The following is a 57,671-nucleotide window of genomic DNA, read 5'->3' on the forward strand; positions in this document are numbered from 1 at the left end:
TTTCACTTGGAAAACTTTGAGGAGATTTATATGTTCATCTGTCAGAACAGTTTTTGAAGTGATTATTGGCCTATTTGTCATGCTGAAAACATCTTCAGTTAAGATGCAGCCAGCAATTAATCGGTCAACATTAATATTCATGCAATACTCCACCCTTACAAGGACTTTTATACTATATTTTACTCCACTTTTTAACAGATTGATAACTTTATTTTAAAAATAATTGTCAATCTACCCTTTTCTATAAATTTAATTAGACCTTTTTACCTATTAAAACATACTCTTTAGTAATAAAATAAAAACCTTTATATAAAAAAGAGCCGCCATTGGCAGCTCTTTACTCTTCTGTTTCCTCAACTTCAGACATTACGTTATCATCTGCTGTTTCTTCAGGGACTTCTGTTTCAGCTTCTTCTTCTTTTTCTACTTTAGCAACAGTTGCAACAAACTCACTTTCACTTTCGTTAAGCTTAATCAGCTTAACTCCTTGTGTGCTTCTGCCCATGGAAGAAATATCGTTAACAGCCATACGAATCAACACACCACCTGTAGTGATAAGCATAAGATCTTCCTCACCATTTACTGCCTTCATGGAAACTAAAGGTCCATTTTTGTCAGTAATATTGCAGGTCTTGATTCCTTTTCCGCCTCTTCCTTGAATTCTATATTCATCTGCAGACGTTCTTTTACCATAACCGTTTTTCGTAACGATAAGTATTTCAGAGCCTTCCTCAAGAACTTCCATACCGACAACTTCATCATTTGAAGAAAGAGTTATTCCTTTAACCCCGGTAGCTGTTCTTCCCATTGAACGTACATCAGTTTCTGGGAAACGAATAAGCAAACCATTTCTTGTTCCTATGATGATTTCTTTATTTCCGTCTGTAAGACGTACAGAAATAAGCTCATCTCCATCTCTTAAGTTAACTGCAATCAGACCATTGTTTCTGATGTTAGCAAAAGAAGATAACGGAGAACGTTTAGAAATTCCTTCCTTCGTCGTGAAGAACAAGAACCAATCATCTACAAATTCTGATACAGGAATGATAGCATTCACCCATTCACCCTTCTCCACTCCGAGGAGGTTAATGATTGGAATACCTTTAGCTGTACGGCTAAATTCAGGAATTTCATAGCCTTTCAGGCGATATACCTTCCCTTTATTCGTAAAGAACAAAATCGTATCATGTGTGGATGTGGTACTAAGCTGTTCCACAAAATCATCTTCATTCGTCCCCATTCCCTGGATACCTCGTCCACCACGCTTCTGAGAACGGTATGTAGATGCAGGCAATCTCTTAATATAACCGTTGTGTGTTAAGGTGATGATGATATTTTCTTCTGGAATTAAATCTTCATCTTCTATATTTTCAATACCGCCTGCTACAATTTCTGTACGGCGTTTATCATTAAAACGCTCTTTTACTTCATTTAACTCTTCACGAATAATGTCGAGCAGCTTTTCTTCATCAGCTAAGATTGACTTCAGCTCTTGAATTAATGCCACTAGTTCTTTATATTCTTCTTCTATTTTTTCTCTTTCAAGTCCAGTCAATCTTTGTAGACGCATATCCAAGATAGCTTGGGCTTGCTTTTCTGACAGTTTGAAATTATTCATCAAACCTTCTCTGGCAATATCCGTTGTTCTAGAACCGCGAATTAAGGCAATTACTTCATCAAGGTGATCAAGCGCAATGCGTAGCCCCTCTAATATATGGGCACGAGCTTCTGCTTTTCTCAATTCAAATTCAGTACGGCGACGAATAATAACCTTTTGGTGATCTAAATAATAAACGAGGCATTGCTTTAAATTAAGGACTTTAGGCTGTCCGTCTACAAGTGCTAGCAAGTTAATTCCAAAGCTCGTCTGCATTGCCGTATGCTTATATAAGTTATTAAGCAATACGTTAGCATTGGCATCCTTACGGACTTCAATAACAACCCGCATTCCGTTTCGGTCAGATTCATCTCTTAAGTCTGTAATACCGTCAATCTTTTTATCCCTCACTAATTCGGCAATTCGCTCTACTAAGCGAGCTTTATTAACCTGATAAGGAATTTCCTTGACGATAATTACTTCTTTACCGTTCGGCTTTACTTCAATATCTACCTTCGCTCTTACGATGATAGACCCTCTGCCTGTTTCATATGCTTTTCTTATACCAGATCTTCCGACGATCATTCCGCTTGTCGGGAAGTCAGGGCCAGGTATGATTTCCATTAATTCAGGAATTGTTATATCAGTATTTCTGCTTACAGCCAAAACACCATCAATAACTTCTCCGAGCTGGTGCGGAGGGATATTTGTAGCCATCCCCACCGCAATTCCGCTTGTTCCATTTACCAGAAGGTTTGGGAAACGAGATGGTAAAACAACTGGTTCCTTTTCTTCTCCATCGAAGTTTTCTGTGTAGTCGATTGTATCCTTGTTTATATCCCTTAAAAGCTCCATTGCTATTTTGGACATTCTTGCTTCCGTATAACGCATAGCAGCAGCAGAATCTCCATCAACGGAACCAAAGTTACCATGACCATCTACTAACATATAACGGTAGTTGAAATCCTGTGCCATACGAACCATTGTTTCATATACAGCACTATCACCATGAGGATGGTACTTACCAATTACTTCCCCAACAATACGAGCAGATTTTTTATATGGCTTGTCTGAATGCATACCTAAGTCATGCATTGCATATAGTATACGGCGATGAACGGGTTTAAGCCCATCCCGAACATCTGGAAGTGCACGGGAAACAATGACACTCATTGCGTAATCCAAGAAGGATGTACGCATTTCCTTGCTTATATTTATTTCTTTAATTTGAGAATTCGGCATATCAGCCATATAGGAACCTCCTTAAGCAAAGCGCAAGGTGCTAAATCTCCTTTAGCACCATAGTCATTCTTTTGCATTTATCTTAAACATCCAGGTTTTTAACGTAAACCGCATTTTCTTCTATGAAGTTTCTGCGCGGTTCTACTTTATCACCCATCAGCATTTCAAATGTTTCATCCGCTTCTATTGCATCATCTAAGCTTACTTGCAGCAAAACTCTAGTTGCAGGGTCCATTGTTGTATCCCACAACTGCTCTGCATTCATCTCTCCTAATCCTTTATAACGTTGAATATTTGGTTTTGGTGATGCAGGCAAGTTTGCGAGTACCTCGGTTAACTGGCGGTCATTATAAGCATACTCGAGCTTTTTCCCTTGTTTAACACTGTACAGCGGTGGTTGAGCAATATAAATATATCCTGCTTCTACAATTTTTCTCATATAGCGGTAGAAGAAAGTGAGCAGCAGTGTTCGTATATGTGCTCCATCGACGTCCGCATCTGTCATAATAACAACCTTATGATATCTAGCCTTAGAAATATCATAATCTTCGCCAATACCAGTACCGATAGCGGTAATCATAGAGCGAACCTCATTATTTGAAAGGATACGATCTAATCTAGCTTTTTCAACATTAAGGATTTTTCCTCTTAACGGTAGAATCGCCTGGAAGTGTCGATCTCTTCCCGATTTCGCCGAACCACCTGCGGAGTCACCCTCAACTATAAATAATTCACTTATCGCAGGATCTTTAGAAGAACAATCTGCTAATTTACCAGGCAAGCTGGAAACTTCCAATGCACTTTTTCTACGTGTCAATTCCCTTGCTTTTTTAGCGGCTATTCTGGCTCTTAACGCCATTTGACCCTTATCTACAATCTTCCTTGCAACCGAAGGATTTTCAAGTAGGAATTTTTCAAAATGCTCCGCAAAAATTGTGTCTGTGATTGCACGGACTTCAGAGTTTCCTAATTTTGTTTTCGTCTGCCCTTCGAATTGAGGATCAGGGTGTTTAATAGATACTATAGCAACTATTCCTTCCCTTACATCCTCTCCAGACAGGTTTGCTTCAGAATCCTTAAGAACTCCATTTTTTCTTGCATAGTCATTAATTGCTCTAGTCAAAGCCGTTTTAAAGCCGGATTCATGTGTACCGCCTTCATGTGTGTTGATATTATTAGCAAACGAGAAGATGTTTCCTGTATAGCCGTCGTTATATTGGAGTGAAACCTCAACAGTAATGCCTTCCTTTTCTCCCTCAATATAGATAGGTTCTTCAAACAGGACCTCTTTATTGCGATTCAAATGCTCTACGTAGGACTTTATCCCACCTTCATAGTGGTATTCCTTACGCTTCTCCATACCTTCTCTTGTATCTTCTATCGTGATTTTAATATTACGATTCAAGAAGGCTAACTCTCTAATTCTATTTGCTAATGTTTCATAATCGTACTCGAGAGTCTCTTTGAAGATTTCCCCATCTGGCTGAAATCTTGTTGTAGTACCTGTTACATCAGACTCACCGACAATCTCAAGATCTGCCTGTGGAACCCCTTTTTTATACTGTTGATAATAAATGTTTCCATCCCGGTGAACATAGACTTCCAATAGGGAAGAAAGGGCGTTAACAACAGAAGCACCAACACCATGAAGACCTCCGGATACTTTGTACCCTCCACCACCAAATTTACCGCCGGCGTGAAGCACTGTCATGATTACTTCAACTGCAGGTCTTCCCATCTTTTCATGAATCCCGACAGGAATACCGCGTCCATTATCCTTAACTGTAATGCTGTTATCTTTTTCTATTATGACATTGATTTCATCGCAGTAACCTGCCAACGCTTCATCAATACTGTTATCTACAATTTCCCATACGAGATGGTGCAAGCCTTTTCCACTTGTTGAGCCAATATACATTCCGGGTCTTTTGCGGACTGCTTCTAATCCTTCAAGTACCTGTATCTGACTTTCATCATAGGATTGTTGCTCCATTGGATCATGTTCCATTGACAAATTGATCACCTTACTTTCTATTGACATCCTAAATTTGCTCTATGCTACCCTATTAGACACATCAACACTAATAATCCTGTGTCGTTAGTCTGTATGACCGCCTCTTTAGTGTATTGGAAGCAATTGGAGAATAATAAATGGCATCCTTCGTAATTACAATAGATTTAAAAGCATTACGATCACCACTTATGGTAGTCTCCTTTTGCGTATTTAAAAATTCAGTTGTTATCTCAGAGGAACCAATTGTTTGTTTGTCTAAAATTGTAATGATATCTACAGTTCTTATAAGCACATTATCACCAATATGAACGTACACTTTTTCACCTCAAAGCTATTGAATCTTTTTCATCGTTCCTGCTTCCACTTGGAATGTGGAAGCTTCTTTTAATGTTTGATGATCGATTCCATCCACATTCGTCGTTGTCACGAATGTCTGTACTTTCCCTTGGATGGTATTCAAAAGATGAGATTGTCGATAATCATCTAATTCAGAGAGCACATCATCTAATAAGAGGATAGGATACTCGCGGATTTCCGCATGTATGAGTTCAATTTCTGCCATTTTTATCGAAAGTGCTGTTGTTCTTTGCTGACCTTGTGAACCAAAAGTTTGAACATCTCTTCCATTAACAAAAAACAATAAATCATCTCGATGTGGGCCGAATAAGGTCATGCCTCGGTCAATCTCTCTTTTTTTCACACTGGCAAACTTTTCTTCGTATACTCTTCTCATTTTCGACAAATCGAGGTCTTCTGATACATCTGCCGAGGGTTTATACTGAATTTCCAACGTTTCTAATCCTCTTGATATTCCTTTGTGAATCGGAATTGCCCAATTTCCCAGAAGTTCTAAGAACTCAAAACGCTTTGATATTATTTTCACTGCCATGTCAATAAACTGTTCTGTCAGTATTTCAAGCATGGTGTGATCTGACTGCTTATTCATCTGCAGCTGCTTTAAGTATGTATTCCGCTGCTGCAATACCTTTTGGTACTGGCTCATATCATGCAAGTAAACAGGTGATATTTGCCCTATCTCCATATCAATAAATCTCCTTCTGATTTGGGGACTTCCCTTAACAAGGTTAAGGTCTTCCGGTGCAAACATCACAACATTCATATTACCAATATATTGGCTTAACTTACGCTGCTCAATATGGTTGTACTTAGCTTTTTTTCCTTTTTTAGACACAACTAACTGCATGGGTAAGGTCCCATGTGCTTTTTTTAATCTACCTTCTATTTTAGCATAATCGGAGTCCCAACGAATAAGATCTTTATCGTTTGAAGTTCTGTGGGATTTAGCCATAGCTAAAACATAGATAGATTCCATCACATTTGTTTTCCCTTGTGCGTTTTCCCCCAGAATGACATTGACCTTGTTTTCAAATTCTACTTCTAGGTCCTCATAATTACGGTAATTCCTCAAATGCAGTTGCTCAATAAACATAAGGGATCATCCTTTTTTTACAGAACTGTGAATGTGCCAATAGAAGGGATTTCGATCTTGTCGCCTGCTCTTAATTTTCTGCCTCTGCGCTGATCCTGTTCTCCATTGATATACACTTCATGTTCACTTAAAAACCATTTTGCCATTCCACCAGATTGAATAATGTCTGCAAGCTTTAGAAATTGGCCTAACGTTATATACTCCGTATCGATCTTAATTTGATTGTTCATTTTTTCACTCTTTCAAGTTTAATCGTATCTCTCTATTTTACTAAAAATTTTAAGGATACACAAAGGAAACTGAAATATTTCTATAAATTAGTAGTATTCAGGACATTTTACAAGTGAATTTGACGATACTTTTTTTAAAATAAAAAATTTATTCATAAAAAGATGATCATCGTAATAAATATCTTTTGAAGGAAAATAGGATGCCCCAAACGGGACACCCTATTCAAAAGTCATTGCTTAGTATGTTCTTACTGGAAGGATAAGCTGCAAGATAGAATCATCGTTTAATGGATTAATGACGAATGGTCGCATTGCACCAGTGAAATTAATTTTCACTTCTGTTCCCTCTAAAGCTTTTAAAGCATCCATCATGTATTTTGCACTAAAAGAAATTTTTAGTTCTTCGCCATTAATTGACTCACTAACAAGCTCTTCAACAACTTTACCGATTTCTGGTGTAAAAGAAGAAATTTCAATAACATCTTGACCAATAGTCGAGAATTTAACGACGTTATTACGCCCCTCTCTTGCCAACAAGGAAGCACGATCAATAGCTTGTAAAAATTCCTTGGCATTAACCACAATCTCTGTTTTGCTTTCTGTCGGAATAAGACGGTTTGTATCAGGATAATTCCCTTCAAGAAGACGAGAGAAGAATAAAATATGCTTCGCCTTGAATAGAATTTGGTTTTCGGTAACAACAATTTCCACTGGCTCATTATGATCATCTAAAATCCGGTTCAATTCATTTAAACTTTTTCCTGGAATAACAATATTAAATGTCTGTTCTGTATTTGCATCTATTTTAGCTTTTCTTAGAGCAAGGCGATGGCTATCTGTTGCAATACAGATTAAATCATCATTTTCAATCTTCCAGTTTACACCTGTCAACACTGGGCGTGTTTCTGAGGTGGACACCGCAAAAACAGTTTGCTTAATAATATTCTTTAACAGGTCAGTTGGGATCTTAAAGATATTTTCTTCGGAAATTTGTGGTAGATGCGGATATTCCTCTGAATCAAGACCGTTTAAGTTAAACTCAGATTTTCCTGAGCGAATGACTGTTTGCAGGTTATCCACTTCAATCTCAACTTGACTCGTAGGAAGTTTTTTCACGATTTCACTAAAGAATTTGGCTTGCAGCACGATTGATCCAGAACGTTGAACTTCTACAATGACTGCATCGTTTTCTTCTTTAGGAATGAAAGATTCAATGGAAATATCAGAATCACTTCCTGTTAGAGTTACGCCTTCTTCTGTCGCTACAATTTTTATACCTGTAAGAATAGGAATCGTCGTTCTGCTAGTTATAGCTTTCATTACATCCTGTACACTTTGTACAAGATTTTCTTTTTGGATGATAAATTTCATAATTGATCCTCCGTCATCATTATTTTTAATTGCGTATTTTATAATAATATTTCTTTAAAAGATCGTAGTAATAGTAGTAGGCCCTGTTAATTTGTGGACAACTCGATTTTTCAAAGGAAACACAGTCTATCCACATGTGGATAGACTGTGTCTAAGTTAGTGAAAGTTATACACAGTATTCAGCTTTATACTTTTAATAATTCATTGATTTCCTTCAGCTGCTTTTGCAGGATGGAATCAGATACTAGTAGTTTTGAGATCTTTTCATGCGCATGGATAACTGTAGTGTGATCTCTTCCACCGAATTCTTCGCCAATCTTCGGAAGGGAAAAGTCAGTAAGCTCTCGTGATAAATACATAGCAATCTGTCTAGGAAAAGCAATGGACTTCGTTCGTTTTTTGGCTTTGAAATCCTCTAGCTTTACACTGAAAAGCTCCCCGACTACTTTTTGTATATCATGTATTGTAATTACGCGCGGCTTTGAGCTAGGGACGATATCTTTTAATGCCTCTGCCGCAAGATCAGCATTAATGTCTTTGTTGATTAAAGAGGAATAAGCAACAACTCTTATGAGCGCTCCTTCTAGTTCACGAATGTTGGAATCAATTTGATTTGCGATATACAGCATAACCTCATTTGGAATATCCAAACCATCTGCTTTAGCCTTTTTTCGGAGAATCGCGATTCTTGTCTCCAAATCAGGAGGGGTAATATCTGTTATAAGTCCCCATTCAAATCGTGAACGAAGCCTGTCTTCCAAAGTCGGAATCTCTTTTGGTGGTCTATCACTGGATATGATAATTTGTTTGCTTTCCTCGTGCAGCGTGTTAAATGTATGGAAAAATTCTTCCTGTGTTGATTCTTTTCCAGCAAGGAACTGAATATCATCTATAAGAAGCACATCCACATTCCGATATTTGTCGCGGAATTCTGCGCCTTTATTGTCTCGAATACTATTGATGAACTCGTTAGTGAACTTTTCTGAAGATAAATAAACAACCTTCGCCGCAGGGTTATGATCTAAAACATAATGTCCAATTGCATGCATTAAATGGGTTTTTCCAAGTCCTACGCCCCCATATATAAATAGTGGATTATAGGCTTTTGCTGGTGCTTCCGCTACTGCCAGTGAAGCAGCATGAGCAAATCGGTTTCCCGATCCAATTACAAATGTATCAAAGGTATATTTTGAATTAAGTATTGTCTGTTCAGTTGTTTCTTCCTCTTTTTTCTTTTGTTTAGAGGAGATTTGAAGATCAAATTCTTCTTCCTTTTGATTACGAGGAATTATGAATTTTACACCAAGTTCTTCACCAGTTATTTCGTAAAGAATGTCAGAAATAAGCTGGGAGTATCGTTCTTCCAACCAGTCTCGAGCAAATTCGTTAGGAGCTGTTACGATTAAGCTATCACCTTGAAGGGCATGTGCCTTCGTTGCTTTTAGCCATGTATCAAAGCTTGGTTTGCTGATTTTTTTTTCGATATTGCCTAAAGCTTTATCCCATAGATCCGCAATATTTTCCAACCAATTTCCCTCCTTTTTCTTTTTATTTGCGTGCTGAAAAGAACAGATCTTTTAAATATGTGCTAATCTGCCAGTATTATTAATTATGATCTGTGGAAAAATATATAATAAGGAAGTAAAGTAGCATTTCGACAGTATCCACTATTTGTGGACAACTATTTCAAGAGATGTCTAATAAGCTGTCCACATCTTATCCACACTCTGTGGATAATTTAGTTATACACAGAAATTATTCAAATGTGAAAACAAAACTATAATATCAAAAAATCATAATAACTGCAATGGTTTTTCATATCTTATCCACAAGCGAAACAAGTTGTTGATAATAAATGTCCACAGGTTATTAGTTTGTTAAAAACCTGTAAATAAGTATTGTGGATATTAAAAAAAATGTCGAAATTTTATCCACAACCAGCAGAGTGATTTTTTTTCGACAAAGATTTAGAAGATTTTATTGCTTGTAGTAAAGAGTTTATAGGCGAAAATCGGGAACCTTTTAAAGTGTAAAATGACAGCCATATTGACAAAAAGCGTTGAATTCCTTATTATTACTATTCAGAAAGACATAAAGTACGTAGCATGTGTTTTACAGTAGTTTTCCGATGTTATAAAACATTAGGCAATTAAAAATTGTTTTTAGAGAGAACGATAAATAAAGCATAAAACAAATGAATGGTTGACAATCAATCGACTATGTTTATATAATTGTAAGGACTGTCTGTAACAGCTATTCCTCAGGGAGGTGTCATATACAATGAAAAGAACTTTTCAACCAAATAAACGTAAAAGAAGTAAAGTTCACGGATTCCGCAGCCGCATGAGCAGCCCAAATGGACGTAATGTCTTAGCTCGTCGTCGACGCAAAGGAAGAAAAGTATTATCAGCTTAGGCCACTGAAACGTCAGTGGTCTTTTTTTGATAAAAAGGACTGTAAAATTACAAGCTCTTAGAATAAATTGCTAGAGCTCATACTATAATGGAAATATAAACTCCTGGTTTTGAAGCAAGGATGTTTCTATGTTGGAATGTACATAAATAATATAGATTCGGAAAGTATGGAATAAATAAGGAGTAAATGATTTGAAGAAAGAATATCGCGTAAAAAAAAGTAAAGAGTTCCAAGAGGTATTTAAAAAGGGACAATCATTTGGCAATAAGCAGTTTGTAGTTTATAAGTATAAAAAAAGTGGACAAGATCACTTTAGAATAGGACTCTCTGTTAGTAAAAAAATAGGGAATGCTGTCATGAGAAATAAAATTAAGCGATATATTAGACAAGCTTTCCTTGAAATCGGGGACCTTATAGAAAATGAAGCTGATTATGTCATCATTGCTAGAAAGCCACTAGCAGAAATGGAATATGAAGAAACGAAAAGAAGCCTCCTTCATGTTCTAAAGATAGCAAAGGTGTTAAAAAGAAAGATTCAGTGAAAATTCAAGTTAAGCGTTTCCTATATGAAGAGATTAGGATACAATGAAGCCATAAGCTAATTAGGGCTCTATTATCTATTAACAGGAGGATATGACGGTTGAAGAAAAAATTAGGATTGCTATTTGGTCTATTATTTTTAATGGCTATTTTAACTGGGTGTACAGAGTTTAATCAGCCAATCACTTCAGACAGTGAAGGCTTTTGGAATGAATATATTGTTTATCCATTGTCTATGCTCATCATCAAAACAGCAGAAATTGCCGGCGGAAACTTTGGTGTTTCCATAATTATCGTAACGATTTTGGTTCGTCTTGTAATTTTGCCGTTAATGATTAAGCAAACAAAAAACAGCAAAGCAATGCAGGCAGTACAGCCTGAAATGGAAGCATTAAGAAAAAAATATAGCTCTAAGGATCAAAAGACACAGCAAAAGCTCCAAGAAGAAACAATGAAGCTTTTCCAAGAAAACAAAGTGAATCCACTGGCTGGATGTTTCCCATTGATCGTTCAAATGCCAATTTTAATCGGATTCTACCATGCAATCTCACGTACAAGGGAAATTGCGCAGCATGAATTCTTATGGTTTAATTTAGGTCAGCCAGATCCGTTCTACCTACTGCCGATTATTGCAGGGATAACGACATTTATTCAAACAAAAATGACTATGGCTGGTACTGCAGGCCAAAACCCGCAAATGGTTATGATGCAATATATTATGCCTATCATGATTTTAGTATTTGCAATTAACTTCCCAGCAGCACTTTCATTATATTGGGTTGTAGGTAATATTTTCACAATTATCCAAACGTATTTCATTAAAGGACCAGAGCTGAAGAAGCCTGGCCAAACAGGAAAATTGGAGGGAGCTAAAAAGTGAGAGAAGTAACTGCTACAGGACATTCAGTCGAAGCAGCAGTGGAATCAGCTTTAGCTCAGCTTAAGACAACAAAGAATCAAGCCGAAATCATTGTTGTTGATAAAGGAAAAAAAGGTTTTTTAGGAATTGGGGCCCGCTCTGCAACTGTAACGGTGAGGAAGCTTGAAACACCTGCTGAGTCAGCAGAACAGTTTTTGCGAGAAGTATGTGACAAAATGGGAGTGGATGTATCCATTTCGGTTAAAAAAACAGGCAGAAATATCTTTTTTGAATTACAAGGGGACAAAATTGCCCTTCTTATCGGAAAAAGAGGCCAGACGCTTAACTCGCTTCAATATTTGACTCAACTGGCTATAAATAAAAATTCCTCCGAATACTTAAAGGTATCGCTCGATGCAGAAAACTATCGGGAAAGAAGGAAACAAGCCCTTATACAGCTTGCTGAAAGGACAGCCTATAAAGCCCTTAAGTTAAATAAAGAAATTACTCTGGAGCCCATGCCGTCGAATGAAAGAAAGGTTATTCATAACACTCTTACAAAAATGAAAGGCATCAGCACCCATTCCTCGGGAGAAGATGCATTCAGGCATATTATTATCTCTCCAGAAAAAAGATCCACTCAAAGAAATAAATAAAAAAAAGACAATCTCTACTTTGGGGATTGTCTTTTTTTGTGCTTCTTATTAGTTTAACCTCCAAAATTTCTGCTAAAAAACAACCTCTTCTACAATAAAAAGAAAAATTTTAGTCCATTCCTTATTAAATCTGTGAATTATTTGTCTTAACAGCGCTATTTTTGGTGTGTTTTATTGTTATTCACATGTGGATAAGATAAAATAGTAATAATGAATTTAATAGTAATGTGGATAAGTGTGCGGATTTTTTTCTTTTTTAAAAGCTGTGGATATGATAATCTAATCTATTGTAACAATAAAATGAGTGTTGATAAGTTTACGTCAATTTTTTATATAAATAGATCATTTTGATTTGAGGTGAAAGAATGGAATTTGATACTATAGCCGCAATCTCCACACCGATGGGAGAGGGAGCGATTGCAATTGTAAGAATGAGTGGACCAGAGTCATTTTTGATTGCAGATAAGGTATTTAAAAGCATCGGTAATAAAAGAATAAAAGAGGTAGCGAGCCATACCATTCATTATGGCCATATCGTCGACCCTGGCACAGAAGAAATAATTGAAGAAGTAATGATTTCAGTGATGAAGGGCCCTAGAACATTTACAAAAGAAGATGTTATTGAAATTAACTGTCATGGTGGAATGGCTTCTGTTAATCGACTTCTGCAATTGCTTGTTACGAACGGGGCAAGACTTGCAGAACCAGGAGAGTTTACAAAAAGAGCTTTCCTTAATGGCAGAATCGACTTGTCTCAAGCGGAAGCTGTTATGGATCTAATCAGAGCAAAAACAGATAAAGCGATGAATGTGGCATTAGGACAAATGGAGGGAAGGCTGTCTAAGCTAATCAGAAGCTTAAGGCAAGAAATTCTCGAAACACTTGCCCAGGTGGAGGTTAATATAGATTATCCTGAATATGATGATGTAGAAGAAATGACACATCAGCTAATGCTTGATAAATCTAAATTTGTCCAGGAAGAGATCAGAAAGCTTCTCCAGACATCCCAGCAAGGAAAAATTTTGCGAGAAGGACTTTCAACTGTTATTGTCGGCCGTCCAAATGTAGGAAAATCATCCTTGCTTAACAGTCTTGTCCAGGATAATAAAGCAATCGTGACAGATATTCCTGGTACAACTCGTGATGTAATAGAAGAATACGTAAATGTGCGCGGTGTACCTCTGCGCCTTTTAGATACAGCAGGTATTCGTGAAACAGAGGATATTGTAGAAAGAATCGGAGTGGAGAAGTCAAGGAAGGTATTGAAAGAAGCGGATCTTATTTTGCTAGTTCTCAATTACGCAGACGACTTAACGGAAGAGGATATCAAGTTATTTAAAGCAGTAGAGGGAATGGACTATATTGTCATTGTAAATAAGACAGACCTTCCACAGAAAATTGACATGGACCGCATAAAGGAAATATCAGCAAATCAAAAGATGGTTACAACATCATTGCTGCAGGATAAGGGTATTAATCAGCTTGAGGAGGCAATCTCAAGTCTGTTCTTTGAGGGTGTCATCGAAGCAAGTGATATGACATATGTGTCTAACACAAGACATATATCACTGTTAAACCAAGCACTTCAATCGATTAATGAAGCTATTTCCGGTGTTGAAATGGGAACACCAATTGATATTGTCCAAATAGATTTAACTAGAACTTGGGAATTACTTGGTGAAATTATTGGTGATAGTGTACACGAAAGCCTAATTGATCAGCTATTCTCCCAATTTTGTTTAGGGAAATAAAAAAGATTTTTAATTTTGCACAAAAAGATGCTATTAGGAGGCACCATGATGCAGTACGAAGCAGGAAATTATGACGTTATTGTGATTGGGGCAGGACATGCTGGCTGTGAAGCAGGTCTTGCTGCCGCAAGATTGGGCGCCAACACATTAATGTTGACGATAAATTTAGATATGGTTGCTTTTATGCCGTGTAATCCCTCTGTAGGGGGTCCAGCTAAAGGGATCGTTGTTAGGGAAATTGACGCACTTGGCGGAGAGATGGGAAAAAATATCGACAAGACCTATATTCAAATGAGAATGTTGAATACAGGGAAAGGGCCAGCAGTAAGGGCTCTTCGTGCACAAGCTGACAAATATATGTATCAGCACGAAATGAAAAAAACGCTGGAAAATCAATCAAACTTAACTTTGGTTCAAGGAATGGTTGAACAGCTTATCGTGGAAGACAATACTGTAAAAGGTGTTATCACGAAAACAGGAGCTACCTATACTGCTAAAACGGTTGTAGTAACGACAGGAACTTATTTACGTGGCGAAATTATTCTGGGCGAGCTAAAATATTCAAGCGGTCCGAATAATCAACAGCCATCTATTCGTCTGTCGGAGCATTTACAGGAGCTTGGTTTTGATCTTGTTCGTTTTAAAACAGGAACTCCCCCGCGTGTCAACAGTCATTCAATTGACTACAGCAAAACGGAAATTCAGCCAGGGGACGATGTTCCAAGAGCATTTTCTTATGAGACAACAAAATATATTACGGAACAATTGCCATGCTGGCTTACGTATACAAATGAAACGACACATCAAATTATTGATGACAACTTGCACCGTTCCCCAATGTATTCTGGAATGATTAAGGGAACAGGTCCACGTTATTGTCCTTCTATTGAAGATAAGGTCGTTCGCTTTAATGATAAGCCAAGACATCAAATCTTCCTTGAGCCAGAAGGAAAAAATACACAGGAAGTTTATGTGCAAGGCTTGTCAACAAGCTTACCTGAGGATGTCCAGCAAGAAATTCTTCGTACCATTCCAGGACTGGAAAATGTACAAATGATGAGAGCAGGCTATGCAATTGAATATGATGCGATTGTCCCTACACAGTTATGGCCAACATTGGAAACGAAAAAAATCAAGAACCTGTATACTGCAGGCCAAATTAACGGAACATCAGGCTATGAAGAGGCTGCAGGTCAAGGGTTAATGGCCGGAATAAATGCTGGATTGAATGCTACGGACAAAGAAGAACTGATTCTAAGCCGTTCTGATGCATATATCGGGGTATTAATTGACGATCTTGTCACAAAAGGCACGAATGAACCTTACCGACTGCTGACATCAAGAGCTGAATATCGCCTGTTATTACGTCATGATAACGCTGATTTGCGCTTAACAGACATCGGTAATGACATTGGATTGATTACGGATGAAAGATACAAAATGTTTACTGACAAGAAGAAGCAGATTGAGCAAGAACAAAAACGCTTAAAAGAGATTATTCTTAAGCCGAATGAACAAGTTCAAACTGTTATAAGAGAACAAGGTGGCAGTGAACTGAAAGATGGAATTAAAGCAGCTGACCTGCTAAGAAGACCAGAAATGAATTACAAACATATTCATTTATTGGCACCAAGTGAGGTTGCTTTATCAGATGAAGTAACAGAACAGGTGGAAATCCAAATTAAGTATGAGGGCTATATTGATAAATCATTGCAGCAGGTAGACCGCCTTAAGAAAATGGAAAACAAAAAAATACCAGAAAACATTGATTATGATGCTATTTCTAGCCTTGCAACAGAAGCTAAGCAGAAGTTGAAAACTGTGCGACCATTATCTTTGGCACAGGCTTCTAGAATCTCTGGAGTAAATCCTGCAGATATATCCATACTATTAGTATATTTGGAACAAGGGCGCATTGCACGAGTATAAACAAATGAATAGCTTATTGCCTGAAATATTTTCAGGCAATAAGCAGTCCTGTTTTTATGTATACATATGAACTTTGAATGGAAAGGGAGCAGTCATGAATACAGAATTATTTAAGCAAATGCTCCAAGAAAAAGGTTTGGAGCTTTCAGACAGACAAATGGAACAGTTAAAAATTTATTTTGAAACACTTGTAGAGTGGAACGAAAAAATGAATTTGACAGCCATTACAGAACAATCTGAAGTATATTTAAAACATTTTTATGATTCAATATCAGCTGGTTTTTATGTAGACAGCTTAAAGTCGCCTATTCATATTTGTGATGTTGGTGCTGGCGCAGGATTTCCTAGTATTCCTTTAAAAATTGCTTTCCCACAGCTTAAAGTAACAATTGTGGACTCACTGAACAAAAGAATTCAGTTTTTAGAGCATTTAGCTAAATCACTTGAGCTTAAGGAAGTTCAGTTTATCCATGATCGTGCCGAAACCTTTGGGCAAAATAAAGACTATAGAGAATCCTTTGATATGGTTACAGCAAGAGCTGTTGCACGTTTATCTGTTCTTAGTGAACTCTGTATGCCATTGGTGAAGGTAGGGGGTTCATTTGTAGCTATGAAAGCAGCAAGTGCACAGGAGGAAGTGGAAGCTGGTAAAAAAGCAATCGCTCTTCTGGGAGGGAAGCTTGTTGAAACACATTCCTTCACTCTTCCAATTGAAGAAAGTGAGCGTAACATTCTCGTTATTGCTAAAGAGAAACAAACGCCTAAGAAATACCCAAGAAAACCAGGTACCCCGAACAAGGAACCAATTGAATGAATATATGCTATGGTAAGATAGCATATATTCATTTCGAAATAGTGAACAAATAAGCTTTGGCAGTTACTTATTCAAGCGATTATCTTATTTTTTGTACTATATCATTTTTTCTATCTACTATATAATATAACTATAAAAAGCACATTAAATGAAAATTCAAGAAGTTTCTTATTATATTTAATATATTGCAGCAAAAGTTTGAATTTATAAATAATAGGGAGTTTCGTAAAGGTGGTGCAGGTTTTGAAGCCTTCTTTCTCACGCTTTTTTGGCCTAGGCGAAAAAGGGAATAACACAGAAGAAAGTCAATTCGAGACGGTAGACGCTAATGAGGAGCTTGAAAAAATGGTGAATAATGAAGAGATCAATAGATTGCCAATTAGTCAGATTGTTCCAAACCGTTTTCAGCCAAGAACTGTATTTGATGATGAAAAAATAGAAGAATTATCAAGAACGATCCATACACATGGTATTATACAGCCTATCGTTGTCCGAGAATTTGATAGAGGTAAATATGAAATAATCGCTGGTGAAAGACGCTGGCGTGCAATGAAAAAACTAGGGTGGGAAGAAGCTCCTGCTATCATCAAAAATATGAGTGATACGGAGACTGCCTCTGTTGCATTGATAGAGAACCTTCAACGGGAAGAATTATCACCAATAGAAGAAGCTGTTGCATATGGCAAATTACTAGAACTTCATAACCTGACGCAAGAGGCGCTTGCCCAGCGTTTAGGCAAAGGGCAATCAACAGTTGCCAATAAGCTAAGACTGCTGAAGTTACCTGATGAAATACAGGAAGCATTATTAAACAAACAAATTTCAGAGCGTCATGCCCGTTCCTTGATTCCATTGAAAGAACAGGAAAAACAGCTTAAACTTCTTGAAGAAATTTTAGAGAAGAATTTAAATGTTAAGCAGACAGAGGAACGTGTTGCCAAAATGCTGGAGCAGGCAGAGCAAAAGCCAAAGCCAAAGCCAAAAAGAAAAGCTTTCAGCAAGGATATGCGTATTGCTGTTAATACAATTCGACAATCCCTTACAATGGTTTCAGACAGTGGTATTAACTTAAATGCTGAAGAAGAAGAGTTTGAAGACTTTTATCAATTCACTATTAAAATTCCAAAAAAGAAATAGCTATTATAAATGAATATAAATAACTCACTGTGAGAATATTAACCAATTAGGTTTCAATTTCTCACTTTTTTTTTGCCTAAAATAGCCTTTTTCTATGAAAATCTAGCTAATTGCTTTTATTCTTTTGACAGAAAAATAGGCTTTCTGAATCATATAGATTATAAAAATCTAGAGCTATGCTTCTATATATGATAAAGTCTATTAAAAAATGACGATATTTAGGAGTTTTCATGATAAAATAATAGTTGATTGTACTAGTTCTCTTTCTTTTTTAGGAATAGAATTGGTTCATAATTACTGAAAATAGGTTTTAACACCTCATTTTTCAATAAAATAACTTTTTCTTGTCTTATTTAAATAAATAAAAATACAACATCTTCTAATAACAGAAGGTAATTTATGTAGTAAAGGTAGGTGACATCATGGGGAAAGTAATAACGGTAGCTAATCAAAAAGGAGGAGTCGGAAAAACGACAACTTCAGTCAATCTTGGCTCTTGTTTAGCTTATATCGGTAAAAGAGTACTTTTAGTTGATACAGATCCACAAGGGAATGCCACTAGCGGTGTTGGTATTGAAAAAGCAGATGTAGATCATTGCATTTATGATGTATTAGTTGATGATATTGAAGCAAGCCAAGTCATCAAAGCAACAAATGTAGAAAACCTTGATGTAATACCGGCAACTATTCAATTGGCTGGTGCAGAAATAGAACTAGTTTCTACTATCTCCAGAGAAGTCCGCTTAAAACGAGCTTTAGAAGAAGTGAAAGACAGATATGATTATATTCTGATTGATTGCCCGCCATCATTGGGATTGCTAACAATCAATGCTTTGACCGCATCAGATGCTGTCTTAATACCTGTACAATGTGAGTATTATGCATTAGAAGGACTAAGCCAGTTATTGAACACAGTAAGATTAGTGCAAAAGCATTTGAATCATGAGCTTGCAATTGAAGGTGTTTTACTGACAATGCTTGATGCTCGCACAAACTTAGGACTGCAAGTAATTGAAGAAGTTAAAAAATACTTCCAGGATAAAGTATTTAAAACGATTATCCCTCGAAATGTACGATTAAGTGAAGCGCCAAGTCATGGTGAACCAATCATCATCTATGATCCAAAATCCCGTGGAGCAGAAGTATATTTAGAGTTGGCAAAGGAAGTGGTTACAAGTGGCTAAAGGATTAGGGAAAGGTCTTGACGCTTTTTTTCCAAGCATGGAAGTAGAAAAGGAAGAAGTAATTAAAGAATTAAATATAAAAGAATTACGACCAAACCCTTATCAGCCAAGGAAAGTTTTCGAGAAAGAAGCCATTGAAGAACTGAAAGCCTCAATCTTGGAACATGGTATTTTGCAGCCGATCATTGTTCGCAAAAGCATTAAAGGCTTTGAAATTGTTGTTGGAGAGCGACGTTATCGCGCTGCAAAAGAGGCTAATTTGGACGTCGTTCCAGCAGTAGTAAGAGATCTGTCAGAACAGCAAATGATGGAGCTTGCCGTATTAGAAAATCTTCAGCGTGAGGATTTGTCCCCAATTGAGGAGGGACATGCTTATCAACTGTTGATGAAAAAGCTAAACTTCACACAAGAAGAGTTAGCGAAGCGACTTGGCAAAAGCAGACCGCACATTGCCAATCATGTGAGATTATTATCCTTACCACCAGCCGTCCAAGAAATGATTACAGATGGAACGATTTCAATGGGGCATGGAAGAGCCTTGCTCGGTTTAAAAAACAAAGAAAAATTGCCGCTTTTAGTTGAAAAAACAGTCAAAGAAGGCTTGAATGTACGACAACTAGAATATTTAATCCAACAATTGAATGAAGATGTTTCACGTGAAACAAAGGATGAAAAAAAAGAACCGAAGAATATCTTCATAAAGGAACAGGAATCCTTCCTTAGAGAAAGATTTGGTACTACTGTCAATATCAAACAGACAAAAAACAAAGGCAAGATAGAGATAGAGTTCTTTTCTGAAAATGATTTAGAAAGAATTTTGCAGCTTTTGGATAGCGATCAGGAAATATAAAAAAGAAACCAAATTTGGTTTCTTTTTTTGTTATATAGGACGTTCTTGGAGGGCAGTATATTCCTCTTGGTTTTCAGCGTATCTATACCGTAAGCTGCTTTGATAGATTCCCTTTGAAATAGTTTTAGCCATATCAAGAACAAGGCTAAGTCTCGTATTTTGCAGAACGAGAAATTCCATGAACCCACTGATATTCACAATACCTGTAATATGAATTTCACCAACTGGTGGAAGCTCTTTTTTTACTCCGCTTCCTGGTTTAACAGGACCGTCACCAATTTGTACAACACCTACACTCTTCATTCTACCTAAGCAGGCATCTATTCCAATGATGAAGGCATTGGCGTGATTTTCTTTAATTTCGCTGATTTTTTCTTCTAAATTTAAAGCATGAATAGGATCGTTCAACGTACCATATACAAAAAAAGAGCCCAGCTTTTTTTCAGCTAATAGTGTTCCAACAAGGGGGCCAAGGGAATCACCTGTAGAGCGGTCGGTTCCAATACAAATAAATACTATTGGTTGTTCAGAAGAAGCAGGGGGCAATTGCTTATATAAAGCATCAGCCAGTTTGTAAGAAGCTAACTGCTCATTATGAGCAATTCTAATTGGGAGTTCATTTTTATCAAATATATTAGTATAGATGCTCATTAAATCTACTCCTTTACGCTAGGAAACTATAAATAAGCAAGGCATTTTCAGCTTTTAACGGTATTCAAGAAAGTTAAAGTAATAACATTATACGGATATATATTAAAAACTATACATCTTCATGCCAAATCTATAATAAAGAGGGAAAAAGTAAGGGGGGTAACTAGTTGATTATGAGTAAATATACCTATTAAATAACAGGTAGGTTATTACTTCAAAGTAAATTTATAAACTGTTAAAATAGATGAAAGGCAGCTATTTAAATTGGACATAAGTATTTTAAAGCGTTGGAGAAAGAGGCAGCAGAGGTGATGTAATGAATAATATTGAAGAACAAGTGAACGATAGTGTGGATGTCCTGACAGATGAAAACATATGGATAAATTTAGGACAAGGAGCTTTAAAGATTCTTGTTATTATCTTGATTAGCATCGTAGTGACAAGAGTTGCCAAAATTGCTGTACGAAATATCTTTAAAGTAAGAACACATTCTGCACTTAGAATATCAGAAAGACGAGAGGCTACATTAGTTAAACTACTGGAGAATACCCTTACATATGTTATCTACTTTATTGCCTTGATGATGATACTAGGCACATTGCATATTGATGTGAAGGGTTTGCTTGCAGGAGCGGGAATTGTCGGTTTAGCTGTCGGTTTTGGTGCCCAAAGTTTAGTGAAAGATATTATTACAGGTTTCTTCATTATTTTTGAGGATCAGTTTTCCGTTGGTGATGTTGTACAAATCGGACAATTTCAGGGAGTTGTAGAGGAAATTGGCTTAAGAACAACGAAAGTTAAAAGTTATACTGGTGAAGTGAATATTATACCAAATGGAAGTATAATGGAAGTAACAAACTTTTCATTAAACAACAGTAAGGCAGTTGTGGATGTCAGTATTGCGTATAAGGGTGATATAGATAGGGCTGAACAAGTAATCAAAGACCTTATCGAAACATTGCCGGCAAAATATGAGCAAATTGTTGGGATTCCAGAGCTTTTAGGTGTTGAAAATATTATGGCGGCAGAGGTAGTTATAAGAGTTGTCGCAGAAACACTGCCAATGCAGCATTATACAGTCGCTCGTGCATTAAGGAAGGAAATTAAGAATGTTCTCGATGAGAATGGGATTGAAAGTCCTTATCCAAAATTAATGATGTACTCGAAACCAGAATAATTTCAGGAGGAAATATGGAACCGAAAGAGTTTGCTATCAATGATATTGTTGAGATGAAAAAAGCTCATCCTTGTGGTACAAATCGTTGGAAAATTATAAGGATGGGAATGGATATCCGCATTAAATGTGAAGGCTGTGAACACAGTGTTCTTATCCCAAGAAGGGATTTTTCACGAAAAATGAAAAAAATGTTAGTAAAGCATGAAGAATAATTCATGCTTTTTTTATGGAAAAAAGACTGCTGCATAAGCAAGGCTACTTGTCTTTTTTGCAGGTTAAATCTATAATTGGTAAAGGTTTAAGTACAAACGAAACTAATTTCTGCTTACATAGAAGCAGGTTTAATATAAGGGAGTGACATTATGGCGTTAACTGCTGGAATAGTAGGATTGCCGAACGTAGGTAAATCTACATTATTTAATGCAATAACACAGGCTGGTGCAGAATCAGCGAACTATCCATTCTGTACAATTGATCCAAATGTGGGAATTGTAGAAGTACCAGATCCAAGATTAAATAAATTGACTGAGCTTGTTCAGCCAAAAAAGACAGTACCAACAACTTTCGAATTCACAGATATTGCTGGAATCGTAAAGGGTGCAAGTAAAGGGGAAGGTTTAGGTAATAAGTTCCTTTCTCATATCCGTGAAGTGGATGCTATTTGTCAGGTTGTCCGCTGCTTTGCTGATGATAATATTACCCACGTTTCTGGAAAAGTAGATCCAATCTCTGATATCGAAACAATCAATCTAGAATTGATTCTTGCAGATTTAGAATCTGTTGAAAAAAGAATTGGCCGCGTAGGAAAAATGGCTAAACAAAAAGATAAAGAAGCATTGGCTGAGTTAGAAGTGCTTGAGATACTAAAAGCTGCTTTTGAAGAAGAAAAACCAGCTAGAGCTGTTGAATTCACTGATGAGCAAGCTAAAATTGCGAAAAACCTTCACTTATTGACAATTAAGCCAGTATTATATGTGGCAAACGTTGGCGAAGATGAAATCGGCGATACAGAAAACAATGAGTATGTACAGCGAGTTAGAGAATTTGCTGCTAATGAAAATGCTGAGGTTATTGTTATTTGTGCGAAGATTGAAGAAGAAATTGCTGAGCTTGAAGGGGAAGAAAAGACGATGTTCCTTGAAGAGCTTGGAATTGAAGAGTCAGGTCTTGACCAGTTGATTAGAGCAGCATATCATTTGCTTGGCTTGGCAACATATTTCACTGCTGGGGTTCAAGAGGTTCGTGCTTGGACATTTGTCCAAGGAATGAAAGCACCTCAGTGTGCTGGCATTATCCATTCCGACTTCGAAAGAGGTTTCATAAGAGCAGAGACTGTTTCATATGATGACCTTATTGTGAGTGGTAATATGGTTGCTGCAAAAGAAGCAGGTAAAGTTCGTCTTGAAGGAAAAGAGTATATCGTTAAAGACGGAGATATCATTCACTTCCGCTTTAATGTTTAATAACTGAATTTATATGAGTGCAAGACCGTCTTTATACTTTTAAAGGCGGTTTTTACATTTTCTTTAGCTCATTCGACAAATAAGCTCTCTGTTGAGAGCAAACAGTTAGGAAATACTTTAAGAATAATTAGCTGAATTCGACAATGCGATAAGGAAGATACTTTTACAGTGCGTTTACATGCCCCTTTCAAACTGGTGCTATCATTCCTTTAGAGGGATCATAATACATGTTCCAAAGGGGGATTCTTAGGTGAAAATTGCAATTTTTACAGATACCTATTTTCCGCAAGTCAATGGCGTTGCTAACTCTTTAAAAAGGCTAACAGATCATTTAGAAAAAAGGCAAATTCAATATCAAATTTTTGCACCTGAAGTGGAAGATGCTCCGGTTTATCCAAACATTAACCAGTTTTTTAGTATTCCAGTCTTTTTGTATCCTGAATGCAGAACTGCTTTAGCTAACCCTAAAAAAATTAAAGCTAAGGTTCAAGAATTTAATCCAGACATTATACATATTGCTACACCATACATGATGGGTCTGTATGGACTGTTTTGTGCCAAAAGACTTCATATCCCAGTTGTTTCCTCCTATCACACTCATTTTGACCAGTATTTAGAGTACTACAAAGCCTCTTGGCTACTGCCTGTTTTTCATAAATACTTAAAATGGTTTCATGAGTCCACATTAAGAACCTTTGCACCTTCAAATGAAACAAAATCAAAACTAACCGAACTTGGCTTTCACTCCTTATCCATATGGGGAAGGGGGATTGACTGCACTCAATTCCGCCCTATTGCTACAAGTCATGCTGTCAGACAAAAATACAATATACAGGAGGAGTTTATTCTTTTGTATGTTGGAAGGTTTGCTCCAGAAAAAGACCTGTCCACACTTTCAACTATAATCGACTCTGTTCCTGCCAACTGGAATAAAAAAATACATTGGCTGCTTGCAGGAGACGGTCCTAGTTTGCCTGAGTGGAAACGGAAAGCAGCTAATTGGAATAATGTTACTCTATCGGGTTATTTAAAAGGAGAAGAGCTGTCAGAAGCTTATGCAAGTGCTGATTTATTTGTTTTCCCTTCTACTACAGAAACATTCGGCAATGTTGTACTAGAATCATTGGCATCAGGAACTCCCGCAATTGTTTCTAATTCAGGTGGGGTGAAAGAATTAGTGGAGGATGGTATAACAGGACGAATTTGTACAGCAAAAAGTGCGGACGAATTTACAAAGGCGATTATCGAGTTGCTTGCAAATCATGAAAAAAGAAGTTTATATGGCATAGCAGCTAGAAAATATGCATTAAGTCAGTCATGGGAAAGTATTCTTGATAACTTAATTGGAGAATATGAAGATGTGCTAATAAAAAGCAGAGGAGAACAAAGAATTTATGCATAAATGCAAATGAATATTTACATTCTCAGCAATTCTTTTTAGTATTCATTGCAAATCTATTCCCAATATGCTATAATTTCATCTTGTGAGTAATGTATAAATTGCTCCTTGCCCAATCGGGCCGTTTAGACCAAAAGGAGGTGAAAGTGATGAAAAAGTACGAAATTATGTACATCATCCGTCCAAATATTGAAGATGAAGCTAAAAAAGCTCTAGTTGAGCGTTTTAACGGTATTCTTGCTGATAATGGAGCGGAAGTTGCTGAATCAAAAGAGTGGGGCAAACGTCGTCTTGCATACGAAATCAATGATTTCCGTGATGGCTACTACCAACTTGTGAAAGTTAACGCTGCACCAGTAGCAGTTGAGGAGTTCTCTCGTTTAGCTAAAATTAACGAAGATATCATCCGTCACATTGTTATTAAAGAAGAAGCTAAATAATAAAAATAGAATGCATTCATGTTTCACGTGGAACATGATGGAAGGGAGTTGAAACTGATGATGAACCGTGTTGTTCTTGTTGGCCGACTGACGAAGGATCCTGAACTGCGATACACACCGAGTGGAGCTGCTGTTGCAACTTTCACACTTGCGGTTAACCGTACTTTTACGAACCAACAAGGTGAAAGAGAAGCAGACTTTATCAACTGTGTAATTTGGAGAAAACCTGCAGAAAATGTGGCTAATTTCTTGAAGAAAGGAAGCTTAGCTGGCGTTGACGGCAGACTTCAAACACGCAGTTATGAGGGACAAGATGGAAAGCGTGTCTATGTTACAGAAGTGCAAGCAGAAAGTGTTCAATTTCTTGAACCTAGAAACAGCAATTCTGGAAATAGAAATGACAACATGAATTATAGTGCACCAAGGGAACAAGATAATCCTTTCGGAGGCTCTAATAATTATCAGAATCAGCGACCTCAAAATAAAAATAATGATTATACAAGAATGGATGAGGATCCATTTGCTAATAGCGGTCAAATCGACATTTCAGATGATGACTTGCCATTCTGATAATCAACAATAAAATAAAAAAGGAGGGAAATTGACATGGCAATGGGCGGACGCAGAGGCGGACGTGCTAAACGCCGTAAAGTATGTTACTTTACAGCTAACGGCATTACGCAAATCGATTATAAAGATGTAGATCTTCTTAAAAAATTCATCTCTGAGCGTGGTAAAATCTTACCTCGTCGTGTAACTGGTACAAGTGCAAAATATCAACGTAAGTTGACTATTGCAATCAAACGTTCACGTACTATGGCTTTACTTCCATACGTAACTGGTGAATAATAAAAAAACACATTAGGTTAACTCCTAATGTGTTTTTTTATACTTGTACGGTAAAGTGATTTTGAGAAGATATTATATGTTTGAATGACCTTGTATAAAATAGTAAAATAACATGGAGGGTATCTTTATATTTTTCTTATGCTAAGAGGGTGTTAAAATCACGTTTATGAATAGAAGAATTAGTGGAAATACTAAGTATGTATAAGTATTTTTTCGTTCTTTCTTATTTGTCGAGATACGGTATAATAGTGGCATAAAGAACTGTATACATAATAAATTAACTATATTAGGAGTGAATAAATATTGCCTGCTTTTTTGGAAAAGGGATCAATTCGCTATCCATTAATTTGTCTGATTGGCATAACTCTGATCCTCCTTGGTATCATCTCCTTTTATAATTGGCTATTTGCCATTTTAGGGTTACTTCTTTCTGTTATTCCTTTCTATTTCATCATTCAGATGAATGTGCGGCAAAGAAAGGAAACGGAAGAATATATTACTACCCTTTCTTACCGTGTGAAAAAGGTTGGAGAAGAGGCATTAATGGAAATGCCGATAGGGATTATGCTCATTAATGATGAATACTATATTGAGTGGACAAATCCATATTTAGCGTACAGCTTTACAGAGGATAGCTTAGTCGGAAGGTCTTTGTATGATGTGTCTCCATCAGTTATTCCCCTTATAAAACAAGAGGTGGAAACGGAAATTATCACACTTCATAATCGTAAATTTAGAGTTATCCATAAAAAAGAAGAGCGTCTCCTTTACTTTTTTGATGTAACAGAACAGACAGAAATAGAGAAGCTTTACGAGGATGAAAGAACAGCAATTGCCATCATCTTTTTAGATAATTATGATGATCTTACACAAGGTATGGATGACCAAACGCGTAGCAGCTTAAATAATAGTGTTACCTCCATCCTAAATAAATGGGCAACAGATAACGGTGTATTGTTAAAACGGATATCCTCAGAACGTTTCTTTGCAGTATTTAATGAAAATATCCTTCAACATCTTGAAAAGGATAAATTCACGATTTTGGATGAGGTAAGAGAGCTAACTTCGAAGCAGAATGTTCAGCTGACATTAAGTATTGGAGTCGGTTCAGGTGTTTCCTCTCTTCCAGAGCTAGGAACTATCGCCCAATCAAGCCTTGATTTAGCATTAGGCCGCGGCGGAGATCAAGTGGCTATTAAACAGCCAAATGGAAAAGTGAAATTTTATGGTGGTAAAACAAATCCTGTTGAAAAAAGAACAAGGGTGCGAGCGAGAGTTATATCACATGCTCTAAAGGAATTGATAACGGCAAGTGATAAAGTATTCATCATGGGCCATAAGCATCCTGATATGGATGCAATAGGGGCTGCAATCGGTATTAATAAGATTGCACAGATGAATAAGAAAGAAGCTTATATCATCCTTAATCCGAATGAGATTGATTTAGGTGTAAGAAGGCTTCTTGAGGAAATAAAAAAGCATGAGACATTATACGATAGATTTATTACACCAGAACAAGCGTTGGAAATGGAGACAGATGAGAGTTTATTAATTGTAGTAGATACTCATAAGCCTTCATTAGTCATTGAGGAAAGGCTTATCCATAAAATTGAGGATGTTGTGGTCATTGACCATCACAGACGTGCAGAAGAATTTATAGAAAATCCATTGCTTGTTTATATGGAGCCATATGCATCATCAACGGCAGAGCTTGTAACAGAGCTGTTGGAATACCAGCCGAAGACAGCTAAAATTGAAATGCTAGAAGCAACCGCGTTACTAGCTGGTATCATTGTTGATACTAAAAGCTTTACATTAAGAACGGGTGCTAGAACCTTTGATGCTGCCTCGTATTTGAGAGGGCAAGGCGCTGATACTGTGTTAGTACAGAAGTTCTTAAAAGAAGATATCAGCAATTATGTTAAGAAGGCCAAAATAATTCAAAATGTCATTTTCTATAAACCTGGTATCGCTATTGCTAAGGCACAAAGAAATGAAAATAGTGATAATGTTTTAATTGCCCAAACAGCAGACACCTTATTAACAATGGATGGTATTTATGCATCATTTGTTATTTCACCAAGAGCTGATGGACAGATAGGTATAAGTGCTAGGTCTTTAGGGGATATAAATGTACAGATTATTATGGAAAGTCTTCGAGGCGGCGGCCATTTAACAAATGCGGCGACACAGCTCTCCGATATGACAATAGAAGAAGCTGAGGCACGGCTTAAGCTGGCAATTGATGAATATTTTGAAGGGAGAAAAAAGGAATGAAAGTAATATTTTTAAAAGACGTTAAAGGTAAAGGAAAAAAAGGGGAAGTTAAAAATGTAGCTGATGGTTATGCGCAAAACTTCCTATTAAAGCAAGGGCTAGCTGTTGAAGCAAATGCAGGTGCTGTTAGCACATTAAATGCACAAAAGAAAAAAGAAGAAAAAGTAGCAGCAGAAGAGCTTGAAGAAGCAAAAGCATTAAAGGAAAAAGTGGAAAAGCTTACAGTTGAGCTTACTGCTAAATCAGGTGAAGGCGGAAGATTGTTTGGTTCTATAACTAGCAAGCAAATTGCTGATGAGTTAAAGAAAAAACATCAAATTAAAATTGATAAACGTAAAATTGATTTGAACGATGCTATTCGTTCATTAGGTGTGACAAAGGTTGCTGTTAAGCTTCATCAAGAGGTTACAGCTACACTTAATGTTCATGTAAAAGAATTAAGCTAATATTGGAAGTACCATTTATCTTTAAACATGATAAAATAGAATAGGTTTGAAAAAATGTGATACAGGCATCCTGATCACATTTTTTCTTTTAGTATATATTGACGTTATCCTCTCCCAATAAAGGAGGTTTTAAATTTTATGAGTGAAATGCTCCATGATAGAGTTCCCCCGCAAAATATTGAAGCAGAACAAGCAGTGCTAGGGGCGATATTCTTAGAACCACAAAGCTTAACACTTGCTTCGGAAATTCTTATTCCTGAGGATTTTTATAGAGGTGCACACCAAAGAATCTATACAGCGATGCTGAAGTTGAACGATGGCGGAAAGGCTGTTGACCTTATAACTGTCACTGCAGAGCTATCTGCAGGCAATAATCTTGAGGATACTGGCGGTGTCAGCTACTTAAGTGAACTGGCAGCATCTGTTCCTACCGCAGCTAATATCGAGTATTACGCGAAAATAGTGGAAGAAAAATCCTTGCTGCGAAGACTTATACGGACAGCTACTGATATAGCACAGGATGGCTATGCTCGGGAAGACGAAGTAGAGGTGCTGTTGAGCGAGGCAGAAAAAAACATTCTTGAGGTTGCCCAGAGAAAAAACGCTGGGGCATTCCATAATATTAAGGATGTATTAGTACGAACATATGACAATATTGAGCTTATGCATAACCGCCAAGGTGATATAACTGGTATTGCTACAGGTTTCGCAGAGCTTGATAAAATGACAGCTGGTTTCCAACGAAATGATTTAATTATTGTAGGGGCGCGTCCGTCTGTTGGTAAGACGGCCTTTGCCTTGAATATTGCTCAAAACGTAGCTACAACTACTGGTGAAAATGTAGCGATATTTAGTCTTGAGATGGGTGCAGAACAGCTTGTTATGCGTATGCTATGTGCAGAGGGAAATATTGATGCACAGCGTCTTCGTACTGGGTCATTGACAGACGAGGATTGGGGCAAGCTGACTATGGCAATGGGAAGCCTGTCTAATGCCGGTATATTCATCGATGATACCCCAGGGGTGAAGATTACTGATATCCGTTCTAAATGCCGTAGGTTAAAGCAGGAGCACGGTCTTGGGATGATCCTAATTGATTATTTGCAGCTTATCCTTGGAAGTGGGCGTTCTGGCGAGAACAGACAACAGGAAGTTTCCGAAATTTCCCGTTCTCTTAAACAGCTTGCTCGTGAATTGCAGGTACCAGTTATTGCATTGTCTCAGCTTTCTCGTGGGGTAGAGCAGAGACAAGATAAAAGACCGATGATGTCTGACATAAGGGAATCAGGAAGTATTGAGCAGGATGCAGATATCGTGGCATTTTTGTATCGTGATGATTATTATGACAAAGAATCAGAAAGCAAAAATATCATTGAAATTATCATTGCAAAGCAAAGGAATGGACCAACAGGAACAGTACAGCTGGCTTTTGTTAAGGAATATAATAAATTCGTTAACTTGGAACGGCGTTTTGATGATCCGTCCATGCCACCAGGCGCATAATCATAGTAAAAAGCAGATTGGCTGTTTAAAAGCCAACCTGCTTTTTTTATTTTTAAAAAAACAGCTATATTTCAAGTCTGATAGCTTGATAAACAGTTAATAAAATCTATATTAGTAGAATGATTACGAACATAAATTTATTTTCTTGTTTTGAATGTTCGTGTTTTGTTGACTTTTGTATACGAAAATTGGTAAAATAGGTTTGTTTGATAATAAATATAAATAATATAGTAACCTTTGGAGGTGCTTTGGGAATATGTCATCAGTCGTGGTTGTTGGAACACAATGGGGAGACGAAGGTAAAGGAAAGATTACTGACTTTTTGTCAGAAAATGCTGAGGTTATTGCTCGCTACCAAGGCGGTAATAATGCAGGTCACACAATTAAATTCAATGGTGAAACATATAAATTACACTTGATTCCATCTGGAATATTCTACAGCGAAAAAATCTGTGTTATTGGTAATGGAATGGTAGTAGATCCAAAAGCGTTGCTAACTGAATTGAAATATTTGCATGATAAAGGCGTTACGACAGATAACTTAAGAATAAGCAACCGTGCTCATGTAATCCTGCCATATCATTTGAAATTAGATGAAGTGGAAGAAGAGAGCAAAGGTGCTAATAAAATCGGCACAACTAAAAAAGGAATCGGTCCTGCTTACATGGATAAGGCAGCTAGAATTGGTATCCGTATTGCAGATCTTCTTGATAGAGAAATCTTTGAAGAAAAGCTTGAGCGTAACCTATTAGAGAAAAACCGTCTTCTTGAGCGCATCTATGAGACAGAGGGCTTTAAATTAGAAGATATTCTTGATGAGTACTACGAATATGGACAGCAGATCAAACATTATGTTTGTGATACTTCTGTTGTTTTGAATGATTCTTTGGATGAAGGCAGAAGAGTATTGTTTGAAGGCGCACAAGGTGTAATGCTTGATATCGACCAAGGTACATATCCATTCGTTACTTCTTCTAACCCTGTTGCTGGTGGAGTTACGATTGGTTCTGGTGTTGGTCCAACGAAAATCAAGCATGTTGTTGGAGTTTCTAAAGCATATACTACGAGGGTTGGCGATGGTCCTTTCCCTACAGAGCTTGATAATGAAATTGGTCACCAAATTAGAGAAGTTGGTCGTGAGTACGGTACAACAACTGGAAGACCTCGCCGTGTTGGCTGGTTTGATAGTGTTGTTGTACGTCATGCTCGCAGAGTTAGCGGCATTACAGACCTTTCTCTGAACTCTATCGACGTTCTGACAGGTATTGAAACACTAAAAATCTGTGTTGCTTATAAATACAATGGAGAAGTAATGGACGAGTTCCCTGCAAGCCTTAAAGTATTGGCACAATGTGAACCAGTATTTGAAGAGCTTCCAGGCTGGACAGAGGACATTACTGGCTGCAAATCACTAAGTGAATTGCCTGCAAATGCACGTCATTACTTAGAAAGAGTTGCACAGCTTACAGGTATTCCGTTGTCTATTTTCTCTGTCGGACCAGACAGAAGCCAAACAAATGTTGTTCACAGTCCTTGGAGACAAAACTAAAAAGGTTTTTTTATGTAAAGGAGCCGCTGTTAAGAGCGGCTCCTAAATATTTTTTTATTTTTTTTTGTAAAAAGTATTGCCATCTATATAATAAGCATGGTAATATAAAAAGCGTCGCCAATGAAGCGAAATAAAGCAGAAAAAAAACTGCAAGTTATCTTTCATAATAGCGAGTCATTAGCTCAGTTGGTAGAGCATCTGACTTTTAATCAGAGGGTCGCAGGTTCGAATCCTGCATGACTCACCATTTCTAATATGGCCCATTGGTCAAGCGGTTAAGACACCGCCCTTTCACGGCGGTAACACGGGTTCGAATCCCGTATGGGTCATTTTATATATATAGATTTATCTGGTCCCGTGGTGTAGCGGTTAACATGCCTGCCTGTCACGCAGGAGATCGCGGGTTCGATTCCCGTCGGGACCGCCATTTTTGTTTCATGTGTATATTATATAGAAATATTAATATGGCTCAGTAGCTCAGTCGGTAGAGCAAAGGACTGAAAATCCTTGTGTCGGCGGTTCGATTCCGTCCTGAGCCATCCTTTAAAAAAACAACTATACAATTGCTATAGTTGTTTTTTTTATTTGCCCAAAAAAGTATTATAACAATAATACAATTCCGTTACAATAATGCAACGATACCGGGCTAAGGGCTAGAAGTGTGTTAAAATAATAGAAGGCATGGCTATGCAGTTATAGTGGCCTGAATCAAAAAAGATAAAAAAAGGCGGTGAGAGGCAAGTAAATGCCTATCAACCGCAAAAAAGGAAAATGAAACTACATCTAATTAAACGATTGAGTATATCAAAAGGTTTCATTATTATAGAAAATTTATTAACCCTCTATTTTGGAGGGTTTTTCAAATTATAGGGAAGCAAGCATTGCTGAATAGTTGTAATGAAATAGTGGAAGTAGAGTAGAATAGAAAAAAAGTGAATATATAAAATGAAAATGGTAAAGTAGAAAGTAGAACAAGCTCTTGAAATAACCTAACTCTAATAGACAGATTACATTGAAGGAGATAAGTGTGCATGAATAAAAAGATACTTGTAGTAGACGATGAAAAACCAATTGCGGATATTCTGCAATTTAATTTAAAGAAAGAAGGATTTGAAGTTCATTGTGCTTATGATGGCAATGCAGCATTGGAAATGGTAGAAGAAGTTCAACCAGATTTAGTTCTGCTTGATATCATGCTTCCACAGCGAGATGGAATGGAAGTATGTCGTGAGATTCGCAAGAAGTATGAAATGCCCATCATCATGCTAACAGCGAAAGACTCTGAGATTGACAAAGTACTGGGACTTGAGCTCGGTGCAGATGATTATGTCACAAAGCCTTTCAGCACAAGGGAGCTGATTGCCCGCGTTAAAGCGAACTTAAGACGTCATCAGCAGATTCCAGCTGCTTCAGAAGAAGAAAATGAATCAAACGAGATTGAAGTGGGTTCTTTAATCATTCACCCAGATGCTTATATCGTTTCTAAAAGAGGAGAAATGATTGAGCTTACACATCGTGAGTTCGAGCTTCTTCATTATTTGGCTAAACATATTGGTCAGGTAATGACGAGAGAGCATTTGCTGCAAACAGTGTGGGGTTATGACTATTATGGAGATGTAAGAACAGTGGATGTAACTGTGAGAAGGCTGAGAGAAAAAATAGAGGATAACCCAAGTCATCCAACCTGGATTGTAACGAGAAGAGGCGTAGGGTATTACTTGCGTAATCCTGAACAGGAGTAATAGATATTAATGAAAAAAGTTAGTTTTTTTAGATCAATTCATGTAAAGCTAATGATAATAATTGTATTGCTCATCCTTATATCGATTCAGATTATCGGTGTGTACTTTGTCCAAAAGCTGCAGTCTACACTAATTGAAAACTTTAAGACCTCCATTCAGGAAAAGGTTAATATCCTTTCCATTTATATGGAGGAGCAGCTCGTAAAGGAGCGTCCTGTTGAAGGCACGGGAACAACGCTTGAAGATGATGTAAAAAGACTGTTAAGTGAAAATAATAATGCTACAGATATTCAAGAAATAAGGGTAATCACCAATAACTCGATAATTATTGGAACATCAGATCCTGAAAAACAATCATTGGTCGGCCAGAGAATGGTAGATACGAAAGTAAGAAGGGCTATGTCTAATTCCTCTCAGTCGAATTCCTTCATACGGGTCGAAAATAATAAAAAGGAATATGTCCTAATTACACCGATTCGTCCACAGGGCGGAGAGACGGTTGGCGTTATTTATACTGTCGGGAAAATCCAAGAAGTGTATGACAGTCTTGACAACATTAACAGCATCTTTCAAAAAGGAACTGTTATCACGTTAATTGTTACTGCAATACTTGGCATATTATTGGCTAGAACGATTACTAGACCAATTTCAGACATGCAAAAGCATGCCTTTGCTCTTTCCAAAGGGAACTTCTCTCAAAAGGTTAAAGTGTACGGCTTTGACGAAATTGGTCAACTGGCAATTACCTTTAACAACCTAACGAAAAAGCTACAAGAGTCACAGGCTTCTACTGAGAGTGAAAGAAGGAAGCTGTCATCTGTTTTATCTTATATGACAGATGGCGTTATTGCTACAGACCGAAAAGGTAGAATTATCCTTATAAATGAGCCTGCCGCTAAAATGCTGGATGTTTCACGTGAAACAGTCTTGTCTGAGCCAATTATTCATTTACTTGGCTTAAAGGATAAATATACATTTGATGAGCTTTTAGAAGAGAGAGAGTCAGTAATTCTTGATTATAGTACAAATTACGAACCATATATTCTTCGGGCAAACTTTTCTGTTATTCAAAAGGAGACAGGTTTTGTTAATGGTTTAATTACTGTTCTTCATGATATTACAGAGCAGGAGAAAATTGATATGGAACGGAAAGAGTTTGTGGCAAATGTATCGCATGAACTCAGGACGCCGTTAACGACAATGAGAAGCTATGTTGAAGCATTGGCAGAGGGAGCATGGCAGGATGATGGACTTGCCCCTAAGTTTTTAGAAGTTACGCAAAATGAAACAGAACGAATGATACGTCTTGTGAATGATTTACTTCAGCTTTCTAAGCTTGACAGCAGGGACTATAAGCTGAATAAAGAGTTAGTTGATTTTATGGTTTTCTATAACAGAATTATCGATAGATTCGAGCTGACAAAGGAACAGAATGTCACTTTTGAACGGAAGTTGCCAAAACATGTAGCCTTTGTTGAAATTGATGAGGATAAATTAACACAAGTGCTTGATAATATTATTTCAAACGCAATGAAATACTCCCCAGAAGGCGGCAAAATTACCTTTACCATAAAAGAGCAAGAGCAGCAGTTAATTGTAAGTGTTGCAGATAACGGTGTTGGCATACCGAAGGAAAACATCAGTAAGATCTTTGATCGCTTTTACCGTGTTGACAAAGCGAGAACAAGAAGACTTGGTGGTACAGGCTTAGGGTTGGCTATTGCAAAAGAAATGGTTGAAGCACATGGGGGGAGAATCTGGGCATCGAGTAAAGAAGGGAAAGGAACGAAAATTTCCTTTACACTCCCTTATATTCAATCAGAAGAGGATGATTGGGTATGAATATGAATTATGAAAATGTAAAAAGTTTAGTACTGACAATATTAGTGATGCTGAGTCTGCTTATGTATTACCTTCTATGGACAGATCAAGGCAATACAGCAGAAGATCCGAATGATAATATTGTTGAAACAGAGAAAATTGGCAGCAAACAAGAAGTCGCAGACATTGTTCGGCCCGATAGAATTTTCCAGCATGTAGATGGTGAAATATATGGTACAATTTCAATGGACGAAATTAATTCTGTACTTAACGTTTTAAAAACAGTTGAATACGGAAGCCTAGAAAATATTTCCGAAGAAATAAACGATATCCCAAACTTTATTCAAAATGAGAAGAACAGCATGGAAATTCGGTTTCCAGGTCAAATCCCTTTTAGTCTTTACCGGGATATCCTTCAAATTGATGAAAGTAATCTGTTTAATTTTGATACTATTCTTGTGTCCTATAACCTTGTTAAAGAGGATGAAGGAGCAGTATATTTTATTTCAAAGAAAGATGATAAGGTGTACAAAAGCAGAATTTCTGTAAGTTATATAAATAACATTAAAGACTTCCAGGACAACATTACTGCTGAGGATACTTCCTATAATTCTTACTTCAGCTATCAGGCAGGTGATAATCTGATCTACTTGCCAAACGGGAAAACCGAGCTGAATAAATATATTTATAAGAGTGAAACAGTGGACTCTTCGAGGCTGAAAAATGCAATGTTCAGCGTTCCAAGCAATGCTCAAAAGAGTGTGGAGACGAATGAAGAAGTGTACACAGATGAGTCAAGTATGCTGAGAATAGAAAAGGATACTCATGTTGTGAAGTTTCTGAAACCAACTGGTACTCTTACCAATGAATTAAGCCCTAATCAAATTATTGAAAACAGCATTGATTTTGTTAATGATCACGGCGGCTGGGTCAATAATTATTTATTCGTGAATAGTAATGATAAGAATATGGTTAATTTCCGTATCTATGATGAATCTGGTTTTCCAGTATTCAATTTAAAAAAGGATTTATCTACTATCCAGGTTTCTTGGGAAAATAATAAAGTAGAACAATTCATTACCAGCAATGTGGCTATAACACCAAATCCTATTGATGCGACAGCTCAAAAGCTTGATTCAGGCAGTTCTGTATTAAAGGAAATACAATCCTCGAAAAACTTTGATCCTAAGAAGCTGGAGGATATTGTGCCAGGCTATGATATGGTTATAACCAATCCGAGCTATGCTTATTTAGAGCCAGGCTGGTTTTACTTATATAATGGAGAGTGGCATCAGTTAGGAGAAGGGGAGACAGGGGGCAGTAAAAGTGGATTGGAGTAAAATTAAAACTATTTTTATTGTTGCCTTCTTGCTTTTGGATGTTTATTTGATTTATGAATATACAAAGCTTAAAAAAGATACACAGCAATTTGAGACAGAGGAGCCAGAGACACCAATCTCCAAAACTTTGGCACTTGATGGAATTAAGTATGACGAGGACAAGTTTCCATCTGATATCGAAAAGGGCCAGTACTTAACTGCTAAATCTATGACGTTCAGTGATGAAGATTTAGAGAAGCTAGAAAAGAGTACACTAAGCGGCCAAAGCATAAAAGTTCAAGATTCCATCATGCTTCAGTCTATTTTAGAAAAACCAATCAAGCTAAGCGATGATTTTAAAAAAGAAGAATTAGCTGAATACATTAGAAGTCATATTTTAAACGGTGATCAATATGTTTTCTGGGAAAAGAAGGACAATACAATCACCTATTACCAACAGTATAATGACAAAACACTATATCATAACTTAAAAGGGGAACTAACCTTTTTAGTAAATGAAGAAAATAACATCGTATCCTATAATCAAACCTATCTGCAGGATATTAAAGAATTTGATGAGAAGGAAACGTTAGTGAAGCCGTTAGAGGCTATTTATGCCCTCTACAAAAACGCCTACTTGGAAATGAACACATACATCTCCAATGTGGAGCTCGGCTATTATTCACAGCAGAATGCGCCATCTGTGCAGCTGCTTGCACCAACTTGGAAAATTACTTTAAAAGGACAGAAAAATCTCTATGTCAATGCGTTAAATGGGGAGATTATTAAGCCAGGGATGGAAGAGACGAAATTGGAGTGAACAAAACATGCATTTTAGTGTTCTCGCGAGTGGGAGTACAGGCAATGCTATTTATGTAGAATCAGGGGAACATGCATTTTTAGTTGATGCAGGCTTGAGCGGAAAACAAATGGAAACATTATTTCAAGGCATTGATCGAAAAATGGACAAGCTTTCGGGTATATTTGTTACACATGAACATAGTGATCATATTAAAGGTGTTGGAATTATCGCAAGGAAGTATAACCTGCCGATTTACGCGAATGAAAAAACGTGGAAGGCAATGGAGCCTCTGATCGGCACAATTCCTGTTGAGCAAAAGTTTCAATTTGATATGGAAACAGTTAAAACGTTCGGAGATGTCTCCATTGAGTCTTTCGGAGTGTCTCATGATGCGGCAGAGCCAATGTTCTATGTATTCCATCAAGGAGAAAAGAAGCTTGTGCTGATTACTGACACTGGTTATGTGAGTGATCGTATGAAGGGAATTATTCGCAATGCGGATTCTTATGTGTTTGAAAGCAATCATGATGTACAGATGCTGAGAATGGGAAGATATCCTTGGAATATTAAAAGACGTATATTAAGTGATGTTGGACATGTTTCAAATGAGGATGCAGCTATTGCGATGAGTGAGGTTATTGGTGATCGCACAAAGCATATTTATCTGGCACATTTAAGCATGGATAACAATATTAAGGACTTAGCTAGAATGTCAGTGACACAAACGCTAGAACAGTGTGGAGTGGAGTTAACAGACCAGCTAGGGCTTTATGATACAGACCCCAAAAAGCCGACTAATTTAATGGCGATATAAAGAAAAGGCAAGCAGAACCAATCTGCTTGCCTTTTTTGTATGTCATAAGCAATAAATTTATTTAATACAATGTTAGGACTCGAATTTCTTGATTATGTTGTTTGTTTTTGTGAGGAATAGGAAAAATTAATAAGGTACTTATCAGTGTCTTATTAAAAGGCTCTTATTTATAGATAGCTTGCCTTTACGAATAAGGACATACTAGCTAGGAAAACAATTGCTCAGAAGGAAGGCGGTATGACGAATGACAAATGACGAAGAGTTTCGTTATGAAGAGTATAAAAGGAGCAGACCTCAACGAAAGAGGAGAGGATATTTCTTTGCCGGTTTTATCGGTGCAATTATTGGGGCCTTAATTATTGTCCTTCTGCTTCCCCGTTTAACCCAATTAGGAGTATTGTCTACGCTGCAAGGCTCAACAAGCGGTGCTAATTTTAGTGGGATTACACAGGGCGTTTCTGTTGATGTTGATACAGATGTTACAAAGGCAGTCGATATTGCTGCAGATGCTGTTGTTGGGATAACAAATCTTCAGGAATCTGACTTTTGGGCTGATGCCAGCGGGGCAGAGGCTGGCACAGGATCAGGGATCATCTACCGAAAAAGCGGTAATACAGCTTATATTGTGACAAATAACCACGTAGTGGAAGGTGCATCAGAGCTTGAGGTCACCCTTGCTGACGGTAAAAAGGTTAGCGCAGAGCTTATAGGAAGCGATATTTGGACTGATTTAGCCGTACTTAAGGTAAGTTCAAAGGACATATCAAAGGTTGCTGAATTCGGCAATTCAGATGCCCTTAAATCTGGAGAACCAGTTATAGCTATTGGAAATCCTCTTGGTCTGACATTTTCCGGATCTGTCACACAGGGGATTGTTTCTGGATTGGACAGAACCATCCCTATTGACATTAATAGTGATGGAGTTGCTGATTGGCAATCAGAGGTTATTCAAACAGATGCAGCAATTAATCCAGGAAACAGTGGCGGAGCACTTGTTAATATTAAAGGTCAGCTCATTGGAATAAACAGTATGAAAATTTCAGAGTCCTCTGTAGAAGGAATTGGCTTAGCAATACCGATAAATTCTGCTGTTCCGATTATTGAGGATCTTGAAGAGTATGGTGAAGTAAAACGTCCTTATATGGGAGTTGAACTTGAGTCAGTTAGTGATATTCCAGGTTATTATCAAGAAGAGGCGCTTAAGCTGCCAAAAGACTTAACCACAGGTGTTGCAATTAAATCTGTCTCTCCGGATTCTCCGGCAGAAAAAGCTGGATTGAAGGAACTGGACGTTATTGTTGAGCTCGATGGTGAAAAAATTAAGGATTTAATTGAATTGCGTAAGCATCTGTATACAGATAAGAAAATCGGTGACAAGCTCAAAATTAAATACTATCGCGAAGGAAAAGAGAAAACGGCAGAATTGACGCTTTCAGAAGATAAAATGTAATAGGAGGGGAATTCCCTTCTATTTTTTTATTTTTCTAAAAAAGGTATAACCTTTATTAGGGGATTAATTATTTCCTGTAAAAGTTGAAGTTTAAGCAAGGAATGGTAAGATGGAATGTGGATAAGTATTTTAAATAATAAAACTAAAATATATCCACAAGCTAAAAAAGAATAAATAATGTAATCAGCACAAAAGGAGTATATACAAAATGATATATAGCTGTGAAGAACATGTAGATATAGCAATAGATACAATCGTTAACGACTTTGAAACATTCCCGTCATTAGAGAAAATAGAACCTGAAAAAAAGTTATCAACAACCTGTGAATATTGTAAAAATAACGCAATATATGTTGTGGCGAACACGTGATTCCATACTATATGTGGATTAAAAATGTGGATATGTGGATAACTTCTGTGGATAATATGTTTGTAAAGTGAGGAATACCTGTGAATATCTCGATTATTACCGTTGGGAAATTAAAAGAAAAGTATTTAAAACAAGGAATTGAAGAATATACAAAACGGCTTTCAAGCTATTCTAAAATAGAAATAATCGAAGTGCCAGATGAAAAAGCACCAGAGGTTTTAAGCGATGCCGAAATGATTCAGGTGAAGGATAAAGAGGGAGAAAGAATACTTGCAAAGGTGCCAGCTGATGCTCATGTTATTGCATTAGCAATTGATGGTAAGCAAAAGTCATCAGAGGAGCTTGCAGATACACTAGACAAGCTCGCAACCTACGGAAAAAGTAAAGTAGCCTTCATTATTGGCGGATCGCTAGGCTTAAGCAGTCACGTATTGCAAAGGGCAGATGACAAGCTGTCTTTCAGTAAGATGACTTTTCCACATCAGTTGATGCGCTTGATTTTGGTAGAGCAGGTTTATCGGGCGTTTCGGATTAATCGGGGGGAACCGTATCATAAGTAAGGCTTCGTTAGGAAACATAAACAGTATTAACTTGAATTTTAATCAAGAATGTAATGAGTACAATAAATTATTTTTAATGCACTAGTTAGAAACAACTGTACAAGTGCATAAAAAAAGAGTCTTCCCAACTATTTTATGGACAATGGGAAGCTTTTTTTATTTTTTTACATGAAATACATCATTTCGGTATGCTGATTACAACCGGGGTAAGCATGAATCTCACTTAATTTACTAAGCAAAAGAATATAAGCTTTGGTATACCTCTTTTAGTTCGTATTTAATGGTAATTTTACAATAATAATCATTTTTTCTATTAATTTCAATTTTCCTAGTAATTTCATAATGGTTAATTTATAATATTTTGGGAACTATAATATTTTTGGGGGAAATTTTAATGCAAAATATTTATGCAAAACAAGATTTAACTTCACAAGAGCTTCAATTATTAGCTTCTGAAATGGATCGTAAGAAAAAGTCAACTGCAACAACTTGGATACTTTGGTTATTCCTAGGTAATATTGGAGCACATAGATATTATTTAGGGAAAATTGGCACTGGTGTTGCTATGACCCTTACTTTAGGATGCTTTGGTATTTGGACTTTAATTGATATATTTTTAAATAATGGAATGATTAATAAGAAAAATACTGAAATAGAATCAGATATCATCAGTGAACTTAAATTAATGAATAATGCTAGAAAAAAAGAAGCAATTTAATAATAAACTGGAGAATACTCGGATATATTTAATACATAAGGACATGAGATAAGAAAATTTCTTTATATACTGTTTAAATGCTTAGTATTTTAAATATTTAGCTCTAATTATGGATTTATTTGATATTATTTTTAATTTATATATAATTTTTGGACTTACAAAGTACTAAGGCAGAATCAGGCTTGTATTTTAATAGTTCTAGTATTGTCTACTATCTACCCTTGATAAATGCTATCAAGGGTGTTTTTTTTTGAAAATGGCTAAAAAGAAAAGTAAAACTTGTAAGTCTTTTTCAGAAATACAAGTCTCACTTAGATTCATTTTTTGTCGACAACGAGGTTCAGCTTTCTCCCCGAGGAAAACGAGTGGTCAAGCGCACATTAAACCAAACTAATTTGAAATCCATATTCTATTTAGTCACAAGCTTAACTTTTCAAATTTAGATGTAATTTTATTATTCGCGTTTAGAAAGGTTATCTTTTGTTATGTCTAAGCCTCCCATTCCGACGAACTCCATATCTAAAATATCGAGTGAACAATCAAGGGTTACAATAGAATGTAACTATAAAGGAGGGAAATGAATGTTACAGGAATTTAATCAACTGATGGATTATATCGAAGAAAACCTAACAGAACAAATATCTGGAACAGAAATCTCAAAGATAGTTGGAATGTCTGATTATCATTTTAAAAGGATGTTTTCGTATATGGCAGGCATGTCGTTGAATGAGTATATCAAAAATAGAAGATTATCGGTTGCGAATGTTGAATTAATAGGTGGTGCGAGGGTGACGGATGTTGCCTTTAAATATGGCTATCAATCAATTGAGGGATTTTCCAGAGCATTTCGTGAATGGTGTGGCTTCTTGCCGTCAGAAGTAACGAAAAATAAAATCCAAAAATCATTTCCCAAATTTTCATTTTTTATCGATATACGGGGAGGAATTTCTATGGAATTCAAAATTGAAAGGAAAGAGAAATTTAATTTAGTCGGAGTTTCGAAAAGAGTGCCTATACAATTTGAAGGTGTCAATAATGCCATTTTAGAACTTGCTCAGTCTATTACTGAACAGCAAAGACAGGAGATGCATCAATTAGCTGATTTATATCCTCATCAAGTCTTGAATATATCTTATGATTTTGATGATGGTTACTTGGAAGAAAAAGGGCATTTAACGCATATGATTGGTTTTGCCACAACAAAAAAAAATCCATTTGCTGATTTAGAACAACTTTCTATTGAAGAAAGCTTATGGGCAATCTTTCCAAACCAAGGACCTTTCCCTGCTGCGCTGCAAGAAACGACCGCGAAAATTTATTCAGAGTGGCTGCCATCTTCAGGTTATGAAATAGCTGACTTACCTGGAATTTCTTTTACAAAGCATGGCAGTACGAATGAAAATGTATATAGCGAAGTATGGTTGCCAATAAAGGAAAAAGCAAAGCTTTAATGGTGAGCTTGAGGGTTAAGTGTTAGAAAATAAAAGTGAATTCGTTGTATCGAATTCACTTTTGGTTAAATACAGAAGCCTGTTGAGTTTTATTTTCAAATGATAGTTTGCACTGAAGCAAGAGGGACACAAAATTAGTTCTTAGCCATTTATGAATTCGATTCGTGCTGTTCGAGTGCTCCGTCCTGCCACAATTGAAATAAATAGATGATTAATGAAAATCCGACCATCATGGCAACAACAGCAAGTGTAGGCAAGGTCGAATCTCCTGAAACTAGTCCAAGTCGCTCCCATATTGGGTAAACGATGTACATAAATCCCCCGTCCAAAAGTATATTAACAGTCAAATACCTCCAAAATTTCCCGAAAGTAAAATGGAATACCCAGATAACTATCACTAAATATGCACCATATACCCAAGGAATGGGAATAATTTTATCCCATCCGAACAGGCTGGAGCCAGTTTCATTCCACCAGCCGTAATGGTGGGCTGCCTGGTATGCTAGGGAATGAATAACGGTCATAAATAGAGCGACTGGTATGTATCTCCGAACAGTTATCATTTTCAGAAAAAACAAGGAAAGCCAAGGTATTATTAAGAGTAACCAGAGGATAATCTGTTTCATTTCAGTAAAACCTCACAGTAGTTTTATATGTATTATTGCTTTTGGTACTGATATTTATTCGTTATAAAAAAGATATTATGGAAACACTGCAGCATATACCTAAAAACTTGTTTTCAGTAATAACCAAGTACATTAAATTAAATAAAAGCATCATAACGTTAGTTTCCATGAATAAGTATGTTTCTATTTATGAACAAATATGCTGTAATAGTGTTAGAATACCTGTTGTTAGTAGTTAAAAAAGTGAGGAATTAACGGTGAAAAAATTTAAGAAGTTTTATTTAGAGATTACAAGTGTATGTAATCTTGCGTGCAGCTTTTGTCCACCAACAGAAAGACAGAAGCAATTTATTTCTTTAGAGGATTTTTCTAAGAGGTTAGACCAGATTAAACCACATACAGACTATATTTATTTACATGTAAAGGGTGAGCCGCTGCTTCATCCTAAAATAGGCGATCTGTTAGACTTAAGCCATGAAAAAGGCTTTAAGGTTAATATCACGACTAATGGAACATTAATTAATAAAAAGAGGGAAAAATTATTAAATAAGCCTGCGCTTAGACAAATGAATTTTTCACTTCATAGTTTTGATGGTCATATTGGTTCTAAGGATAAGGAAGGGTATGTGAGAAGTATTCTTTCCTTTATTAAAGAAGCGACGAGTCAGTCGGATTTGATTGTTTCCCTAAGATTATGGAATCTTACACAAGACAATACAACGAATATTGAAAGAGAACGAAACAGAGAATTACTTGAAATTATTGAGAAAGAATTTGAATTAGACTACAAAATTGAAGAATAGGTCACACCAGGAAGCGGCATCAAAATTGCGGAACGCATCTTCATCAATCAAGATTATGAGTTTCAGTGGCCTGCGTTGCACGAAGAAGAAGATGATGGCAAAGGCTTCTGTTATGGTATGCGAAATCAAGCAGGTATCTTAGCAAACGGAACTGTTATTCCTTGTTGCCTTGATGGTGAGGGTGTAATCGATCTTGGCAATATCAATGATAACTCATTTTCGGATATTATCGAGATGGATAGAGCCAAAGATCTTGTAGAAGGTTTTTCACGAAGAGTCGCAGTGGAGGAGCTATGCAGGAAATGTGGTTATCGTAAAAGATTTGGAAAGTAATTTTAGATATTCAATCAGGACTTTCGTGAAAAATAGAAAGTCCTGAATCTCTTTGCATCCACCTTAATATATCTCTTTTTCTGATTACAATAAACGAGCCCCGCATTATTTTGGTTTAGGCCTATTTTTCAACAACCGGAATCCACATTTCACCATATACTATTCCGTTTTTCTGCGCCATCTCAACAGTCGCATTTGGCCCACCAACATAAGCAATAGTTTGTACTTCTGGTAAGACTTGTCCAAAAGCAATGCCTGTAAGCTGATTGCTCAATTCCTCAGCTGTATTTGCTTCTCCTTTAACAATTAAATAGAGGCCTTCCGGAAATTGGATAACTCTAGATGCTTCATCTGATAGCGTTTTGTCTGACAATACGCCAGCATAATGCATCATTTTGTTATTAACTGCCTCGTTTACGGCAAAAATATAGTCGTTTGTAGCGAGTTCTTTTAAAGTGGATAGTCTTCCATCTTGGTTGACCGCTTGCCAAAAGTCTGACTTTTCCTTATTTATGCCAGCATAGTCTGTATAATCACTCTTTAGCTCGATACCCAATCCTAATACTGTAAAGCTTTCTTTTTCTTCTAAAGTATACTGTGCCATATTCAAAACCTGCCTTTTTTATAATTTTTCAAATGACTTGTATTTTCACTTGATGTGTTTATAATATCTTTAAATCATGTCAAAAAATGATACTGTTTAGGAGATCTTAATGAAAAAAGTTGAACGGATTAATACTATTATGCGCTATATTAATAATCGTGCCCATTTTACCATTTCTGAAATCATGCAGGAATTTCATATCTCCCGTTCGACTGCTGTTAGAGATATTAAAGAAATTGAAACAATGGGAATGCCGCTTGTTGCTGAGGTTGGAAGGGATGGGGGATATTATGTTATGAGCAATTCTGTCCTGCCTAATGTTCAGTTTACCGATAATGAGATAAAAGCGCTTTTTATTGCTTTTATGGCCACAAGAAATCAACAGCTTCCATATTTGAAGAGTCGTCAGTCCTTGGCTGAAAAATTACTTGGTCTGCTTTCAGACAATCAGCAAGATGATTTAGTGTTATTAAATCAAATATTGCTTTTTGAAGGAACCAATCCGAATAATCCTGACCTCCTTGATTTATCAGATCTGCCTCATCCGATATTAGAAAAACTTATTCATATTCTCCTTGCAGATAGTTATTTACTGATTACTCTTAAAGAAGTGAAGGAAATTAAATCACTCCCGATTTTTCTTTTGCATCTTTATCGTGAAAAAAGTCTTTGGTTTATTGAAGGCTTTGACTTGAATGAGGAACAAAGAAGGATATTTCCTGTTGATAATCTCACCAATGTTGAACCATATTCAACAAAAAATAGAGTAAGTAAGAAAAAGATTCTAGATAAACTAAATAATCAGCAGCAAGTAGTTAATCTTGTCATAGAACTTGGCCCAAAAGCGATTACGCAGTTTAAAAAATATCATCCTTTGAAAGCTTCCATTTCTTATACAAATCCTTACCAAACAATAGCCATTTTAAAGACCTTTGTTAATGTTAATAATTCAGAAGAAGTAACTGACCTAACAAATTGGCTGCTTTTTTTAGGGAAAGATATCAAAGTTAGGAAAGTGCCAGAAGAAGTTTTAGAAGAGTTGAGAGAGAGAGAATGCTTATTCAATATATAGGCAGGCTAACAGAATCTTCTATTGAAGAAAGCTATAAGAATTGATAGCTAAGATATGTCAAAAATAGAACAATATGATTTTCATAGTAAATAATTTGAAGTTATATAGCTCTCTGTACTTTCTTAAAAAGAAAAGGCTGTATAAAATAAGAGAGTAGAAAAAGAGAATTTTTGAAAAAAAGGTAGTTTTTGTAGTAGTAGGTGATTAGAAGATAAAAAGTAGGGAGGAGTTTAAATAAGTCCATTTCTTCAAATGGGGGCAAATGCAGCTTTAAGTTCTTCAAAGGGAAGTGTTACTGTTAGCTACGAAACTTCCAATAAAATAGATATTTCTTTAACAGCATTTCTGTTAACTGATTTAGATAAGGTCCAAGGAGACAGTGGGATAATATTTTATAATCAGCCAAACAGTACTACAGGTTTAGCGAGCTTAATGCCTGCAGTGCAAGTAGGAAATAAAAAAATCCATAAGCTTAATTTTGATATGAGTAGAGCTCCAGAAGGTATAACTAAAGTAGCGATAACTCTTACAGAAGATAATAATACCGGATTTGCAAATGTGAAGAACTTAAAGGCCGAGTTAGCTACGGATAATACTGTTATTCAGTTAACGCCGTCTAGTTTTACAAATGAAAATGGAATTGTAGTATTAGAATTATATGTAAGGAACGGTCAGCCAAAGGTTAGATCCATTTGGCGTGGTTTTGATTCTGGGCTTGAAGGATTATGTATAAATTATGGTGTTGAAGTTGAACCGGAAGAACAAGATAAGCCGTCTGAACCTATAATTGTTCCAAAACAGACGCCAATAGCGGCAGATACTCTTGCAAGCAACAATGGAAAAAACACATTGGCAACGGTAAGCCTTGAAAAGGTTAAGGGGAAGATAAGCCTCGACAAAGGACAAAAGCCAGTTATCATTGATAAAACACCTGAAATTACTGCTACTGTTTCTTGGAAGACAGGGACAGATTATGATATTTATGCTTTAGTTTATACCAAGAATGGTATGCAGGTTGATGTAGCTATGTTTGGTGCGAGAGGTGTACCACCACTTCGCAGTTATGGCAACGGAGCAATGGAGCATATGGGCGATGTAGGGAGAAATAGTAAATCAACAAAGACTGAGGTTATTAAACTACGATTAAATGATGATATCCTCGCTGTTGTTCCTGTAGTTTATTCTGCGCAGTCCAATGGAACAGGCTCCTTCTACAGATATAAGGTATCTATGAGTATAGATAATCATAATGGGACATCTGTTACCATTACATCCAAAAACGCTAATAATAATGACAGAATCTATTCGTGTGTGCCTGGAATTCTACATAATACGCAAGATGGAGTTATTATAAATCCACTGGAGCTTTATAGTATGCCGAACTCAGAGTATAGACCACAACTTAGGATGGGGTATTCAGGTATGGTAGAAGTCCTAATGGATGAGGGACCAATTAATGATTATAAGTAGATTAGACAATAGGATACTCTAAACAAAAAGAAGCAACACAGCAAAAGAATGATGTCCTTTGCTGTGTTGCTTTTTACGCTTCACCTATTACCATGTAGCAATTTGACTCTCAACATTTACAAGATTCTTTTTCGGAAGTTCGTCAAAATAACCGAGACAAAGGATGCCTGCAATTCTTTCATCTTGCTGAATATCAATTAAGGATTGAATATCTTTATAGTCGTCGAGTTGCCAGGTCATGCCAATCTGATTTGCCCATGCAAGTAGTTGGATATTTTGAATGAAGCAACAAACAGCAGCAAAATCTTCATTCGTGATATGTACATCCTGACTCATTTTTGACGTAATGATTAAACAAACTGAGGAGTGAGCTATAGCTGCCTTTAATTGATGATCGTTTTCTTTAGTAAGATTTTGGGATAACTTCTGTTTTGTCTCGCTTGTAATGAATATTACGTGCCATGGCTCGCGATTTTGATGATTAGGGGCCCAAGTGGCTTCATCCAAAATATTTAGTATTAATTCTTGGGGTATCTGTTTTTGGGAAAACTGACTGACAGCACGCGTTTCTTGAAAAAGCGATGATAAGCTCATTTTTAATGCCTCCTTTTTTTCTCTAATAATGGGTAATGCCTCCGTTTATTTAAAGGTTAGTTTTTCTTTAATAGCTGTTCGGTGTTTGGAGTTGGGCATCTTCTTCCACTTACCAACATACATAATGCAGACAACTTGCTCCTGTTCATTTAAATCAAGTTTGTCTGTGAAAAGCTTGTTATAAATATATGGTTCTGTATTCCACACAGTTCCTAATTGGTGATCCCAAGCTAGTAAGGAAAAGCTTTGAAGGATGGCACAGATTGCGGCATAGTTTTTGATACTCTCTTTTGTAGAGCCTTTTTGGATGGCAACCAAAAAGGCGGGGATTTGTGCAGTTCGTTTTATAAACATCTGCTTAAGCTTATTGGGCATTCTTCTATATAAACCATGCTCGGAAAAAGAGGCAATAATTCCAGCTGCTAAGCTTTCCTTGCCTTCTGGACTGGAAACTAGGATAAAGCGACAAGCTGCTTCCTGCTGATCCAAAGCTGGTGATTGTATGGATAGTTGAAGCAGTTCTGTTATTTGTTGGGTTGAAACTGGATGTGTTTCAAAGCGGCGAATACTTCGCCGCTCTCTTATAAGACTAGCCATATTTTCAGCATTATTTATATTCGTTGTCAAAGTTAAATTTTTAATCATTTTCTACACTATCCTTTCCCGTTTATTTGTTAGACTCAACAAGATTAACACTCCAACCCATACTTTCTTGCTGGATATCCCAAAGTTTTGCATAAAGTCCTTTTTTGGCGAGCAAGTCTTCATGTGTTCCTTGTTCAGAAAGATTGCCATTATCCAGCACAATTATTTTGTTTGCTCCGGCAATTGTTTTTAATTTGTGGGCGATAACAATAACGGTCCTATTTCTTACGAGTTCAGAAATAGCCTCTTGAATAAGAACTTCATTCTCAGGATCAATGGAGGCAGTAGCTTCATCTAATAAAACAATTGGTGCATTTTTTAGAATTGCTCTAGCAATCGAAATCCGTTGTCGCTCTCCTCCAGATAAGGTGGAGCCATTTTCCCCAATAAGAGTTTCATAGCCATCACGCATTTTTTCAATAAATCCATCACACCTGGCCATTTTTGCGGCAGCAAATACCTCTTCATCTGTTGCCTCTTGTTTACCAATGCGAATATTATTTATAACTGTGTCATTAAAGAGCATAACTTCCTGAAAAACAAAGCTCATATAGCTCATTAAAGCTTCTGGATCAATGCTTCGAATGTTCTTGTTGCCTACCAATATTTCTCCATTACTAACATCCCAGAATCTGGCTATTAACCGGGAAATGGTGCTTTTACCTGATCCTGAAGGACCCACAAGCGCTGTCACCGTGTTCTGCGGTATGGTGATGTTCATGTTGTTTATAACGGAATCCTTGTTATATGCAAAGGAAACATTTTTAAATTCAATGCTGCAATCAGAAAGATTAACAGCTGTTTCACCTTCCATTGCAGGCTCATTTCGTAGTTGCTTCATGCGCTTTGTTGAGGTGAAGAGATACATGATTTCAGTGAACATAGTTAAAATAACAAGGACGGGAGTATAAATACGGGTACTAATCATCGCGAATGTAAGAAATTTAACGACATCTAGACTGCCAGCAGTCAACAGATTGACGCCAACCAGTATGACAATGCCGATACCTACCTGTAAAATGACGGAAGCAAGGGTGATAAAGCTGCCAGCAATTGCTTCAAATTTTATCGATTCTTTCATCATTTGCTTGAGTGCCATTTTCAATACAGTCGATTTTTCACCAGACAGACCAAATGCCTTAACAACTTTTATGCCATCTAAGTACTCCTGCATCTGTTTTGATACGTTTAATTTCGCCTTAACATGGCGTTTTCCAAACCTTTCCTGGATTTTTCGTGAAAGATAGATTATTCCCATGGAAATAGGAAGAACGAATAGTAAAGCAAGTGTCATACGCCAATCATAGAAGGCCAGTAAGATAGAGACAATCGTAATAGAAATGGAGTTTGCAACAATTTGCGGAATGGCATGGCTCACCATGTGTTCAATAGTAGTGCAGTCACCCATAATGTTTGTTGTTAGTTCCGACAAATCCTTCCGGTTGAAGAAGGAAAGGGGAAGCCTCCGCATATGTTCTGCAACCTTCATTCGCATATTCGTACTTTCAGCGTATGCTGCGGTATAGGTCTTATCATATTCCATTCCGTAGACAAGAAAGTAAACTACGGCACTAATTACGCCAAATCCGAAAAGAACCCATAGTCTGCTTGTATCCAAAGGTTCATTTGTAACGAGTGGATCAATGATAGTCTGCATGGTGAGCATGATAATCATCAAAGGTACGAAAAGGACTAGATTAGACAGTACACAGAAAAAAATTGCTTGTTTTAAATCCTTTGTACCTTTTTCGGAGAGATGTAGAAGTCTACTAAGCATTGTTTTGTACCTGCCTTTCTTCTGCGATTGTCCAGCTCATTGCTGAAGTATATTGATCCCACATATGACGGTACCGTCCACCAAGGGATATAAGGGTATCATGTTTGCCTTCTTCCATTAGCTTGCCTTCATTAATAACAAGAATATTGTCTGACCCCTTCACAGTAGAAAGTCTATGTGCGATTAGAATGACCGTTTTATTTTTCATGAGTTTTTCAAAGGCCAACTGCACCTTGTGCTCGTTCTCCGGATCAGCAAAGGCAGTAGCTTCATCAAGGACGATGATAGGAGCATCTTTAAGAATGGCTCTCGCAATGGCAATCCTCTGTTTTTCACCGCCAGAAAGCTGAATATTACTAGCCCCAATCACTGTGTCATATCCATTAGGCATCTTTTCAATGAACTCGTGGCACTGAGCTGCTTTTGCAGCTGCAATTACCTCAGTACGGCTTGCACTTTTGTTTCCAATCATGATATTTTCCAGAATGCTTTGCTGGAATAAAAAAACATCCTGGAATACAAAACTGACAATACTCATTAAGTAATCAGTGGACATTTTTTTAATATTCACCCCGCCAATTTTGATACTTCCTTTACTTACATCATAAAAACGTGGAATTAAATGGGCGATTGTACTTTTGCCAGAGCCAGATGGCCCTACTAAAGCAGTTACCTCGTTCTGTTTAGCAATAAAACTAATGTCAGACAGTGCTTCTGAATCCTCATAAGAGAAGCTTACATTCTCAAAGCTGATATTAAAATTGGTTGTTTTCTCTGGATTTTGCGATTCAGGCAATGGTTTTTCTTGAAATATTTTATCCATACGCTCAATACCGTCGGCAATTTGCCTTCCCGTTTGAGAGACGTACATAAGCTTGAGAAAAGGGGTAGTTATGGCAACAGAGAAAATTAGATAGAAAAGAACAGCCATAGAAAATCTAGGATAATCAGTTATATCAGTCGAAATCCAGATAACTACGGGAATAAGGAAAATATAGATGTTATTTAAGATGACTAAAAAGAGCAAATATGCATTTTTATATGCTTTTGTATAGGCAAGTGCAAAATCTCCATATGATTTAATAGAAGTATAAAATTTTCTAAAAGAGTAGATGGTTTGGCCAAACGCTTTAATAACAGATATGCCGCGGATATACTCTACAGATTGATTGTTCATATCTTCTAGCGAATCTTGGTAGATTTTCATAAATTCGGATGATTTTTTACCCATATAAAGTGCTTGAATGACATACAAGCTGATAATTGGAAAGAGTGTAGCCAGGCCCAGTCGCCAATCAAACCCTAATAAAATGATTAAAACGACAATTGGTGTAGCAAATGAACCGATAATATCAGGAAGCTGGTGAGCAATAAATCCTTCAATCTTTTCGATATTTTCATCGACAACCTTGCGCAGCTTTCCTGTTGAATTTTGTGTGTAGAAGCCAAGAGGTAAACTTGCGAGATGATTGACAAATGCTAGTTTTAAATTATACAACGTTTGAAAAGCGGCAAGATGTGAACACATTAATGCAATGAAATTAAGGAGGATGGCACCGACAGCAGATCCTCCAGCAAGCCAGCCAAGCTTTATGATATAACTGCCGTTAATTATGCTTAAATCGGACAAATTGTATGCTAATTCGCGAATGATGTAGTAGATGGAAAGGAACGGGATAAATGAAACTGCTACGCTAACAACAGATAGTATACATGAAGTCACGACAAGGGCTTTTTTAGTAAAAGCAAGCTCCCACATACGTTTCATTCCGTTAGCTGCTTGTTTATGCTGCTGTTCGCTTTGTGTACTTAAACTGGACATACTATTCCTCCTTTAATATTAGGTAGAAAAAACTCTCTGCACTGGTAGAGTGCTTCATTTACTATTGATAATGAGAATCATTATCAATAGTAAATATTAGTCCTTTTTCATTTTTCTGTCAACAGTTATTTCCAATATTGGTAGCAAAAAGATGATGGATAATGTGGATGCTCGAATTTATAGTTTGTTTATATTTGCGATATAAGGAGTTTAGTTATTGTCTCTACAATAAAAGTAAGCAAATCATAAAGGAGAGATAAATAATGAATAAGAAGTTCATGATGACAGCAATCACTTTGGCTAGTTCAATCACTTTAATGTCAGCGTGCGGTAATATAACAAGTAAGGAGACTGGTGAAAATTCAGCACCTGAGACTCATCAGACAGTTGAGGAAAGTGCAGAACAACAACTGACAAAAGGCCAAAAAATGGCGAATATATTAGGCAGTACAAACTGGCAGGGTACTCGTGTTTATGATAAGGATAATAATGATCTCACAAAAGAGAATACTGGTTTTATCGGTTTAGCAAAGTACGATGCGGAGACTGGGCACTATGAATTTTTTGATTCCCAAACAGGGGAGACACGCGGTGATGAAGGGACGTTCTTTATGTCGAATGATGGAATGAAACGCATACTCATTTCCAAAACGATGAATTATCAAGCGGTTGTCGAAATAACAGAATTAGACGAGGAGATGTTTACGTATAAACGTATGGGAAAAGACGCGGATAATAATGATATAGAGGTTTTTGTGGAGCATAGACCTTTTGCTGACAATAATTTAAGCTTCTCCACAGCTGATCAACCTTTAACTGCTTCAACAGGAGAGATTATAATTGATAAGGATGGAGATAACATCCTTGGTTCAAGGTTATGGCAAGGAACAAAGGCATTGGATGAAGAAGGAAATGATGTCACCATGTATAATGAGAACTATATCAGTCTTGCTAAGTTCGATAAGGATACGAATCAATATGAGTTCTTTTCTTTAGAAACAGGTGAGAGCAGAGGTGATTATGGTTACTTTAATGTAATTAATAACAATAAGGTTCGTGCACATATGTCTATTGGTGAAAATAAATATGGTGCAGCATTGGAGCTTACAGAGTTAAATCAAATTAAATTCACATATAAACGTGTTGGTAAGGATGCCGACGGAAATGATATTACCATCTTTGTGGAGCATGAGCCATATAAGGGAGAATTAACGCCAGTTTTTGGATTTTAAGTAAGTAGAAAACTCCTTACTTGAAAAAGGAGACTAAGATGACCATAAAAAATCGATTTTTAACTTCATATCTTGGCGGTATTGTTATAGCGAGTGTCTCCATTCTTGCCCTGCTCTGCATTGTTTTTTATGTTACGACGGGTACAGTACCAACACCGAAAACATGGTATCAAACCTTTACGAAGCAACGCTCCTTAAGTCCTGAAGAGGAGCTTGCTTATGTGGAGCTGCGTAATATTGCGAAGACGAATCCAGATACACTCTTAGAGAAGGGGATCGTAACCGACTTGCAAAAAATGGAGGAGAAGTCTCTTGGTGTTGTCATTCGTCATGATGAGAGTATTTTATATTATTCAAAAGGGTTAGTAGAGAAATCTCTTGTTGTTCATTTTCCAGTTTTTGATACGAATAATATTGAAACAAAAGGAACGATAGATAATGCAGGCAGAATGTATCGTTATATAAAGTTTGATTTTTATTATAGTGATCTGTCAAAGGGAAGCATTCTTGTTTTAAAAAAGGAAAATAACCTTTTAGAGTTTTTTACTAAATGGGGAGTTACAATTAGTATCGTTATTATTCTTGTTTCCATCACTGCAATGCTTTTTTTAAACCAGCTTTTGCATAGGACAATTATCAAGCCTTTAGAAAATTTGGGACAGTTCATGTCTGAATTACGTGGGGAAAGTCTGCAAAGCAAAACACCAGCCTTACCTGCCAATACAGCAAAGGAAGTACAGCAGCTGACAGCTAATTTTGAAAGTATGCGCACAACCCTGTTAGCCTCTATCCAAGAGCAGCAGAATCTTGAAAATAATCGAAAGGAGTTAGTTGCAAGTATTTCTCATGATTTAAAAACACCCATTACCTCCATTATTGGTTATATTGAAGGCTTGCAGGAGGGAATTGCTGATACACCTGCAAAGCAGGAAAAGTATTTACAGACAATCCATTCAAAATCGATTGCTCTAAATCGTTTAATTGAAGAGTTGTTTCTTTATTCTAAACTCGATGCGGAGGCTGTGCCTTTCCATTTTGAACGGATCCAGCTGGAGAAATTTCTTGTACATATGTCAGAGGAATTTCAATTGGACAACAGAGATGTTCAATTTCAGGTAAGTGTACGTGAAGATATGTATGCATCAATTGATCGCATGCAAATGAACAGGGCTATTAATAATTTATTTGAAAATAGCTTAAAGTTTAAAAAGACTGATGAAACGTTATGTATAACATTAGAAGTTACGGAAAATGCAGATAGGTTAGAGATTCATGTAAAGGATAATGGGCAGGGAATTGCCGAGGCTCAACTTCCCTATGTATTTGATCATTTTTACCGTGGAGAGGCAGCACGAACATTTACAACAGGGGGCAGCGGGTTAGGGCTTGCCATTGTGAAGCAAATCGTTGAAAAACATCAAGGCCATGTGGAAATTCAAAGTAAATTGCATTATGGCACTAAAGTGATAATAATACTCGCAAGAGCGTAAGGAAGGTGTCAATTAATGGTGCCATCACGAATATTAATCATAGAAGATGATGTAAGTATTGCCGAATTACAAAGGGACTATTTGGAGATACATCAAATGGTAGCGGAGATTGAAACAGATGGATTAAAAGGGGTAAATCGGGCATTAACTGAGCCATACGATTTAATAGTCATTGACTTAATGCTTCCTTCACTTGATGGTTTTGAAATCTGTCGACGGATTCGTGAGAAGAAAAATATTCCCTTAATGATTGTCTCAGCGAAAAAGGAAGATATCGATAAAATAAGGGGTCTTGGATTAGGTGCAGATGATTATATGACAAAGCCATTTAGTCCAAGTGAACTTATTGCACGAGTACAGGCGCATATTAAAAGGTTTAAGCTACTAACAGGCATGGGAAACTCACAGGAAATAATCGAGAAGAAAAATATCTTAGTAGATAAAGGAGCACGTAAAGTATTCATTTTAGGACAGGAGTTTATTTTCCCGACAAGAGAATTTGATTTACTCATATTTTTTATGGAGCACCCAAACCGCGTCTGGACAAAGGAGCAGCTTTTTCGGCAAGTTTGGTATATGGACGATTTAGATGGTGATGTTTTTACAGTCGTTGTCCACGTTGGCAGGATTAGAGAAAAATTTAAAAAGGGAAAACTGTCAGAGTCACCTATAGAGACAATATGGGGAAGTGGATATCGGTTTAATAGCTAAAGGTAAAAAAGTTTCACATGAAACATTTTAGCAAGTAAGAATTGGTGAAAAGCATTGTTCGTCTTAAAGAAGGAGTTCGATTTGGAATCGAACTCCTCTTTATATTTACTTAATATTAATGGGGAAGATAATCCATCAAACCTGTTTTTAAAATTTTTTATTAAGAAAGGAAATATCCCGGTTTAGTGATTCTAACTCCTTAAAAACATCTATCCTAAGCAGGTTCCCCATTGTACTTAATTCCGTACTTATAAAACAACTCCAAACATATTCTTATAAAAGAAAATCGGAGGAGGTCGAAGCAGTGAAAAAGGTTAATGTTCGGTTACAGCCGATTGTAAGTAGGATTAATTTACCTACTGTGTTGAAAACAGCTGTACTTCCTGGTGACACTGTTGAGAGATTATTTATTGCTACCCAGTTGGGTGAAATTTTTTATGTAGGTGAGGAGGAGGTAAGAACTTTTTTAGATATTAGTCCTCAGGTTATTAAATTGGGTTCTGAAGGTGGATATGATGAACGGGGCTTATTGGGACTTGCGTTTCACCCGGACTTTACTCATAATGGTTTGTTCTATCTACATTATTCTGTAGCTGGTACACAAGGGTCAGGCGTAGAGCCTAAAGATTTTAAGCCTGAGCCTTGTAATCCTAAAGCATTGAACTTGAGATGGACAAATAGGGAATCTCAATATGATCATATTGATACGGTCGAAGAATGGGGATTACAGTCAAATGGGCATCCAAAAAAGCTGCGGATATTGCTTAACTTAAGAAGACCTTTTTCGAATCATAATGGGGTTAACAGCTTAAATTTTTCCCCTGAAACCGGGAAGCTTGTTTTTACAAATGGAGATGGCGGGTCAGGCTATGATCCATTTAATTTAAGTCAGGATGACATGGAGATTGCCGGCAAGATAATAGAAATAGATGTTAGAAAGAATACCTACACTAATAATCCACCTATAGTTACTCGTTTTAATGAACTGCCCCGAGCCAGTCAGGAACTGCTCACAGTGATGGCAAAAGGGGTTCGTAATATACCAGGCATTTCTTTTCAAAAGGTTTATAATCAGTACATTAAATATACAGGAAATGTCGGGCAAGAATTAGTCGAGTCAATTTTTGCTTTTAATCATTATAACCCAATACCAGTTACACAGCTTGTTAAAGCATCTGATATGAATGCTAAGCTTAACCAAAAAGGATTGGTAAACCTAGGCTGGCGAGGGTGGGAAGGCGATTTTCCTACAGCAATTATAAGAGATTGTAGTAATAATCCAGCGTTTGATCAGAAAATTTTCGCTTTTTATAATGAAGCAGTAGCACTATCCGGGAGTCGCCTTCAGCCTTTAACTAGCTACTTTCATGAAGATCCAAGACCTGATAAGTTTGGTGGAACAGCACTTACCGGAATTCAGTTTTATATGGGCAATGCCATTCCTGGTTTAACAGGAAAGGTAGTCTTTACAGATGTTGTGCGGAAGGATTCGAAACCAAAAAGAGGGACTTTAGCATATACGTCGTTAAAACCAGACGGTAAACAAAACGACTTTAGTGTGATTCATGCTGACTATGATTTTGGCACACAATCAGCATATTATGTTAGTTTAGGCGCAAATCTTAATCAAACTAAATTATACTTAGGGGTTT

General features: G+C 36.8%; 52 protein-coding genes, 4 tRNA genes and 1 pseudogene (2 of these 57 running past the window's edge). 42 read left to right on the plus strand and 15 right to left on the minus strand.

Going from position 1 to position 57,671, the window contains the following annotated elements:
* From CEQ21_RS13135 to dnaA, 8 genes are all read right to left on the minus strand, one after another.
* Positions 1-141: the start of an HD-GYP domain-containing protein gene (locus CEQ21_RS13135; protein ID WP_185764908.1), read on the minus strand. 936 nt of this gene lie to the left of the window's left edge; only the first 141 of its 1,077 coding nucleotides appear in the window; the start codon lies at positions 139-141; the stop codon falls past the left edge of the window.
* Between the two features lie 196 nt (positions 142-337).
* Positions 338-2,848: a DNA gyrase subunit A gene (gene gyrA, locus CEQ21_RS13140; protein WP_185764909.1), complete on the minus strand. Its 2,511-nt coding sequence runs from the start codon at positions 2,846-2,848 to the stop codon at positions 338-340.
* 73 nt (positions 2,849-2,921) lie between these two features.
* Positions 2,922-4,847 carry a DNA topoisomerase (ATP-hydrolyzing) subunit B gene (gyrB, locus tag CEQ21_RS13145; RefSeq protein ID WP_419181616.1) on the minus strand — a complete coding sequence of 642 codons (1,926 nt, stop codon included), beginning with the start codon at positions 4,845-4,847 and terminating at the stop codon, positions 2,922-2,924.
* A gap of 73 nt (positions 4,848-4,920) precedes the next feature.
* Positions 4,921-5,169 carry an extracellular matrix regulator RemB gene (gene remB, locus CEQ21_RS13150; RefSeq protein ID WP_185764910.1) on the minus strand — a complete coding sequence of 83 codons (249 nt, stop codon included), beginning with the start codon at positions 5,167-5,169 and terminating at the stop codon, positions 4,921-4,923.
* A 15-nt stretch (positions 5,170-5,184) separates the two neighbouring features.
* Positions 5,185-6,303: a DNA replication/repair protein RecF gene (recF, locus tag CEQ21_RS13155; RefSeq protein WP_185764911.1), complete on the minus strand. Its 1,119-nt coding sequence runs from the start codon at positions 6,301-6,303 to the stop codon at positions 5,185-5,187.
* A gap of 17 nt (positions 6,304-6,320) precedes the next feature.
* Positions 6,321-6,533: a S4 domain-containing protein YaaA gene (gene yaaA, locus CEQ21_RS13160; protein WP_185764912.1), complete on the minus strand. Its 213-nt coding sequence runs from the start codon at positions 6,531-6,533 to the stop codon at positions 6,321-6,323.
* Between the two features lie 237 nt (positions 6,534-6,770).
* Positions 6,771-7,904 (minus strand): DNA polymerase III subunit beta, encoded by a 1,134-nt coding sequence (dnaN, locus tag CEQ21_RS13165; RefSeq protein ID WP_185764913.1) that lies wholly within the window; start codon positions 7,902-7,904, stop codon positions 6,771-6,773.
* Between the two features lie 185 nt (positions 7,905-8,089).
* Positions 8,090-9,430 (minus strand): chromosomal replication initiator protein DnaA, encoded by a 1,341-nt coding sequence (gene dnaA, locus CEQ21_RS13170; RefSeq protein WP_213087342.1) that lies wholly within the window; start codon positions 9,428-9,430, stop codon positions 8,090-8,092.
* Positions 9,431-10,184: 754 nt separating this feature from the next.
* Between dnaA and rpmH the strand changes: the two genes are divergently transcribed.
* The 10 genes from rpmH to CEQ21_RS13220 all read left to right on the plus strand — a co-directional run bounded on the left by rpmH (position 10,185) and on the right by CEQ21_RS13220 (position 20,039).
* Positions 10,185-10,319: a 50S ribosomal protein L34 gene (gene rpmH / locus CEQ21_RS13175; RefSeq protein ID WP_127738799.1), complete on the plus strand. Its 135-nt coding sequence runs from the start codon at positions 10,185-10,187 to the stop codon at positions 10,317-10,319.
* Between the two features lie 191 nt (positions 10,320-10,510).
* Entirely contained in the window at positions 10,511-10,861 is a 351-nt protein-coding gene (gene rnpA, locus CEQ21_RS13180; RefSeq protein ID WP_185764914.1) for a ribonuclease P protein component, read from the plus strand.
* Positions 10,862-10,959: 98 nt separating this feature from the next.
* Positions 10,960-11,739, plus strand: coding sequence for a YidC family membrane integrase SpoIIIJ (gene spoIIIJ / locus CEQ21_RS13185; RefSeq protein ID WP_127738801.1), 780 nt, complete (start codon positions 10,960-10,962; stop codon positions 11,737-11,739).
* The gene (gene jag / locus CEQ21_RS13190; protein ID WP_185764915.1) at positions 11,736-12,374 is read left to right on the plus strand and encodes an RNA-binding cell elongation regulator Jag/EloR; all 639 of its coding nucleotides are present in this window, start codon (positions 11,736-11,738) and stop codon (positions 12,372-12,374) included. The genes spoIIIJ and jag overlap by 4 nt, the downstream gene beginning before the upstream one ends.
* A gap of 365 nt (positions 12,375-12,739) precedes the next feature.
* On the plus strand, positions 12,740-14,125 hold the full coding sequence (gene mnmE, locus CEQ21_RS13195; RefSeq protein ID WP_185764916.1) for a tRNA uridine-5-carboxymethylaminomethyl(34) synthesis GTPase MnmE: 1,386 nt from the start codon (positions 12,740-12,742) through the stop codon (positions 14,123-14,125).
* 48 nt (positions 14,126-14,173) lie between these two features.
* Positions 14,174-16,054, plus strand: a complete 1,881-nt coding sequence (gene mnmG, locus CEQ21_RS13200; protein ID WP_185767266.1) for a tRNA uridine-5-carboxymethylaminomethyl(34) synthesis enzyme MnmG — start codon at positions 14,174-14,176, stop codon at positions 16,052-16,054.
* Positions 16,055-16,148: 94 nt separating this feature from the next.
* A complete protein-coding gene (gene rsmG / locus CEQ21_RS13205; protein WP_185764917.1) occupies positions 16,149-16,868 on the plus strand; it encodes a 16S rRNA (guanine(527)-N(7))-methyltransferase RsmG in 720 nt (239 codons plus the stop codon).
* A 243-nt stretch (positions 16,869-17,111) separates the two neighbouring features.
* Positions 17,112-18,005 (plus strand): nucleoid occlusion protein, encoded by an 894-nt coding sequence (gene noc, locus CEQ21_RS13210; RefSeq protein ID WP_185764918.1) that lies wholly within the window; start codon positions 17,112-17,114, stop codon positions 18,003-18,005.
* Positions 18,006-18,427: 422 nt separating this feature from the next.
* A complete protein-coding gene (locus CEQ21_RS13215; protein ID WP_127738806.1) occupies positions 18,428-19,189 on the plus strand; it encodes a ParA family protein in 762 nt (253 codons plus the stop codon).
* Positions 19,182-20,039 carry a ParB/RepB/Spo0J family partition protein gene (locus tag CEQ21_RS13220; RefSeq protein ID WP_185764919.1) on the plus strand — a complete coding sequence of 286 codons (858 nt, stop codon included), beginning with the start codon at positions 19,182-19,184 and terminating at the stop codon, positions 20,037-20,039. The genes CEQ21_RS13215 and CEQ21_RS13220 overlap by 8 nt, the downstream gene beginning before the upstream one ends.
* 30 nt (positions 20,040-20,069) lie before the next feature.
* Here the strand turns inward: CEQ21_RS13220 and yyaC are convergent, their stop codons facing one another.
* Positions 20,070-20,690 (minus strand): spore protease YyaC, encoded by a 621-nt coding sequence (gene yyaC, locus CEQ21_RS13225; RefSeq protein ID WP_185764920.1) that lies wholly within the window; start codon positions 20,688-20,690, stop codon positions 20,070-20,072.
* Between the two features lie 316 nt (positions 20,691-21,006).
* On the opposite strand from yyaC, the gene CEQ21_RS13230 reads away from it, so the two are divergent.
* The 25 genes from CEQ21_RS13230 (at position 21,007) to CEQ21_RS13350 (ending at position 42,840) form a co-directional block, all read left to right on the plus strand.
* The gene (locus CEQ21_RS13230) at positions 21,007-21,867 is read left to right on the plus strand and encodes a mechanosensitive ion channel family protein (RefSeq protein WP_185764921.1); all 861 of its coding nucleotides are present in this window, start codon (positions 21,007-21,009) and stop codon (positions 21,865-21,867) included.
* A 14-nt stretch (positions 21,868-21,881) separates the two neighbouring features.
* On the plus strand, positions 21,882-22,079 hold the full coding sequence (locus CEQ21_RS13235; RefSeq protein ID WP_185764922.1) for a DUF951 domain-containing protein: 198 nt from the start codon (positions 21,882-21,884) through the stop codon (positions 22,077-22,079).
* Positions 22,080-22,229: 150 nt separating this feature from the next.
* Positions 22,230-23,330, plus strand: coding sequence for a redox-regulated ATPase YchF (gene ychF / locus CEQ21_RS13240; RefSeq protein ID WP_185764923.1), 1,101 nt, complete (start codon positions 22,230-22,232; stop codon positions 23,328-23,330).
* 250 nt (positions 23,331-23,580) lie between these two features.
* Positions 23,581-24,732, plus strand: coding sequence for a glycosyltransferase family 4 protein (locus tag CEQ21_RS13245; protein WP_185764924.1), 1,152 nt, complete (start codon positions 23,581-23,583; stop codon positions 24,730-24,732).
* A gap of 146 nt (positions 24,733-24,878) precedes the next feature.
* Positions 24,879-25,169, plus strand: a complete 291-nt coding sequence (gene rpsF / locus CEQ21_RS13250; protein ID WP_127738813.1) for a 30S ribosomal protein S6 — start codon at positions 24,879-24,881, stop codon at positions 25,167-25,169.
* 57 nt (positions 25,170-25,226) lie between these two features.
* Entirely contained in the window at positions 25,227-25,739 is a 513-nt protein-coding gene (gene ssb, locus CEQ21_RS13255; protein ID WP_144454973.1) for a single-stranded DNA-binding protein, read from the plus strand.
* 42 nt (positions 25,740-25,781) lie between these two features.
* Positions 25,782-26,018 carry a 30S ribosomal protein S18 gene (gene rpsR / locus CEQ21_RS13260; protein WP_182102925.1) on the plus strand — a complete coding sequence of 79 codons (237 nt, stop codon included), beginning with the start codon at positions 25,782-25,784 and terminating at the stop codon, positions 26,016-26,018.
* Between the two features lie 303 nt (positions 26,019-26,321).
* Positions 26,322-28,295, plus strand: coding sequence for a DHH family phosphoesterase (locus tag CEQ21_RS13265; protein ID WP_185764925.1), 1,974 nt, complete (start codon positions 26,322-26,324; stop codon positions 28,293-28,295).
* Positions 28,292-28,741 (plus strand): 50S ribosomal protein L9, encoded by a 450-nt coding sequence (gene rplI / locus CEQ21_RS13270; RefSeq protein ID WP_185764926.1) that lies wholly within the window; start codon positions 28,292-28,294, stop codon positions 28,739-28,741. Before CEQ21_RS13265 ends, rplI begins: the two co-directional genes overlap by 4 nt.
* A 138-nt stretch (positions 28,742-28,879) precedes the next feature.
* Positions 28,880-30,244, plus strand: coding sequence for a replicative DNA helicase (dnaB, locus tag CEQ21_RS13275; RefSeq protein WP_127738818.1), 1,365 nt, complete (start codon positions 28,880-28,882; stop codon positions 30,242-30,244).
* A 256-nt stretch (positions 30,245-30,500) separates the two neighbouring features.
* Positions 30,501-31,793: an adenylosuccinate synthase gene (locus CEQ21_RS13280; RefSeq protein WP_185764927.1), complete on the plus strand. Its 1,293-nt coding sequence runs from the start codon at positions 30,501-30,503 to the stop codon at positions 31,791-31,793.
* A 171-nt stretch (positions 31,794-31,964) separates the two neighbouring features.
* Positions 31,965-32,040, plus strand: a tRNA-Lys gene (locus CEQ21_RS13285).
* A gap of 10 nt (positions 32,041-32,050) precedes the next feature.
* Positions 32,051-32,122 (plus strand) — tRNA-Glu (locus CEQ21_RS13290).
* A gap of 22 nt (positions 32,123-32,144) precedes the next feature.
* Positions 32,145-32,220: transfer RNA gene (locus CEQ21_RS13295), tRNA-Asp, on the plus strand.
* A 39-nt stretch (positions 32,221-32,259) separates the two neighbouring features.
* Positions 32,260-32,332: transfer RNA gene (locus CEQ21_RS13300), tRNA-Phe, on the plus strand.
* Positions 32,333-32,824: 492 nt separating this feature from the next.
* The gene (gene yycF / locus CEQ21_RS13305) at positions 32,825-33,535 is read left to right on the plus strand and encodes a response regulator YycF (protein WP_185764928.1); all 711 of its coding nucleotides are present in this window, start codon (positions 32,825-32,827) and stop codon (positions 33,533-33,535) included.
* Positions 33,536-33,544: 9 nt separating this feature from the next.
* The gene (walK, locus tag CEQ21_RS13310) at positions 33,545-35,377 is read left to right on the plus strand and encodes a cell wall metabolism sensor histidine kinase WalK (protein WP_185764929.1); all 1,833 of its coding nucleotides are present in this window, start codon (positions 33,545-33,547) and stop codon (positions 35,375-35,377) included.
* Positions 35,374-36,696 carry a YycH family regulatory protein gene (locus CEQ21_RS13315; RefSeq protein WP_185764930.1) on the plus strand — a complete coding sequence of 441 codons (1,323 nt, stop codon included), beginning with the start codon at positions 35,374-35,376 and terminating at the stop codon, positions 36,694-36,696. The genes walK and CEQ21_RS13315 overlap by 4 nt, the downstream gene beginning before the upstream one ends.
* Positions 36,683-37,495 carry a two-component system regulatory protein YycI gene (locus CEQ21_RS13320; protein ID WP_185764931.1) on the plus strand — a complete coding sequence of 271 codons (813 nt, stop codon included), beginning with the start codon at positions 36,683-36,685 and terminating at the stop codon, positions 37,493-37,495. The genes CEQ21_RS13315 and CEQ21_RS13320 overlap by 14 nt, the downstream gene beginning before the upstream one ends.
* Before the next feature lie 7 nt (positions 37,496-37,502).
* The gene (locus tag CEQ21_RS13325; RefSeq protein WP_185764932.1) at positions 37,503-38,291 is read left to right on the plus strand and encodes an MBL fold metallo-hydrolase; all 789 of its coding nucleotides are present in this window, start codon (positions 37,503-37,505) and stop codon (positions 38,289-38,291) included.
* Between the two features lie 244 nt (positions 38,292-38,535).
* Entirely contained in the window at positions 38,536-39,741 is a 1,206-nt protein-coding gene (locus CEQ21_RS13330; RefSeq protein WP_185764933.1) for a S1C family serine protease, read from the plus strand.
* A gap of 208 nt (positions 39,742-39,949) precedes the next feature.
* Positions 39,950-40,111: a CxxH/CxxC protein gene (locus CEQ21_RS13335; protein ID WP_185764934.1), complete on the plus strand. Its 162-nt coding sequence runs from the start codon at positions 39,950-39,952 to the stop codon at positions 40,109-40,111.
* An 80-nt stretch (positions 40,112-40,191) separates the two neighbouring features.
* Positions 40,192-40,671 carry a 23S rRNA (pseudouridine(1915)-N(3))-methyltransferase RlmH gene (gene rlmH / locus CEQ21_RS13340; protein ID WP_185764935.1) on the plus strand — a complete coding sequence of 160 codons (480 nt, stop codon included), beginning with the start codon at positions 40,192-40,194 and terminating at the stop codon, positions 40,669-40,671.
* Between the two features lie 394 nt (positions 40,672-41,065).
* The gene (locus CEQ21_RS13345; protein ID WP_185764936.1) at positions 41,066-41,389 is read left to right on the plus strand and encodes a TM2 domain-containing protein; all 324 of its coding nucleotides are present in this window, start codon (positions 41,066-41,068) and stop codon (positions 41,387-41,389) included.
* 581 nt (positions 41,390-41,970) lie between these two features.
* Positions 41,971-42,840, plus strand: coding sequence for an AraC family transcriptional regulator (locus CEQ21_RS13350; protein ID WP_185764937.1), 870 nt, complete (start codon positions 41,971-41,973; stop codon positions 42,838-42,840).
* Positions 42,841-42,989: 149 nt separating this feature from the next.
* On the opposite strand, the gene CEQ21_RS13355 is transcribed toward CEQ21_RS13350, so the two are convergent.
* The gene (locus CEQ21_RS13355) at positions 42,990-43,466 is read right to left on the minus strand and encodes a hypothetical protein (RefSeq protein ID WP_185764938.1); all 477 of its coding nucleotides are present in this window, start codon (positions 43,464-43,466) and stop codon (positions 42,990-42,992) included.
* 257 nt (positions 43,467-43,723) lie between these two features.
* Between CEQ21_RS13355 and CEQ21_RS13360 the strand changes: the two are divergent.
* A pseudogene (locus CEQ21_RS13360) lies at positions 43,724-44,602 on the plus strand (radical SAM/SPASM domain-containing protein).
* Between the two features lie 121 nt (positions 44,603-44,723).
* Here the strand turns inward: CEQ21_RS13360 and CEQ21_RS13365 are convergent.
* Entirely contained in the window at positions 44,724-45,206 is a 483-nt protein-coding gene (locus tag CEQ21_RS13365) for a GyrI-like domain-containing protein (RefSeq protein WP_185764939.1), read from the minus strand.
* 109 nt (positions 45,207-45,315) lie between these two features.
* Here CEQ21_RS13365 and CEQ21_RS13370 point away from each other — a divergent pair, with 109 nt between their 5' ends.
* Together CEQ21_RS13370 and CEQ21_RS13375 are read left to right on the plus strand one after the other, a co-directional pair.
* On the plus strand, positions 45,316-46,278 hold the full coding sequence (locus CEQ21_RS13370; RefSeq protein WP_185764940.1) for a helix-turn-helix transcriptional regulator: 963 nt from the start codon (positions 45,316-45,318) through the stop codon (positions 46,276-46,278).
* A gap of 234 nt (positions 46,279-46,512) precedes the next feature.
* Positions 46,513-47,748: a TerD family protein gene (locus CEQ21_RS13375; RefSeq protein WP_185767267.1), complete on the plus strand. Its 1,236-nt coding sequence runs from the start codon at positions 46,513-46,515 to the stop codon at positions 47,746-47,748.
* Positions 47,749-47,835: 87 nt separating this feature from the next.
* Here the strand turns inward: CEQ21_RS13375 and CEQ21_RS13380 are convergent, their stop codons facing one another.
* The 4 genes from CEQ21_RS13380 to CEQ21_RS13395 are packed head-to-tail and all read right to left on the minus strand — an operon-like array spanning position 47,836 to position 52,586.
* Positions 47,836-48,342, minus strand: coding sequence for a nitroreductase family protein (locus CEQ21_RS13380; protein ID WP_185764941.1), 507 nt, complete (start codon positions 48,340-48,342; stop codon positions 47,836-47,838).
* 45 nt (positions 48,343-48,387) lie between these two features.
* Positions 48,388-48,987: a nitroreductase family protein gene (locus CEQ21_RS13385; RefSeq protein WP_185764942.1), complete on the minus strand. Its 600-nt coding sequence runs from the start codon at positions 48,985-48,987 to the stop codon at positions 48,388-48,390.
* A gap of 22 nt (positions 48,988-49,009) precedes the next feature.
* Positions 49,010-50,764 (minus strand): ABC transporter ATP-binding protein, encoded by a 1,755-nt coding sequence (locus CEQ21_RS13390; protein WP_185764943.1) that lies wholly within the window; start codon positions 50,762-50,764, stop codon positions 49,010-49,012.
* Positions 50,757-52,586 (minus strand): ABC transporter ATP-binding protein, encoded by a 1,830-nt coding sequence (locus CEQ21_RS13395; RefSeq protein ID WP_185764944.1) that lies wholly within the window; start codon positions 52,584-52,586, stop codon positions 50,757-50,759. The genes CEQ21_RS13390 and CEQ21_RS13395 overlap by 8 nt, the downstream gene beginning before the upstream one ends.
* A gap of 263 nt (positions 52,587-52,849) precedes the next feature.
* Here CEQ21_RS13395 and CEQ21_RS13400 point away from each other — a divergent pair, with 263 nt between their 5' ends.
* The 4 genes from CEQ21_RS13400 to CEQ21_RS13415 all read left to right on the plus strand — a co-directional run.
* Complete coding sequence (locus CEQ21_RS13400; RefSeq protein WP_185764945.1) at positions 52,850-53,818, plus strand: DUF4822 domain-containing protein; 969 nt, start codon at positions 52,850-52,852, stop codon at positions 53,816-53,818.
* Positions 53,819-53,856: 38 nt separating this feature from the next.
* Positions 53,857-55,308 carry a sensor histidine kinase gene (locus CEQ21_RS13405; protein WP_185764946.1) on the plus strand — a complete coding sequence of 484 codons (1,452 nt, stop codon included), beginning with the start codon at positions 53,857-53,859 and terminating at the stop codon, positions 55,306-55,308.
* A gap of 15 nt (positions 55,309-55,323) precedes the next feature.
* Entirely contained in the window at positions 55,324-56,019 is a 696-nt protein-coding gene (locus tag CEQ21_RS13410; protein ID WP_185764947.1) for a response regulator transcription factor, read from the plus strand.
* Positions 56,020-56,323: 304 nt separating this feature from the next.
* Positions 56,324-57,671: the 5' portion of a PQQ-dependent sugar dehydrogenase gene (locus tag CEQ21_RS13415; RefSeq protein ID WP_185764948.1), read on the plus strand. 59 nt of this gene lie beyond the right edge of the window; 1,348 of the gene's 1,407 nt are visible here — the first part of the coding sequence; the start codon lies at positions 56,324-56,326; its stop codon lies beyond the right edge, outside the window.

This window comes from Niallia circulans, assembly GCF_007273535.1.
GTDB lineage: Bacteria > Bacillota > Bacilli > Bacillales > Cytobacillaceae > Niallia > Niallia circulans_B.

What these genes read in the sequence shown, in the direction of transcription:
- gyrA (WP_185764909.1), bottom strand. Translation starts at nt 2,848, where the DNA reads ATGGCTGATATGCCGAATTCTCAAATTAAAGAAATAAATATAAGCAAG.
- gyrB (WP_419181616.1), bottom strand. Translation starts at nt 4,847, where the DNA reads ATGGAACATGATCCAATGGAGCAACAATCCTATGATGAAAGTCAGATA.
- recF (WP_185764911.1), bottom strand. Translation starts at nt 6,303, where the DNA reads ATGTTTATTGAGCAACTGCATTTGAGGAATTACCGTAATTATGAGGAC.
- yaaA (WP_185764912.1), bottom strand. Translation starts at nt 6,533, where the DNA reads ATGAACAATCAAATTAAGATCGATACGGAGTATATAACGTTAGGCCAA.
- dnaN (WP_185764913.1), bottom strand. Translation starts at nt 7,904, where the DNA reads ATGAAATTTATCATCCAAAAAGAAAATCTTGTACAAAGTGTACAGGAT.
- rpmH (WP_127738799.1), top strand. Translation starts at nt 10,185, where the DNA reads ATGAAAAGAACTTTTCAACCAAATAAACGTAAAAGAAGTAAAGTTCAC.
- mnmE (WP_185764916.1), top strand. Translation starts at nt 12,740, where the DNA reads ATGGAATTTGATACTATAGCCGCAATCTCCACACCGATGGGAGAGGGA.
- mnmG (WP_185767266.1), top strand. Translation starts at nt 14,174, where the DNA reads ATGCAGTACGAAGCAGGAAATTATGACGTTATTGTGATTGGGGCAGGA.
- rsmG (WP_185764917.1), top strand. Translation starts at nt 16,149, where the DNA reads ATGAATACAGAATTATTTAAGCAAATGCTCCAAGAAAAAGGTTTGGAG.
- CEQ21_RS13215 (WP_127738806.1), top strand. Translation starts at nt 18,428, where the DNA reads ATGGGGAAAGTAATAACGGTAGCTAATCAAAAAGGAGGAGTCGGAAAA.
- yyaC (WP_185764920.1), bottom strand. Translation starts at nt 20,690, where the DNA reads ATGAGCATCTATACTAATATATTTGATAAAAATGAACTCCCAATTAGA.
- CEQ21_RS13230 (WP_185764921.1), top strand. Translation starts at nt 21,007, where the DNA reads ATGAATAATATTGAAGAACAAGTGAACGATAGTGTGGATGTCCTGACA.
- CEQ21_RS13235 (WP_185764922.1), top strand. Translation starts at nt 21,882, where the DNA reads ATGGAACCGAAAGAGTTTGCTATCAATGATATTGTTGAGATGAAAAAA.
- ychF (WP_185764923.1), top strand. Translation starts at nt 22,230, where the DNA reads ATGGCGTTAACTGCTGGAATAGTAGGATTGCCGAACGTAGGTAAATCT.
- rpsF (WP_127738813.1), top strand. Translation starts at nt 24,879, where the DNA reads ATGAAAAAGTACGAAATTATGTACATCATCCGTCCAAATATTGAAGAT.
- ssb (WP_144454973.1), top strand. Translation starts at nt 25,227, where the DNA reads ATGATGAACCGTGTTGTTCTTGTTGGCCGACTGACGAAGGATCCTGAA.
- rpsR (WP_182102925.1), top strand. Translation starts at nt 25,782, where the DNA reads ATGGGCGGACGCAGAGGCGGACGTGCTAAACGCCGTAAAGTATGTTAC.
- rplI (WP_185764926.1), top strand. Translation starts at nt 28,292, where the DNA reads ATGAAAGTAATATTTTTAAAAGACGTTAAAGGTAAAGGAAAAAAAGGG.
- dnaB (WP_127738818.1), top strand. Translation starts at nt 28,880, where the DNA reads ATGAGTGAAATGCTCCATGATAGAGTTCCCCCGCAAAATATTGAAGCA.
- CEQ21_RS13280 (WP_185764927.1), top strand. Translation starts at nt 30,501, where the DNA reads ATGTCATCAGTCGTGGTTGTTGGAACACAATGGGGAGACGAAGGTAAA.
- yycF (WP_185764928.1), top strand. Translation starts at nt 32,825, where the DNA reads ATGAATAAAAAGATACTTGTAGTAGACGATGAAAAACCAATTGCGGAT.
- walK (WP_185764929.1), top strand. Translation starts at nt 33,545, where the DNA reads ATGAAAAAAGTTAGTTTTTTTAGATCAATTCATGTAAAGCTAATGATA.
- CEQ21_RS13315 (WP_185764930.1), top strand. Translation starts at nt 35,374, where the DNA reads ATGAATATGAATTATGAAAATGTAAAAAGTTTAGTACTGACAATATTA.
- CEQ21_RS13325 (WP_185764932.1), top strand. Translation starts at nt 37,503, where the DNA reads ATGCATTTTAGTGTTCTCGCGAGTGGGAGTACAGGCAATGCTATTTAT.
- CEQ21_RS13330 (WP_185764933.1), top strand. Translation starts at nt 38,536, where the DNA reads ATGACAAATGACGAAGAGTTTCGTTATGAAGAGTATAAAAGGAGCAGA.
- CEQ21_RS13335 (WP_185764934.1), top strand. Translation starts at nt 39,950, where the DNA reads ATGATATATAGCTGTGAAGAACATGTAGATATAGCAATAGATACAATC.
- CEQ21_RS13345 (WP_185764936.1), top strand. Translation starts at nt 41,066, where the DNA reads ATGCAAAATATTTATGCAAAACAAGATTTAACTTCACAAGAGCTTCAA.
- CEQ21_RS13350 (WP_185764937.1), top strand. Translation starts at nt 41,971, where the DNA reads ATGTTACAGGAATTTAATCAACTGATGGATTATATCGAAGAAAACCTA.
- CEQ21_RS13355 (WP_185764938.1), bottom strand. Translation starts at nt 43,466, where the DNA reads ATGAAACAGATTATCCTCTGGTTACTCTTAATAATACCTTGGCTTTCC.
- CEQ21_RS13365 (WP_185764939.1), bottom strand. Translation starts at nt 45,206, where the DNA reads ATGGCACAGTATACTTTAGAAGAAAAAGAAAGCTTTACAGTATTAGGA.
- CEQ21_RS13370 (WP_185764940.1), top strand. Translation starts at nt 45,316, where the DNA reads ATGAAAAAAGTTGAACGGATTAATACTATTATGCGCTATATTAATAAT.
- CEQ21_RS13380 (WP_185764941.1), bottom strand. Translation starts at nt 48,342, where the DNA reads ATGAGCTTATCATCGCTTTTTCAAGAAACGCGTGCTGTCAGTCAGTTT.
- CEQ21_RS13385 (WP_185764942.1), bottom strand. Translation starts at nt 48,987, where the DNA reads ATGATTAAAAATTTAACTTTGACAACGAATATAAATAATGCTGAAAAT.
- CEQ21_RS13390 (WP_185764943.1), bottom strand. Translation starts at nt 50,764, where the DNA reads ATGCTTAGTAGACTTCTACATCTCTCCGAAAAAGGTACAAAGGATTTA.
- CEQ21_RS13395 (WP_185764944.1), bottom strand. Translation starts at nt 52,586, where the DNA reads ATGTCCAGTTTAAGTACACAAAGCGAACAGCAGCATAAACAAGCAGCT.
- CEQ21_RS13400 (WP_185764945.1), top strand. Translation starts at nt 52,850, where the DNA reads ATGAATAAGAAGTTCATGATGACAGCAATCACTTTGGCTAGTTCAATC.
- CEQ21_RS13405 (WP_185764946.1), top strand. Translation starts at nt 53,857, where the DNA reads ATGACCATAAAAAATCGATTTTTAACTTCATATCTTGGCGGTATTGTT.
- CEQ21_RS13410 (WP_185764947.1), top strand. Translation starts at nt 55,324, where the DNA reads ATGGTGCCATCACGAATATTAATCATAGAAGATGATGTAAGTATTGCC.